48 protein-coding genes and 8 pseudogenes (1 of these 56 cut by a window edge) are annotated in these 57,671 nt (G+C 60.9%); 21 read left to right on the top strand and 35 right to left on the bottom strand.

Annotated elements, in window-relative coordinates; translation table 11 throughout:
* Nucleotides 1-149 precede the first annotated feature (149 nt).
* From U5768_RS02850 to U5768_RS02865, 4 genes are all read left to right on the top strand, one after another.
* Nucleotides 150-1,487: an FAD-dependent oxidoreductase gene (locus U5768_RS02850; protein ID WP_322028860.1), complete on the top strand. Its 1,338-nt coding sequence runs from the start codon at nt 150-152 to the stop codon at nt 1,485-1,487.
* Between the two features lie 37 nt (nt 1,488-1,524).
* On the top strand, nt 1,525-2,262 hold the full coding sequence (locus U5768_RS02855) for an enoyl-CoA hydratase/isomerase family protein (RefSeq protein ID WP_322028861.1): 738 nt from the start codon (nt 1,525-1,527) through the stop codon (nt 2,260-2,262).
* On the top strand, nt 2,262-3,863 hold the full coding sequence (locus U5768_RS02860) for a CoA-transferase (RefSeq protein ID WP_322028862.1): 1,602 nt from the start codon (nt 2,262-2,264) through the stop codon (nt 3,861-3,863). The genes U5768_RS02855 and U5768_RS02860 overlap by 1 nt, the downstream gene beginning before the upstream one ends.
* Before the next feature lie 163 nt (nt 3,864-4,026).
* Nucleotides 4,027-5,316: an MFS transporter gene (locus U5768_RS02865; protein WP_322028863.1), complete on the top strand. Its 1,290-nt coding sequence runs from the start codon at nt 4,027-4,029 to the stop codon at nt 5,314-5,316.
* 21 nt (nt 5,317-5,337) lie between these two features.
* Here U5768_RS02865 and U5768_RS02870 read toward each other — a convergent pair whose 3' ends face one another.
* Complete coding sequence (locus tag U5768_RS02870) at nt 5,338-6,033, bottom strand: GntR family transcriptional regulator (RefSeq protein WP_322028864.1); 696 nt, start codon at nt 6,031-6,033, stop codon at nt 5,338-5,340.
* A gap of 932 nt (nt 6,034-6,965) precedes the next feature.
* Here U5768_RS02870 and U5768_RS02875 point away from each other — a divergent pair.
* On the top strand, nt 6,966-7,202 hold the full coding sequence (locus tag U5768_RS02875) for a hypothetical protein (protein WP_322028865.1): 237 nt from the start codon (nt 6,966-6,968) through the stop codon (nt 7,200-7,202).
* Nucleotides 7,203-7,232: 30 nt separating this feature from the next.
* Here U5768_RS02875 and U5768_RS02880 read toward each other — a convergent pair whose 3' ends face one another.
* The 7 genes and pseudogenes from U5768_RS02880 to U5768_RS02910 form a co-directional block, all read right to left on the bottom strand.
* Nucleotides 7,233-8,537 carry an MFS transporter gene (locus U5768_RS02880; RefSeq protein ID WP_322028866.1) on the bottom strand — a complete coding sequence of 435 codons (1,305 nt, stop codon included), beginning with the start codon at nt 8,535-8,537 and terminating at the stop codon, nt 7,233-7,235.
* Nucleotides 8,538-8,576: 39 nt separating this feature from the next.
* Nucleotides 8,577-9,176 carry a peroxidase-related enzyme gene (locus U5768_RS02885; RefSeq protein WP_322028867.1) on the bottom strand — a complete coding sequence of 200 codons (600 nt, stop codon included), beginning with the start codon at nt 9,174-9,176 and terminating at the stop codon, nt 8,577-8,579.
* Entirely contained in the window at nt 9,173-9,697 is a 525-nt protein-coding gene (locus tag U5768_RS02890; protein WP_322028868.1) for a CMD domain protein, read from the bottom strand. Before U5768_RS02890 ends, U5768_RS02885 begins: the two co-directional genes overlap by 4 nt.
* A gap of 71 nt (nt 9,698-9,768) precedes the next feature.
* Nucleotides 9,769-11,238: an NAD(P)/FAD-dependent oxidoreductase gene (locus U5768_RS02895; protein WP_322028869.1), complete on the bottom strand. Its 1,470-nt coding sequence runs from the start codon at nt 11,236-11,238 to the stop codon at nt 9,769-9,771.
* Entirely contained in the window at nt 11,238-12,215 is a 978-nt protein-coding gene (locus U5768_RS02900) for a LysR family transcriptional regulator (protein WP_322028870.1), read from the bottom strand. Before U5768_RS02900 ends, U5768_RS02895 begins: the two co-directional genes overlap by 1 nt.
* Nucleotides 12,216-12,493: 278 nt before the next feature.
* Nucleotides 12,494-12,787: pseudogene (locus tag U5768_RS02905) on the bottom strand (IS3 family transposase); the annotation flags it as partial.
* Nucleotides 12,788-13,108: 321 nt separating this feature from the next.
* Nucleotides 13,109-14,125 (bottom strand): IS110 family transposase, encoded by a 1,017-nt coding sequence (locus tag U5768_RS02910; protein ID WP_322028871.1) that lies wholly within the window; start codon nt 14,123-14,125, stop codon nt 13,109-13,111.
* Between the two features lie 91 nt (nt 14,126-14,216).
* Here U5768_RS02910 and U5768_RS31935 point away from each other — a divergent pair.
* Nucleotides 14,217-14,590 (top strand): annotated as a pseudogene (locus U5768_RS31935) (ISNCY family transposase); the annotation flags it as partial.
* A gap of 354 nt (nt 14,591-14,944) precedes the next feature.
* Here U5768_RS31935 and U5768_RS02920 read toward each other — a convergent pair.
* Nucleotides 14,945-16,003, bottom strand: a complete 1,059-nt coding sequence (locus U5768_RS02920) for an IS110 family transposase (protein WP_322028872.1) — start codon at nt 16,001-16,003, stop codon at nt 14,945-14,947.
* 98 nt (nt 16,004-16,101) lie between these two features.
* On the opposite strand from U5768_RS02920, the pseudogene U5768_RS02925 reads away from it, so the two are divergent.
* Nucleotides 16,102-16,572 (top strand): annotated as a pseudogene (locus U5768_RS02925) (ISNCY family transposase); the annotation flags it as partial.
* Between the two features lie 201 nt (nt 16,573-16,773).
* On the opposite strand, the gene U5768_RS02930 reads toward U5768_RS02925, so the two are convergent.
* Both U5768_RS02930 and U5768_RS02935 read right to left on the bottom strand, forming a co-directional pair.
* Nucleotides 16,774-17,877, bottom strand: coding sequence for a PHB depolymerase family esterase (locus tag U5768_RS02930; protein WP_322028873.1), 1,104 nt, complete (start codon nt 17,875-17,877; stop codon nt 16,774-16,776).
* A gap of 33 nt (nt 17,878-17,910) precedes the next feature.
* Nucleotides 17,911-18,327: a CopG family transcriptional regulator gene (locus U5768_RS02935; protein WP_322028874.1), complete on the bottom strand. Its 417-nt coding sequence runs from the start codon at nt 18,325-18,327 to the stop codon at nt 17,911-17,913.
* A gap of 200 nt (nt 18,328-18,527) precedes the next feature.
* Between U5768_RS02935 and U5768_RS02940 the strand changes: the two are divergent.
* Nucleotides 18,528-19,515, top strand: a pseudogene (locus U5768_RS02940) (PDDEXK nuclease domain-containing protein).
* A gap of 42 nt (nt 19,516-19,557) precedes the next feature.
* Here the strand turns inward: U5768_RS02940 and U5768_RS02945 are convergent.
* From U5768_RS02945 to U5768_RS02955, 3 genes are all read right to left on the bottom strand, one after another.
* Complete coding sequence (locus U5768_RS02945) at nt 19,558-20,004, bottom strand: ATP-binding domain-containing protein (RefSeq protein ID WP_322028875.1); 447 nt, start codon at nt 20,002-20,004, stop codon at nt 19,558-19,560.
* On the bottom strand, nt 20,001-20,657 hold the full coding sequence (locus tag U5768_RS02950) for a UvrD-helicase domain-containing protein (protein WP_322028876.1): 657 nt from the start codon (nt 20,655-20,657) through the stop codon (nt 20,001-20,003). The genes U5768_RS02945 and U5768_RS02950 overlap by 4 nt, the downstream gene beginning before the upstream one ends.
* Nucleotides 20,658-20,909: 252 nt before the next feature.
* Nucleotides 20,910-21,791, bottom strand: a complete 882-nt coding sequence (locus tag U5768_RS02955; protein ID WP_322028877.1) for a hypothetical protein — start codon at nt 21,789-21,791, stop codon at nt 20,910-20,912.
* A gap of 465 nt (nt 21,792-22,256) precedes the next feature.
* Here U5768_RS02955 and U5768_RS02960 point away from each other — a divergent pair.
* Nucleotides 22,257-22,766, top strand: a pseudogene (locus U5768_RS02960) (IS5 family transposase); the annotation flags it as partial.
* Between the two features lie 403 nt (nt 22,767-23,169).
* Here U5768_RS02960 and U5768_RS02965 read toward each other — a convergent pair.
* A pseudogene (locus tag U5768_RS02965) lies at nt 23,170-23,631 on the bottom strand (ATP-binding protein); the annotation flags it as partial.
* A gap of 458 nt (nt 23,632-24,089) precedes the next feature.
* Here U5768_RS02965 and U5768_RS02970 point away from each other — a divergent pair.
* Nucleotides 24,090-24,794, top strand: a complete 705-nt coding sequence (locus U5768_RS02970; protein WP_322028878.1) for a response regulator transcription factor — start codon at nt 24,090-24,092, stop codon at nt 24,792-24,794.
* A gap of 42 nt (nt 24,795-24,836) precedes the next feature.
* Here U5768_RS02970 and U5768_RS02975 read toward each other — a convergent pair whose 3' ends face one another.
* Nucleotides 24,837-25,706, bottom strand: a complete 870-nt coding sequence (locus U5768_RS02975; protein ID WP_322028879.1) for a hybrid sensor histidine kinase/response regulator — start codon at nt 25,704-25,706, stop codon at nt 24,837-24,839.
* A 57-nt stretch (nt 25,707-25,763) separates the two neighbouring features.
* Nucleotides 25,764-26,786 (bottom strand): sensor histidine kinase, encoded by a 1,023-nt coding sequence (locus U5768_RS02980; protein WP_322028880.1) that lies wholly within the window; start codon nt 26,784-26,786, stop codon nt 25,764-25,766.
* Nucleotides 26,787-27,352: 566 nt separating this feature from the next.
* Here U5768_RS02980 and U5768_RS02985 point away from each other — a divergent pair.
* Complete coding sequence (locus tag U5768_RS02985) at nt 27,353-27,706, top strand: DUF4148 domain-containing protein (RefSeq protein ID WP_322028881.1); 354 nt, start codon at nt 27,353-27,355, stop codon at nt 27,704-27,706.
* A 421-nt stretch (nt 27,707-28,127) separates the two neighbouring features.
* The gene (locus U5768_RS02990; RefSeq protein ID WP_322029004.1) at nt 28,128-28,301 is read left to right on the top strand and encodes a hypothetical protein; all 174 of its coding nucleotides are present in this window, start codon (nt 28,128-28,130) and stop codon (nt 28,299-28,301) included.
* Nucleotides 28,302-28,363: 62 nt separating this feature from the next.
* Here U5768_RS02990 and U5768_RS02995 read toward each other — a convergent pair whose 3' ends face one another.
* On the bottom strand, nt 28,364-29,656 hold the full coding sequence (locus U5768_RS02995) for an NAD(P)/FAD-dependent oxidoreductase (RefSeq protein ID WP_322028882.1): 1,293 nt from the start codon (nt 29,654-29,656) through the stop codon (nt 28,364-28,366).
* 158 nt (nt 29,657-29,814) lie between these two features.
* Between U5768_RS02995 and U5768_RS03000 the strand changes: the two genes are divergently transcribed.
* Nucleotides 29,815-30,474: a helix-turn-helix domain-containing protein gene (locus U5768_RS03000; RefSeq protein ID WP_322028883.1), complete on the top strand. Its 660-nt coding sequence runs from the start codon at nt 29,815-29,817 to the stop codon at nt 30,472-30,474.
* 563 nt (nt 30,475-31,037) lie between these two features.
* On the opposite strand, the gene U5768_RS03005 is transcribed toward U5768_RS03000, so the two are convergent.
* Nucleotides 31,038-31,967 carry a YihY/virulence factor BrkB family protein gene (locus U5768_RS03005; protein ID WP_322028884.1) on the bottom strand — a complete coding sequence of 310 codons (930 nt, stop codon included), beginning with the start codon at nt 31,965-31,967 and terminating at the stop codon, nt 31,038-31,040.
* Nucleotides 31,968-32,616: 649 nt separating this feature from the next.
* Between U5768_RS03005 and U5768_RS03010 the strand changes: the two are divergent.
* The 7 genes and pseudogenes from U5768_RS03010 to U5768_RS03040 all read left to right on the top strand — a co-directional run bounded on the left by U5768_RS03010 (nt 32,617) and on the right by U5768_RS03040 (nt 39,887).
* Nucleotides 32,617-33,059: pseudogene (locus tag U5768_RS03010) on the top strand (SET domain-containing protein).
* 420 nt (nt 33,060-33,479) lie between these two features.
* The gene (locus U5768_RS03015) at nt 33,480-33,887 is read left to right on the top strand and encodes a hypothetical protein (RefSeq protein WP_322028885.1); all 408 of its coding nucleotides are present in this window, start codon (nt 33,480-33,482) and stop codon (nt 33,885-33,887) included.
* Nucleotides 33,888-34,186: 299 nt separating this feature from the next.
* Nucleotides 34,187-34,557: pseudogene (locus tag U5768_RS03020) on the top strand (transposase); the annotation flags it as partial.
* 301 nt (nt 34,558-34,858) lie between these two features.
* A complete protein-coding gene (locus U5768_RS03025; RefSeq protein ID WP_322028886.1) occupies nt 34,859-35,821 on the top strand; it encodes a LysR substrate-binding domain-containing protein in 963 nt (320 codons plus the stop codon).
* 112 nt (nt 35,822-35,933) lie between these two features.
* Complete coding sequence (locus U5768_RS03030) at nt 35,934-37,694, top strand: L-lactate permease (RefSeq protein WP_322028887.1); 1,761 nt, start codon at nt 35,934-35,936, stop codon at nt 37,692-37,694.
* Nucleotides 37,695-37,782: 88 nt separating this feature from the next.
* On the top strand, nt 37,783-38,961 hold the full coding sequence (locus tag U5768_RS03035) for a CaiB/BaiF CoA-transferase family protein (protein WP_322028888.1): 1,179 nt from the start codon (nt 37,783-37,785) through the stop codon (nt 38,959-38,961).
* Nucleotides 38,958-39,887 (top strand): CoA ester lyase, encoded by a 930-nt coding sequence (locus U5768_RS03040; RefSeq protein ID WP_322028889.1) that lies wholly within the window; start codon nt 38,958-38,960, stop codon nt 39,885-39,887. The genes U5768_RS03035 and U5768_RS03040 overlap by 4 nt, the downstream gene beginning before the upstream one ends.
* Here U5768_RS03040 and U5768_RS03045 read toward each other — a convergent pair whose 3' ends face one another.
* From U5768_RS03045 to U5768_RS03055, 3 genes are all read right to left on the bottom strand, one after another.
* Nucleotides 39,888-40,328 carry a retropepsin-like aspartic protease gene (locus U5768_RS03045; RefSeq protein WP_322028890.1) on the bottom strand — a complete coding sequence of 147 codons (441 nt, stop codon included), beginning with the start codon at nt 40,326-40,328 and terminating at the stop codon, nt 39,888-39,890.
* A 129-nt stretch (nt 40,329-40,457) separates the two neighbouring features.
* Nucleotides 40,458-40,814, bottom strand: coding sequence for a retropepsin-like aspartic protease (locus tag U5768_RS03050; RefSeq protein ID WP_322028891.1), 357 nt, complete (start codon nt 40,812-40,814; stop codon nt 40,458-40,460).
* A gap of 49 nt (nt 40,815-40,863) precedes the next feature.
* A complete protein-coding gene (locus U5768_RS03055) occupies nt 40,864-42,435 on the bottom strand; it encodes a TonB family protein (RefSeq protein WP_322028892.1) in 1,572 nt (523 codons plus the stop codon).
* A 749-nt stretch (nt 42,436-43,184) separates the two neighbouring features.
* On the opposite strand from U5768_RS03055, the gene U5768_RS03060 reads away from it, so the two are divergent.
* Nucleotides 43,185-43,409: a hypothetical protein gene (locus U5768_RS03060; RefSeq protein WP_322028893.1), complete on the top strand. Its 225-nt coding sequence runs from the start codon at nt 43,185-43,187 to the stop codon at nt 43,407-43,409.
* 279 nt (nt 43,410-43,688) lie between these two features.
* Here the strand turns inward: U5768_RS03060 and tssJ are convergent, their stop codons facing one another.
* The 13 genes from tssJ to U5768_RS03120 form a co-directional block, all read right to left on the bottom strand.
* The gene (gene tssJ / locus U5768_RS03065) at nt 43,689-44,291 is read right to left on the bottom strand and encodes a type VI secretion system lipoprotein TssJ (protein ID WP_415913832.1); all 603 of its coding nucleotides are present in this window, start codon (nt 44,289-44,291) and stop codon (nt 43,689-43,691) included.
* 10 nt (nt 44,292-44,301) lie between these two features.
* On the bottom strand, nt 44,302-46,140 hold the full coding sequence (locus U5768_RS03070) for a DUF2235 domain-containing protein (RefSeq protein ID WP_322028894.1): 1,839 nt from the start codon (nt 46,138-46,140) through the stop codon (nt 44,302-44,304).
* A gap of 23 nt (nt 46,141-46,163) precedes the next feature.
* On the bottom strand, nt 46,164-46,607 hold the full coding sequence (locus U5768_RS03075) for a DUF3304 domain-containing protein (RefSeq protein WP_322028895.1): 444 nt from the start codon (nt 46,605-46,607) through the stop codon (nt 46,164-46,166).
* A gap of 20 nt (nt 46,608-46,627) precedes the next feature.
* On the bottom strand, nt 46,628-47,722 hold the full coding sequence (gene tssG, locus U5768_RS03080; protein WP_322028896.1) for a type VI secretion system baseplate subunit TssG: 1,095 nt from the start codon (nt 47,720-47,722) through the stop codon (nt 46,628-46,630).
* Nucleotides 47,719-49,458, bottom strand: a complete 1,740-nt coding sequence (gene tssF, locus U5768_RS03085) for a type VI secretion system baseplate subunit TssF (RefSeq protein ID WP_415913833.1) — start codon at nt 49,456-49,458, stop codon at nt 47,719-47,721. The genes tssG and tssF overlap by 4 nt, the downstream gene beginning before the upstream one ends.
* A gap of 57 nt (nt 49,459-49,515) precedes the next feature.
* Nucleotides 49,516-51,105: a type VI secretion system protein TssA gene (tssA, locus tag U5768_RS03090; protein ID WP_322029002.1), complete on the bottom strand. Its 1,590-nt coding sequence runs from the start codon at nt 51,103-51,105 to the stop codon at nt 49,516-49,518.
* Nucleotides 51,106-51,107: 2 nt separating this feature from the next.
* Nucleotides 51,108-52,364 carry a type VI secretion IcmF C-terminal domain-containing protein gene (locus U5768_RS03095; RefSeq protein WP_322028898.1) on the bottom strand — a complete coding sequence of 419 codons (1,257 nt, stop codon included), beginning with the start codon at nt 52,362-52,364 and terminating at the stop codon, nt 51,108-51,110.
* Nucleotides 52,333-54,690, bottom strand: a complete 2,358-nt coding sequence (locus tag U5768_RS03100) for an ImcF-related family protein (RefSeq protein ID WP_322028899.1) — start codon at nt 54,688-54,690, stop codon at nt 52,333-52,335. The genes U5768_RS03095 and U5768_RS03100 overlap by 32 nt, the downstream gene beginning before the upstream one ends.
* Nucleotides 54,691-54,766: 76 nt before the next feature.
* Nucleotides 54,767-56,200: a hypothetical protein gene (locus tag U5768_RS03105; protein WP_322028900.1), complete on the bottom strand. Its 1,434-nt coding sequence runs from the start codon at nt 56,198-56,200 to the stop codon at nt 54,767-54,769.
* 3 nt (nt 56,201-56,203) lie between these two features.
* Entirely contained in the window at nt 56,204-56,473 is a 270-nt protein-coding gene (locus tag U5768_RS31940; protein ID WP_415913834.1) for a PAAR domain-containing protein, read from the bottom strand.
* A gap of 9 nt (nt 56,474-56,482) precedes the next feature.
* Nucleotides 56,483-56,674, bottom strand: a complete 192-nt coding sequence (locus U5768_RS03110; protein WP_322028901.1) for a hypothetical protein — start codon at nt 56,672-56,674, stop codon at nt 56,483-56,485.
* A 53-nt stretch (nt 56,675-56,727) separates the two neighbouring features.
* Complete coding sequence (locus tag U5768_RS03115; RefSeq protein WP_322028902.1) at nt 56,728-56,913, bottom strand: hypothetical protein; 186 nt, start codon at nt 56,911-56,913, stop codon at nt 56,728-56,730.
* A 522-nt stretch (nt 56,914-57,435) separates the two neighbouring features.
* Nucleotides 57,436-57,671, bottom strand: the 3' portion of a protein-coding gene (locus U5768_RS03120) for a hypothetical protein (protein WP_322028903.1). It continues 100 nt past the right edge of the window; the window shows 236 of its 336 coding nt (coding positions 101-336); its start codon lies off the right edge, out of view — the gene reads right to left on this strand; its stop codon occupies nt 57,436-57,438.

Consider the following 57,671-nt stretch of genomic DNA (forward strand, 5'->3'; position numbering starts at 1 on the left):
CACTGCAAAACCCTCTCCCACCTGCCGTTGACGGCGTTTCCCCGAGCGCACCCACTCGCGAGTAAATTCTCGCGTCATTGACAGACCCGGTTCCACCCGATACAAATGTCGTCATCTGATATGTCAGCTGACGACAAAAGGAGCTGGAGATGGGAAATACAGGAGTCGACGTCCGCTCTGTTGACGGACTTCAGTGCGACGTGCTCGTGACAGGTGGGGGCGCCGCAGGTGTCGCGACGGCCGTCACGGCGAGCCGGCAGGGCCTCAATGTGATCCTGCTGGAACGCTATGGCTTTTGCGGCGGCGGTGCAGTTGCCGGACTTTCAGGGACGGTGTGCGGCATGTACCTTGCGACCGACCGCGCCGGGGCGAAACCGGAGTCAATCGTCACCGGCTTTGCGAAGGAGTTCTGTGACGCGCTGGAGCAGCGTGGAGGTCTGGCCGCACCAGTGCGCTACGGAAAAACCTGGACGCGCGTTCACGATCCGCTGGTCTGGCGCGATACGGCCGATAGCCTACTGGAAGAGTCTGGCGTCAAGGTTATTTATCACGCGGTGGCGACTGGCGTGCTGCTCGATGGCAACGAGCGCCTCGAGGGCGTGACCGCATGGACCAAGCAGGGGCCGCTGACGATCCGGGCTCGCGTCACCGTCGACGCCAGCGGAGACGCCGACCTCGTCGCGATGGCCGGCCTTGACAGCTTCATCGGTGACGGCTCGCGCGTGCAGAACCCGACGATGATTTTCAGGTTGCAGGGCGTGGATGTCGCACGCTTTATCGACGCTTACGGCGATGACACGATCATGGGCGAAGCGATTTCGGCGCTGCTGCGCGAGCGTCAACTTGCCGGAGACAACCTGCCGCGTTCAAAAGTCTGGCTCTTTCCGACAACGCGTCCCGGCGAGCTGCTGTGTAACTGTACGCGTATCACGGGCTCCGACGGTCGCGAACTCAACCCGCTTTTCTACGACGACTTCACGGAAGGCGAGCTGAACGGCAGAAAGCAGGTTCATGCGTACGCCCAGTTCCTTAAGGACTACGTATCAGGATGCCAGAACGCTTACGTCAACGATACCGCGGTTCAGGTTGGCGTACGCCAGACGCGTCAGGTCGAAGGTGTATCGAAGCTGATGAACAGCGACGTGGTCGGCGCGAGAAAGTTCTCCGACGGTATTGCGCGCTCGCCGTGGCCGATCGAACTGCATGCAGGAGCGAAGCCGAAGGTGGAGTGGGTGCTCGACGACTACTACGAGGTGCCCTACGGCTGTTTTGTGCCGTCGCGCGGTGAGGGGCTACTCGTGGCGGGACGGTGCCTGTCCGCAGAACACGAGGCAGTGGCATCAGCCCGTGTCACGGCGCAGTGCTTTTCATACGGCCATGCGATCGGCCACGCCGCTACCCTGGCCGTGCGCCAGGGCATCGAGCCCCGGAAGGTCGATCCGCAGGCGATACGCAATGCTCTTGGGCGCGAAGGCGCCCAACTGTAACAGAGATTTAGCTACCAAGGTCTTCAAGGAGGGGTAAGTGATTAGCGTGAACATGGGTGATGTCCGTCATTTGACGTTGAACCGGCCGGAGCGGCGCAACGCGCTTGATGGCAAGTCGATCGAGGAGCTTGAACAGGCTTTGCAACAGGCCGACCGAGATCCGGAAGTGCGTGCAATCGTCCTTTCGGGTGCCGCACCGGCTTTCTGTTCAGGCAGTGACCTGAAGGAGCTTGCGACGATGTCGATTCAGGAGATGTGCGATTCCGAGTCGGACACGGCGCGCGTCGCGCGCGCCATCGCGAGCCTGTCGAAGCCGGTGATCGCCGCAGTGGAAGGGTTCGCGCTCGGCGGCGGCTTCGTTCTGGCGATTTCGTGCGATGTCGTTGTGAGCGCGTCGAACGTGCGCTGGCATCTGCCCGAAGTGCCGAACGGCTGGTTGCCGCCATGGGGGCTTCAGGCACTCCTGGCGCGCGTGGGTCCGGTGCGCGCACGCCTGATCACCTGGGCCGCCGATCCAATGGATGGCGTCGAAGCGCACCGTCTCGGCATTGCGGACTATCTGAGCGAACCGGGTGCCTCTGATCAGCAGGCACTCGCGCTCGCGAAACGGCTCGCGGCGCTGCCGCCCGCAGCAATGGCGTCGACGAAACGCTTCTTCGAACCTTTCGTTTCGCTCGACGGCGAGCGGCTCGACAATCTCGCTTCCCGGCATTTCGCAAACAACTGCGAAGGCGGCGCGGCCAAGGCAATCTTTTCGAAATTCAAGGTGAAGTGATGACGAAAATCATGTCGGCGGCAGAGGCCGTCGCTTCGATTCAGGATGGGCAGAGCGTCGCATCGGTCGGCGTTATCGGCTGGGCGGTGCCCGATGCCACACTCGCTGCAATCGGCAAACGGTTCCGTGACACAGGCGCGCCGCGCAATCTCACGTTTTACTTCCCATGCGGCACTGGTGATGCGGTCGATATCCGCGGGATGGATCACGTCGCGAAGGAAGGGTTGATGAAGCGGATCGTCTCCGGCTCCTACATCAACCCGGTCAATCCCCACACCGGGGAGCGTCCCGCATTGATGCGGCTGATCCAGGAGAACCGCATCGAGGCGTATTCGTGGCCGATCGGCGCATCGATGCACTGGTTGCGCGAGGTCGCGCGCAAGAGTCCTGGCTATATAACGCGCGTGGGCATCGGGACATATGCGGACCCGCAGCACGGCGGCGGCAAGTTCACAAGCCGCTGCGAGGATGATCTCATCCAGAAAATCCGCCTGAACAATGAAGACCTGCTGTTCTATCCCGGCTGGCCAATCGATGTCGCGATCATCCGCGCCAGCAGCGCCGACGAGTTCGGCAACCTCTCGTTCGAGGACGAGCCGCTGGTTTCCGCAAGTCTCGCGCTCGCACTGGCGGCAAAGGCAAGCGGCGGCCGTGTGATTGCGCAGGTTCGCCGCATCGTGCCGGACGGTTCGCGCGCGGCAACGTCGGTGCGACTGCCGGGCATGTTCGTCGACTCGCTCGTGGTTGATCCGCACATGATGATGACCACCGATACGCCGTACGACGAGGCTTACCTGCGGCCCGCTGGCGTCGACGCGCGTTTGCCAGCGATCGCGTTTGGCCCCGACAAGGTGATCGCGCGTCGTGCGGCACTCGAGGTTCGCAAGCATGAGCTGTCGATCTTCGGCTTCGGTGCGGCAGCTGACGTGCCGCTCATCATGGCCGAGCAAGGTCTTATTGATCTGGAGAGGAACGCGAACGACTACTGGTTCACGACGGAACATGGCTCCTATGGCGGCGTCGTCATGAACGGCTGGCAGTTTTCCGCAAACCTGCGGCCTCAGGCGGTGCTTGACGGCGTCACGCAGTTCGACGTGATCGACGGGGGGTTGTGCCGGTTCGCGGCACTCGCGTTCGCCGAATACGATTCGCACGGAACGGTCAACGTCAGCAAATTTGGCAAGGTGAATCCAGGAGCAGGCGGTTTCATCGACATCGCGATGAATGCGCAGCGGCTCGTGTTTACGGGCTCGTTCACGACCGGCGGGCTCGATATCGCCTACGAAGGAGGCCGCATGCGGGTCGTGAAGGAAGGCAAGGTCAGCAAATTCGTCGATACCGTGCAGAGCCGAACGTATCCGGTCGCGAATGGCGTAGCGGCTGGGCAGAGTGCACTGATCGTCACCGAGCGCGCGGTGTTCGAGCAGACCGCGAGCGGCCTCGTGCTGACTGAAATTGCTCCAGGCGCGGACGTGCGCCGGGATGTCCTCGATCTGATGGCGTTCAAGCCCTCTCATATTCTGGACCCGTTGCCGCGTATGGATGCGTCGCTGTTCATCGACAGCGTCGGTCAACAGGCCGAAGCTGCAGTCGAAAGCTAGTACGCCCCTTGCAACGGCGCGGCCACGTTGGCTACGAAAGCGATGCCTTCGACGAGTCGCCGCGCCAGTGCCGATAACACGGCTGTATAGCGCCGCGCGTTTGCGCGGCGTCGATAACCGCCTAACCATCCAGATCACCGATGCGGATCAGGAGGAGACCACCATGAAGTACCGCTGGTTTATTGTTCTCATGCTATTTCTCGCGTGCGCAATCAGCTATCTCGACCGGGCCGCACTCTCGGTCGCTGCGCCGCTCATCGCCAAAGATCTTCACCTCGATTCCGCCCAGCTCGGCGTTGTTTTCAGCGCGTTCTTTGTTGGCTATGCATTGTTCTGCTTTGTTGGCGGCTATGCGGCTGACCGCTTTGGCGCGAAGCGGGTGCTGATCATCGCGATCGGCCTTTGGTCGATTTTCTGTGGGCTGACCGCGACGGCATCAACGCTGATGAGCCTGCTCGTGATCCGCGTTATATTCGGCGCAGGGGAAGGACCGCTGGCGACGTGCACGAACAAGATCATCAGCAACTGGTTCGAGCGAAAGGAGCAGACCACAGCCGTTGGCTTCGCGAACTCGGGCCTGCAACTAGGCGCTGCACTGGCTGGGCCGATCGTCGGGCTGATGGCGCTACATTTTGGCTGGCGCATTCCGTTTATTGCGATCGGTATTGCAGGGCTGCTGTGGGTGCTGATGTGGTCGATCTTTTCGACGGACAGGCCGGAACACAATCGCTGGGTGCGCAGCGCAGTCTCGCCGTTGAAGCAGGCAAACACCGAGCATACGGAATCTTTGCCGACGATGTCGCTCGCTCACTATTTGAAGAGCCCGACGATCTGGGCCACTTCGCTTGCCTACTTCGGCTACGCGTACATCCTGTATTTCTTCCTTTCGTGGTTCCCGAGCTACCTGATGATGGAGCGGCACCTGAGCCTGTCGTCGATGAGCATCGTCAACGTTATTCCCTGGCTTCTGGGCTTCGCCGGGATCGCACTCGGCGGGTTCACCTCCGATCTGATTTTTCGCTGGACCGGCAATGCACTGAAGTCGCGCAAGATCGTGATCGTCGGCGGTCTGCTCGTTGCCGCGGTGTGCGTTGCATTCGCTGGGACGGCTGACAGCGTCGGCGCCGCGGTTGCACTGATGGGCACGACAGTGTTCTTCATGAACCTCACCCTCAGCGTGTTCTGGGCGATCATTCTCGACACCGTCGAACCTGCTCGGATGGGGGGCGTCGGCGGCTTCATGCATCTGCTCGCGAACACTGCGGGGATTCTCGCACCGATCATCACAGGCTTCCTTGTTCAATGGACGCATGTTTTCAAGAGCGCATTTCTGCTGAGCGGGGGTGTGGCGCTGGCAGGGGCAGCCGCGGTGGCGGTGTTTGTGAGAGCCCCGCGCGAAGATGTCGAAACCGCAGGTCGCACGGTAGGCATTCGGGAGGGGCAGGTCGAGTGATGCCGTGATCCTGGCCGTGCGTTAGAAGGTGTCGAGCGCGGAGCGGGTGAAGCGCTCGATGAACTGCATCAGTCCGTGAGCTGCTGTTGCAGCCAGGTCACCGTCGCCCTCGGCAATGGCCGTCAGGACTGCGGCATGCAACTGCGCACCTTCGACATACGCGCGGTTCTGCACGATATGGTGATACCAGAAGCGCCGGGACTGCGCGTGGATGGGCAGCATGCTCGTGATGAGCATGCTGTTGTGAGTGGCTTGAACCTCAGCGTCGTGTATCTCACCGCCGGTCCTGATCCAGGCTTGCGTGTCTCCGCGTTTGGCTGCCGTGATTATGCGCTTCGCCAGAGTGAGCAGATGCGCTCGCTCTTCGGGGGTCGCGCGGAGTGCAGCCACCCGCACAACCAGGTCCTCAAGTGCGCGCCTCACCTCCAGCAGTTCCAGTTGCTGACGGATGTCGACGCCGGCGACCAGCGTGCCGCGACGCGGCAGCATTTCAACAAATCCGATTTGCCTCAGGCGCTGCAGCGCTTCGCGCACTGGAGTGCGTCCCATATCCATCTCGGTGGCAAGCTGGCTCTCGGAGATCATCGAACCGGGCGGCAGCTTGCGCGTAATGATCATTTCTTCGATCTGCGCAAACGCGACTTCGGCCAGCAGTTGATCGGGTGGACTCGATGGTTCCTGTTGGGACGCGCTTTTGGTGGGGCCTTTTTTCTTCATGGGAGAATGCAGACAATGAGCGCATGGATTATGCCCCGATATGCGAGGAAAATGGCGTACTTTCGCGGTTATGCCGCTTGATGGCCTGCATTTCGTGCAAACCGTGGCGAGGGCAGGCCGCTAAAGCCTATCGATAACGGGACGGCAGTCGGCCGAGATTGAATTTTTCGCCGACAAACAAGCTCATCAGTGAAGATGGATCGTTGCGGTACATCGGAACGGGTTTTAGCACGATTCTCCTCCTTTTCTCCGCCGGCGAACCGCGCCGTTCCATCTGATGCCGCGGATGGCAGCGCCGCGCCAAGCTGATGCCCTCTGCTGAGGGCCGGCGCACAGAAGGGGTGAGAAAACCGCACGGAATCGGTCGGAACGTTCAGCGGGACATTGTTCGATATCCTCAATAAATCGCGAGGCCGCCAAAATCTCCAGATCCGGGCTGTTGCGGGCCGCCCTGTCGGACTCAGGTGAGGGCACCCACGGCGTCGCGCGAGCTTTCGGGGGCTCTGGTGCAAATGGGATCAGCGAATCGGTTAAAGCCCGGTTTCAAGCGATTCACGAGCGTCGCCACCACGATTTCAGGCATAGAGTTGACGCATCGAATTCGCAAGGGTTAGTTCGAACTCGCCATGCTCGGCCTCAAGGACACCGCTGCGCCGGTCGTGTGGAATGCTCTCCTGTCCAATCGATAAGGTATCCTACCTATAAAAAAATTCTCAACCGGCGTGCCGATTTGCACTAGATCTGTAAGGTGTACCTCGGATATCGATCTTGCTTGCCCTCGATTCTTACCGCGACAAAGCCGGATTTCCTTTGGCCCGGCGCTTGCGTCTTTCAGCGGGCATGGCCGTTGCTTGAGTCGAGTGCAGGGAGCCAAACGGCGTTCCTTAAAATGTATACGGAGCAGTGCTCCATCCAATTAGAAGGGTTTTGCCATGAAAAAGCTCATTTTTTCTCTCGCCATCGCAGCGTCAGTTCCCGTCATGTTGCCCGCATCTGCAGCGGCTGCGGGCTGCATGGAAGGCGCGGCTGCGGGCGGGGTAGCGGGCCACGTTGCGGGCAAGCACGGCACCGCCGGCGCGGCCGCTGGGTGTGCGGTCGGCCACCATGAGTCGGCCAAAAAGAAGAAGGCCGCGAGTGAAGCCGCAGCCAGCAAACCTGCGAGCCAGTAAGAGGCAAGACGCTAGTCGCCGCCCGTTGCGTCATCCGGCGGGTTGTACGGCGTTTGCGCTGTGCTGCCTGAAATGGCTGGGCTTGAGCGCCACGACGGCCACGAGCGCGATGGCGACGCCGATCATCACGTAGAGCACCGGCGCAAGCGGCGAGCCGGTGAGCGCGATGAGCCAGGTTACAAAAGTCTGGGCAAAGCCGCCAAAGATCAGAACGACGACGTTATTGACCACGGCGAGCGACGTGGCCCGCGAGCGCTTGGGGAACATCTCGGCAAGCGTGGTGCAATACACGCCGAGAAAGGTCGCGCTCAGCACGCCGATCACGATCTGCGTAAGGAGCAGCCGCGGTACGGACGGCGCCGCAACGACCCACGCGTACAGCGGATAGATCGCCACGAGGTAGGCGCTCAGCGAGCCCACGAGCAGCGTCTTGCGGTCGTAGCGGTCCGATAGCGCCCCCGCGATCGGCGTGACGATCAGCATGACGATGGCCGCGATCATTTGCACCATGAAGCTTTGCGAAACGGGCAGCTTGAGCACCTGCTTTGCGTAAGTGACCGTGTAGCCGAACGTGACGTAGAACGACACGGTGCTCGCCACCACCATCCCCATGCCGATCAGGTAGTCAGAAAGCCCACGCTTGACCGTGGCCGTTTCCGTAGTGAGCGTTTGCGGGTTGGCGTGAATGCGCGCGTAGGTTTCGCTTGCGTGGCGGCGCAGGTAGACGGTCAGCGGCGCAATGAGCAGGCCCACTGCAAACGGAATGCGCCATGCGCCCGCAAGCTGTTGCTCGGGCGTGAACGCCTGCGTGACCACCAGACCGAGCGCGGCGCCCAGCATCGTCGACATCAGTTGCCCGCTCATCTGCCACGAGCCGTAAAAGCCGGTGCGATTGGGCGGCGCCAGTTCGATCAGGAACGCCGTGGAGGTGCCGAATTCGCCACCGATCGAAAACCCTTGGAGCAGCCGGGCTACGAGCATCAGGAGCGGCGCGGCGAGACCGGCCGTGGCATAGGTCGGCGCGCAGGTCATCATCGCGGCGGCCAGCGCCATGATGCCCATGCCGAGCGTCATCGCTGCCTTGCGGCCGTACATGTCGCCGTAAAGGCCGAGCAGCACGCCGCCCACGGGCCGCATGAAGAACCCGGCACCGAAGAGGGCCGTGGTCAGCAGGATGGCGTTCAGCTCCGCGCCCGCAGCGCCATGTGTGGCGGGAAAGAACAGCTTGCTGATGATCGGCGTCATCGCGGCGAAAATGGTGAAATCGAACCATTCCATCGCATTGGCCAGCACAGCGGCCACAATGACAGGCTTGACGCCAGGTTGAGTGTCCATCGGCTATCCCCGTGTATTGATTGAAGGACGGTGGCTCGGTCAGGCTGCGGGTGCGGGCTCGGGAAACACAGGTTCGCCGAGATTGAGCATCAGCCGGTTCGCCCACGCGAAAATGGCAATCGAATGAATCAGGTCGAGAATTTCGGCATCCGTAAGACCGACCTCGCGCAAAGCCTGCAACTGGTCTGCCTTGATGTCGTCCGGATGCTCGGTCAGCGCAGCCGAAAAGTGCGCGATCGCCTGTTCGCGCGGTGTCGTGCCGGCGCTGTGAGGGTCGGCGAACACCTGGCGGATGACATCGTTGCGCTTGGCAAGTTGCTCGAACCGCTGGGCGTGCACTGAAGCGCAATACACACAGCCGTTGAGCCGCGAAACCACGGTGGTCGACAGTTCCCGCTCCGCGCGCGGCAAGCCGCCGGGCGCGTACATGATCGCGTTGAACGCGGCGGAGCGCTGGCGCAGAATTTCCGGCTGATGGACGAGAAACCGGTAGTAGTCCGACACTTTGGCCTTCGGGTGGCTCTCTTCCAGAACGGCAATCTGCACGGCGCTGGCGTGGTCCAGGTCGACCACGTCGAGCCACGCGTCCCATTCCAGCGATTCGTTCGTGAAGCCGTGTGAACGGATGATGTCGCTCATGATGCGCGCTCCCGTTGCTCCAGCTGTTTGAAGGCTTGCAGACCCGCGACGAGGCGCGTCTGGTACGACAGAAAGGCGATCAACTGGGCGAGCGCCACGACGGCGGGCGTCGAGAGTCCGGCCGCAGGCAGCGTTTGCAGCACGGCCTTGTCGCCGGCTACCGGGTTTTCGATCAGCGTGCGCGTGAATGCGAGGATCGCGCGCAGGCGCGGTGCCGCGAGCGTCTCGGGCGTACCCGTTTCCACGGCGGCCAGCGTGGCCGCATCGACACCGAGGGCGGACAGTTCGGCGCGGTAGTGGGCCGCGAGCGCAGGCGAGGGCGTGAGGCGGCTCGCGTAGAGCGCGACGAGCAGGCGCTCGACCAGGGGGAGGCCCTCAAGGTCAGGGTCGAACAGCCCGTCGTAGCTGCCCTGGGTCGATTGCACCACCTTGGCGCGCTGGTGCCGCAATGCGTGAGTGACCGTGTTGGGCGCGAGGCCGGCAACGCGGTCAATGATGTCGTCGTTCGTGTCGTATGTCATCGTCAAGTCCTGAAAACCGCAAATGGCTCGGGCCTCACGCTGTTGGCCTGGCCTGTGTTCGCATCACACGGTCATTTCGCTTCGCGCTCGGCCAGCGCCGGGGGAGGGGGCGCGGGCGTCCATTCGTCGCCTTCGACTTCCGGCTCGGAGAAGGCCGCCATGGTGGCGTAATGCATTTCGACATCCTCGCGATAGAGCGTCGCGGCGAGCCCCTGTGCCAGCCGCTTCGCGCCTTCGCTGACGGCCGGAATGTCACCCGACAACGCGCCGTGCGAGAGCGTGGCGGCCGCACAAAAGCAGTGGAGGCGTTCGAGGCCGGGACACGCACCGGGCGTCTTTTCCTGGAACTCGAACACCGGCCCGAGATCCGGCGAATCGGCAAGCTCAATGTCGTCGTCGCCTGCGGGCGGCGCGTAGCGATCCTTCCACGCGCGAACGTGGTGTGCGAACGACGCAAATTCGGGGCGGCTCGCCAGATCGATACGGAAACCCGTCGCGAACACGAGGAAATCTAGTACGAAGACACCCTTCGGCGTGCTTACGTAAAGTTCGTCGTCCACGGGCTCGATGGCGGTGATGGGCGCACCGAGGTTGAATCGCGCATTCGCGTGCCGGGAAACGCGCAGCGTACTGCCGCGCGGCGGCGGCACCTGCTGCACATTGATGTAGTGGCGTATCTGCCATTTCCAGTCATCGGACAGCGCGACATGGCCGTGCGTGAGGCCTGGGTTGCCCGCGCCTTTGCCCTTGTTGATGCGAGGGATATCCGTGCGGCGGATCAGCAGATCGACCGAAGCCGCGCCCGCTTCGAGCGCGGTCGCCGCACTGTCCATAGCGGAGGCACCCGCGCCGATCACGCCCACGCGCTTGCCGCGCAGCGCATCGTAATCCATCACATCGGAAGAGTGGGCATAGAAGCGGCGCGGCACATCGCGTACGAACGAAGGTACGGAAGGGCCGCCCAGACCGTCGCGGCCCGTGGCGAGGACGACGTGGCGCGCATGAACCGTTTCGCCGCCCGTGGGGCTCGTGACCGAAAGCGCGACGCAGCCGTCCGCGCGAGGCGTGATGGCGGTGATCCGGTGTTCGTTGCGCACGTCGATCGCGAGCACATCGCGATACCAGCGCAGATAGTCCATCCATTGCAGGCGTGGGATCTTGTCGAGCGCGTCCCACGCCTGTGCGCCGAACTGCGCTTCGTACCACGCGCGAAACGTGAGCGAAGGCAGGCCGAGCGCGGGGCCGGTGAGCTGTTTCGGTGAACGTAGCGTCTCCATGCGGGCCGTGGTCGCCCACGGACCTTCGAAGCCACGCGGTGACTGGTCGTAGATGACGGCGTCGATGCCCAGATGGCCGAGCGCGGCGCATAGCGCGAGCCCGGCCATTCCACCGCCCACGATTGCCACGTTGAGCACGGGGGGGCCATCAGGCGTGCGTTCGGGTATCCAGCGCTTCGCGGGCAGTTCAAGCCACGCGAGATCCTCGCGCAGACGGGCTTCGAGCGCGGCGAGACCTGCGGACGATGGGGAGATCGCGTTCATTACGGCAAAGATTCCTTGACGGCGGGCAGGTCGCCATACAGCGACTGCAGGACTTGGGCGTGTTCGGTACTCGCGCGCAGCGCGAAATCGGGGAGTACGGCGCGGGCGGCTTCGGCAAGGGCGTCGATGAGCGTCGCGGCTGTGGGGGGCAGCGCGATGGCATCGCGCGAGATCACGCCGAAGAAATACGGAATGTCGGCGTCGATCGGTCGGATCGCGACGCCGGTGAGCGGCATGCCATAGGCCGTGACCGGTTCGAGCACCGAGATGCCGAGACCGGCGCGAACGGCGGTCAGCGCGTTCATCGACGAATTCGTTTCGATCAGTCCGGCTGGCGCGACGTTCGCTTGCGCGAACGCATGGTCGAGCCGGCGGCGCAGGCGATAGGGGTTCTGCATGGTGACGACTCGCCGGCCCTCGCAGGCCGAGACCGGCAGCCGGTTATGGCTCGCGAGCGGATCGTCGTCGCGCAGCGCCGCCACACATGCGGATTGCCCGATCCAGTGCACGACTACGCCGCGGTGTTCGAGCGGCAGGCTTGCCACGCCGATGTCGGCCGCGCCACTGAGCACCTCGTGCACGACTTGCTCGGGGGGGAGGCTGCGCAACTGGATCGTCTGCGCCGCGTCAGCAATACCTGGCTGCGCGAGCGCGACGGGCACGAGGCCGGCCGCTAGTGCGGAAGTCGCGGCGATGCGCAGCGGCCGGTTTTCGCCGCGGCCGATCTCGCCGGCGCGCTTCTGGATTCGATGCAGGCCCGTGAGCACGTGCTCGACTTCCTCATAGAGCAGGATGCCTTGCTCGGTCGGCGTGACGCGCGGGCCGTTGCGCGTGAACAGCGCATAACCGATCCCGGCTTCGAGCTCCTGGATCAGCCGCGTGATCGCGGGCTGCGAGCGCCCGAGCAGACGGCCGGCGGCCGTGATGCTGCCCGTCGTGATCACTGCGGCGAAGGCTTCGAGCTGGCGTAGTTCCATCGGGTCGACTGTCGGGGCGCTGAAGAATCCGGAATTCGCATTTTCACGCGCCAATAATGTGTTTTTCAAATAATTAACATTTATATCGTTATGCCAGGCGAGGGATAGGAGGGTTTGCCCTGGCGAGCGCATGCAGGGCCAGCGAGAGGAACGTCTGTCGCATGCTGGGCCCGGCGAGAGGAACGTCTGCTTCAGTCATCGGCCATCAGGTCATCGAGCGCCGTATGCGCGGAAACTGTTGTCTTCGCTCGTGGCGAGGTTTTTCAGGTCATCTGTCAGAGCCAGGCGACGAGCGTCCCGCGTCCCGGATACCCCAGGGCCTTTGTCGTTGCTGCCAGACACTGGCCATGGCTCATATAGTGGTCTGTGGCCGCCTTCTTTTGTTCTGCCGAATAGCGCGGCCTCAAGCAGATACGTTCCCTCGGCAAATCCAGGCATCGTTCGTATGCGTGATACCAACGCTCGAGGGACTTCGTTGTGGGATAGCCCAATTGGCGAACAGTAGCGGTAAGGCGCTTTCCAAGCTTCAAGTAGAGTTTGACCGCTCGGATACGCTCTTCGTACGAATACATGGACTAGCTCCTGATAGTCCAAGAATTCCGCCGCACCCCCGAACACGACATTAGGATATAGCTCCTACACGCAAAAGTTCGATAACTTTAATTATGTAAAATTAATTTATCGATTGTATGTTGCAACCCTGATGGCAATCGTTACGCTAAACCTCCACAGTCCGACTCCACCAGAGTCTCAAAATGAAACGGCTGCCGGCGGTTAGCACGGCGACTGGAGAAATGAATGACGATTGCAGCGGGCGGAACAAAGGGAAGGCCCAATCAAAGCCGTGGATTGTCACCAGTCGCTGTACTGGGCTCGGTCCCTTTGCACCACCTTTAACCAAAGCAGCGGGCTATCTCAAAAGGCTTGTGCTCCCGAAGAATGTGGTAGCAGGCACGCGCCAGTTTGTGCGCCAGTGCCTTGATCGCCACAATCCCGTTTCGCGCGCGTTTCTTGCGCTCGTAAAAGCGCCTGGCTTCCGGGCACGAGCGGATCGCGAAGGTGGCCGCCTCGACAAACGCCCACGCCAGATACTTGTTGCCGTTCTTCGTGTTGCCTTCGCCCTTCTTCCTACTGTTGCTTTCACGTCGGCTGTCTACACAGCGGCAGTACGAACTAAAATTGCCAACCTTGGTGAAACGGGAGATGGTCCCGGTTTCCAGCATGATCGTGGTTGCGAGAACCGGACCAATGCCCGTCACCGTGTTCAGCAATGCGTAATCCGGGCTCAGTTTTACCCGCTCCATGAGTCGTTTCTCGATGATCCTGATTTCCTCCTGCAAGGTTTGCATGACTGCGAGATTGGCATGCATCGCGAGCGTCACGTCAGATGCAAAACCGAATCCATTCACCTGTCTCTCATCCAGGCGCTTAACCCGCTCACCTTGCATCTGCCCACCGGTATGGCGCGAGAACAGATTCTCAATCGCGAGTATCTGGGCCGTACGACACTGCACCAGTTGGATCCGTTTGCGAGAGAGGTCACGCACCGGACGTTCTTCTGCTGGATAAATGTAGCCTTCAGGCAATAGTCCCAGACGCAGCAGCTGTGCGAGATGGGCGGCATCGGTGAAGTCACCGCTATATTTCAATCCCTCGTACTGCTTGATTGCAGCAGGGTTCGCCAGATGCACCCGGTAGCCGTCGTTCATCAACTGATCTACCAGCCAGTACCAGTTATACGTTGCTTCGATGACTACACCCACCAGATCTTCGCGGTGCGGCGCCAGCGCTGCCCGGATCTGGACCGGATCGTTCGGCAACCGTCGCTGGTAGACAACCCGGTCAGCGTCATCGCTGACGACGACCACACTGTTGTGCGAGTGCAGGTCGATACCACTAAACTTGTTCATGCCGGCCTCCTGTGTGTCACGTCGGTGTTCGCACCCTGACTGTACGCTGGCCGTTCGCTTCGAACGGAGGGAGGCCGGCTATATGACTATCAAGGCGAGCGTGTTCCGTAATGTGTCGCCAGGCAAGACTGGCAACCGCGTGACGCCGTTCGGCCGTGCAATGTACGAGCTGAACATCGATACATTCTGTGCCAACAGCAGTTCGGCCAAGGGCGTGTAGAGCGGGCACACCTGACGCTGCAGGACCGTCTGGTGAAGGAGATGCGCTTGCGTGGTATCAGCACGCTGGCCGAGGCCAATGCATGGGCGCCCTCCTTCATGGCCGCGTACAACGCGCGCTTTGCGAAGCCCCCCAGGAGCGACTTCGACGCACACCGTGCCCTGAGGGCTGACGAGAGCCTCGACACGGTACTGACGTGGCGCGAGCCACGGAAAGTCACGAAGGCGCTCACGGTGCAGTACGACCTATAAGGACTTTCCTTTTTTGCAAGCTCGGGGTTCATTCATTCATTCGCTTGACTCTGATGTGATCGGGCAGGCATTCGGCATTCAGCGGCGAGACAGACTGCATACCTATAAGCGGCCTTGTTGAGCACTGTCATTGCGGTGCCCGGGCCCGGATAGTAACCGCGCAGCAGGACTCCATCCGTGTGACGGCGAATGCATGCCATGCAGCGCCTTGTCGTACTTCGAGTTCGCCCACTGCCGGTCTGACCTGTCGCTATCCATGCCTGTTGAATCCTTGTGTGCGGACTCCTCGTTTTGAGTTGTACAGAAGAGCGCGTTATCACTTATCTATCAGGGTATGCGCCGGTGTCCTCACGGTCCCGTGGGGGCTGGGCGGATCTGCACATACGACGGTTCGAAGCGCTCGCCCTTGGCCAGAATCGCCCACAGAATCCGCGCGTGCTTGTTGGCGACGGCCACCAACGTCCGATACCATCCCACACGTGTCTGGAGCTGAACGATCCAGCGCGAGAGCCGGTCGGTTCGTCGATGGGCAGTCGTTACGGCCGAGCGTGCGCCTTGAAACAGTAGCGTGCGCAGATACGTGTTGCCCTGTTTGGTAATGGGCCCCAGCCGGGTCTTTCCGCCGCTGCTCGCCTGTCTGGGCACCGAGCCAAGCCAGGCGGAGAATTGGCGACCATTCTTGAACACGCGCGCATCGCCGACGGTGGCCACCGCGGCCGATGCTGTGAGCGGCCCGATGCCGATAACCGCCATCACGCGCTGTGCGTTGCTGTCGTGTTTCACGTGTGTGGCGACTTGCACGTCGCACCAGGCGATTTGCTGGTCGAGGGCCTGCAGGTGCTCCCAGCCTCGTGCCAGCGCACTGCGCGCGCCACCGTTCAGTTCAGTGGCGCCGTCCTCCAGTGCCTCGACGAAGTGGGCACGAAATGCATTGATGCCTTGCGGCAGGAACACGCCGAACTCGATCAGTTCACCGCGCAGCCGGTTGACGAGCGCAGTACGTTCCTCGACGAAACCGTTCCGCATCCGGTGCAGCAACAGCACGTTTTGCTGGTCTGCCGTTTTGACGGCGACGAAGCGCATATGCGGTCGGCCCGCGGCCTCGCAGATCGCCTCGGCATCCAGTCTGTCGTTCTTCACGTGCTTGTCGCCCTTACGGTATGGCGCGGCGAACTGCGGCGCAATCAGGCGAACCTCGTGACCTATCGAGCACAGCTTGCGCCCCCAGTAGTGGGCTGCGCTGCATGCTTCCATTGCGACCAGACACGGCTCAAGGTTGGCAAACCACTCGAGAAACTTCTGCCGTGAGATGGCTTTCCTGATCACCACGCGTTCCACGCTGTCCACGCCGTGCACCTGGATCAGGTTCTTGGCCAGATCCACGCCGATACGAGTAATCTTGTCCATGACTTTCCCCTTTTCAGATGGGTTGCCCAGCACCAACCATCCTGGCATATCGCTATGCCCCGAGATCGGGAAAGTCCTTACTAATTCGGGTGATGTAGCTGCTCGACGATACGCCGGAGAACCGCAGGCTGATCGATCGGTATATCGAGGTGTGGGAGTATCCGGACGGGCGCATCGAACTGCGGGCGGACGGGCGTATGCTGCCGTGCAGGCAGTATGACCGGCTCGCCGAGATCGATCAGGGCGCGGTCATCGAGCACAAGCGTCTGAGCCACGTGCTGCAGGTGGCCCAGGCGCTGCAGGCGCAACGCGATAACAGCCGGATCGGTAAGGCGCCCTCGCGGACACATCGCGGCGATTCGACCCGAACCAATCGTAACGACCGTCAACCGGGCAAGAAGAAGCAGCGCGAGTTCACGCAGGCAGACATCGAACAGGCGATCACGGATCTCGCGCAACGCAGACAGACGCAGCAAGAGCCCCGCAAACCTGGCCGGCGGTCTGAAAGGGCCCCTGCAACTGACACAGACACCCTGCCCGTTCAGGATCCATCCTTCGACACCGTATAGTCTTTAACCCGTGAACGACGAATCCTGAACCCTGCAACCCCGGACATCTGAACTTGGCTGGCAGGCGGACATCTGTATCTGGCCATGACATGATTTGCGTTCCTAATCATAGGGTGCAGTAAATCGAACGCCGCGTGGGCTAAGCGCGATCGCGTTCCGTGATAGTCGACGAGACGCACCCGTAGCTCAGCGCTGGAACGCTCAGTGACGACGCGGATGCTCAAGAAAAAATCGCACCATCTCCGCACTGGCGTCGGGGCCGGACGGATCGGTATAGCTCCCGCTTGAAGAGCCTCCGGCCCACGCATGGGGCGCGCCGTGGACGATCCATAGCTCGGCATCTCCCCCGGCCGGTGACGCCATGTGTCGCACCGTATGCTTCCTCGCCCGGCTATCACCGCCCGGCGGGCGAACGGCTACCGTTTCACTTCCGGAAAATTCGCGTACCAGTTCGTTTGCGTTGGCGGGGTGCACGGTTGCATCCGCATCACCATGAAAAACAATGAGCGGACATCGGGACGCCGGCACGTTGTGAATATCGCCTCGGGCAGGTTGGTGCGCCTTGGATCGGGTTTTGCCGCCGCGCATGGCCGCTAGTGCGGACGGAAGGTCGTGCGCACATCCGACGGGCAGCCCGGAATGAACACCCACTGCTGCGTAGAGGTCGGGATAGGTTTGCGCGAGGATCGCCGCCATGGCGCCGCCGGCCGAAAGACCGGCAACGAAAACCCGCTTCGGGTCGACATTGTGAGTTGCCATGACCTCGCGTGTAATGCCCGCGATCAGCGATGGCTCGCCCATGTCGCGACGCTGGTCGGCAGGCCTGAACCAGTTCCAGCACCTCGACGTATTCGCGCCTTGCGGCTGGATGGGATAAACGACAATCAATCCGTGCGTTTCGGCAAGCGCGTTCATCCGCGTGCCGGTGGCGAAATCGTCGGCGTCCTGGGTGCAGCCGTGCAACATCACGATCAGCGGCAGGGAATCACTGCCGGAATAACCGGGAACGTAGACCTTGTAGTCACGCTGGCCAGCGGTGTTGACGTAACGCCGCGTGCTGAAGTGCCCGCAATCCTGCACTTCCGGTTCAGTTTGCGCCTTATCGGCGCGACGTCGGGGTTGTAAAAGGTCAGCGAATCGCGGTGTCGTCGCCTTGTCATGCGGATCTGCATGGGGGCTTGCTACGTCCGTCCGTTCGTCGCGCATGGCGCGCCTGACGGTCTCCGCAGCCGCTGCGGGATCGTTGTTCCGAAAGAGTGCGAATGCCTCTTTCATCGAGTCGAGAAATCCTTCGTTGAGTTTCATGTTTCTTCCGTTAGCGGGAAAGAGCCAGGAGCGTTAGCGGATTCGATCCGCCAACGCGGCCTTGACTGCCGGTGATGCATGGAGCGCGCCGCGGACCAGGATTGATTCGATCGCTGTCAGCGCAAGTTCGGGGGATACGTCCGCGGCAATGCTCGCCAATCCCAGCACCTGAATTCTGAGACGCTGACTGGCCGCGCACGCGGCCTCAAGGTCCTGTTTCGAAAAATGCTGAAGGCCCAGGACGAGTTCACGGCGGGTCACTGTGTCCTTAACGGCCGGGGCATGAATCGACAACTGGTTGCGGATGGCCGTACGGATCAGATCCGTGCGGTTCGAGTAAAAGCCTTCTTCGACGAGCAGATCGATCTGGCCCAGATCGATCGGGCCGAGATTGATCGTGATTTTTTCGGTTTCGCTGCCTCGTGAGCGATCCGGCACTTCTTTCGCCATCTTCAAATATCCTCCATGAACCATCCATATGGATGGTTATAGGCGGATATCAAGAGTGCGTCAACGCTGAGTGCAGCAGTTGCAGGGCGGCCTCTTAGGGAGGTGGCGCGCGATGCTTATGGTCCTCGGGCGAGGATGAGGCAGGTTACGGGTCGCTTACGTTGCGTTCCAGTCGTTATCGGGAGGCCAGTGAACAGCCGCTGGCTTTACGAGTTGAAGCAGCGCGTCAACGTGCCACTGCGAGCGTGAACCGTGAACTGATCAAGCTGTACTGGCAGATCGGCAGCGATATTCTTCAGCGGCAACAGAACCAGGGATGGGGAGCCGGAGTCGTCGACCAGCTTGCACGTGACCTGAAGGCCGCCTTTCCGGATATGCGGGGTTCTCGCCACGCAGCCTGAAATACATGCGTGCGCTCGCCCAAGCCTGGCCGGACCCGGAATTTGTGCAGCAGCCTGCTGCACAATTGCCCTGGTTCCACCTTTGCACGTTGCTTGATAAGGTCAAGGACCCCGCTCAACGCGATTGGTACGCCACCAGGGCGCTCGAGCACGGCTGGTCGAGGGCCATCCTCGTCGCGCAGGTCGAAACGGATGCGTGTGGCCGGGCTGGCAATGCCGTTACGAATTTCGCCGAACGCCTGCCTCCGCCTCAATCCGACTTGGCCCGGGATGCACTCAAGGATCCCTACATCTTTGACTTCCTGGCGTTGACGGAGGACGCTCAGGAGCGCGACATTGAGCGCGCATTGACCCGCCATATCACACAGTTTCTGCTCGAGCTGGGCGCCGGGTTCGCGTTCGTGGGTCGCCAGTACCGGCTGGAAGTTGGCGGCGACGAGTTTTTCGTCGATCTGCTTTTCTATCACCTCAAGCTCCGTTGCTATGTCGTCGTCGAACTGAAAACGACGCCGTTCAAGCCTGAATATGCGGGGCAGCTGAATTTTTACCTGTCAGCGATCGATGCGCAGGTCAAGGCGGCCGAGGACCAGCCGACCATCGGCCTGCTGCTGTGCAAGGAAAAGAACCGGCTTTGGCGGGGTATGCGCTGCGTGGCGTGGTCAAGCCAATGGGAGTGGCCGAGTATCAACTGATGCGCGAGGTGCCACCCTCGCTGGAGACCGGTCTGCCGACCATCGACCAGATCGAGGCCGAACTGCGCCCCGACCTGCCGGACGGTACCGTGTAGGCATCGTTGGGCAATCGCCCACGGCGCTTTCACGCGCTGACGCTAGCGCCGGAGATTGAAAAGCCGTAGCAGCTCGTCGCGAGATCCGGAGATATTGAGCACATGCTGTGCGCGGGTCACGGCCACGTAGAGCAGCCGCAGCTCGTCGTCGTCCGGCATCGGGTTGCCCTCCGCACCCAGCATGCGGAAATCGTTGGCCACCCTGACCCGCTTCCATTCGAGGCCCTTCGCGCGGTGCACGGTCGAGATCACATAGTCGGCGGCATCTTCCGCCGCTGAGCGCTGTGCCAGGGCCCGCAGATAGCCTGTACCCAACTCGTCGACGATGCGCACCACCGGCAGCAGGTCGTGGCCAAACGCACTGCGCGCGAACGACCGCGCGTCGCTCCAGTTATCGAACAGCGAACGCGCCGCCGGGCGGAATGCCAGCTGGCCGGCCAGCAACCGGTCCGCGCCATCAGCGTAAGCGAGAATCTCGGCCGGACTCATCCGGATTGCCGGTCGATGTCCCGCTTCGAGTCCCGCGGCGAACTGCCAGATCGCCGTAACGTTCTTCCGGCACAGGATCGCGTCGACCGGCGGCGCCGCGCGGGATCTTCCACCATGAGCGAGCCGATCGCTTCCTGTCCCCGGATGGGAGTGCGTTCGCCCAGCAGCGTGAGCAGACGGCTCGCGAGCGCCGCGAACGTGTCGCCAAAGCGGAACGACTCCGTGAGCGCACATTCGGGCGCGTCGATATGCGTCATCGCATTGACCGCGCCCCGCCACTCATAGATCTGCTGGTAAGGGTCGCCCACATAAATGATCTGCGCGTGGCGCTGCCGGCCCAGGACCGACAGCATGACACCGTCGCTGTCCTGCGCTTCGTCGAACAGGAGGTAATCGGCTTGAATGCGTGGCTCGGAGAACGCCCAGAGCTTCAGGAGCACGTCAGGCGAAATGGCGCTCGTGGCGCGCGCTGCCGCGCCCTCTTCCCCCAGCCGCCCGACGTGAGACAGCAAGTAGGTGCGCAGTTGCGCGGCCATCGCTTCGTCGATCTTTTCGTCGACGACGATATGCTGCGTTGCCGGCTCGATATCCGCGGACCGGCAGAACCGGTCGAGCCCGTCGGCGATAACCGACACCCCCAGGACGGATCTCAAGGGTGATATGGTCGGTGATCAGTCGGTGCGGCACCGGCATCCCTGCCGCGCACCGCACTCATGAAAACTTGGGAAAATTACTTCGACTAAAATGGGGAGTATCTATCCGACGCTGACACCACCAGCTGCTTAAGCCGCTGATTCTTGCCGCTAACTTTACAGTGGGATACTTCAGAGGGGAAAGGTCACCGGTCCGAAAGAAAGAGCGCCGAAACGGAAAAATCCTTACGCCTTTCATCGTAAGGATTTTATTTACCGCTTCGGCGCTTGCGGCTTTTTATCGCTGTACTCGTAATTATCGGCGAAGAAATAACGCGCCACTTTAATTTCTGGACGAAACAGCATATTCATGACGCGATCGACTTCGTGCGGCTGTCGCGCGGCAAGAAGCTCTTCTGCTGCGTTATTGCTCAGGAGGCGCGATATCCCAATAATGCTCAATGCAATCCCGTCCAGAATATGCTTACCTTTGAAAATATTGACCGGGTTGTTGGTAAGACGAGTCATATTCTTCAGGCGGATCCGGTCGTCGTCCGTCAGACTGCGGAATGTGTTGACCAGGGTGGCTGAATGTTTGGGGTCCACCATGTCATTGAGACTGGCCCACGCGTATTTAAACGCACCTTGATTCAGATCGAATCGATACGCTTTTGAACCGAATCGGCTGTACTGTTTTTGCGATTGTCTTCCGCACTCCAGTGAGAAGAAGACGTAGTCATCGTTGCCAGCCGTAATAATATCGGCTCCGCTTGTGTTTTGTTCGGCGAAGACGATCTCCGGATGATTGTGCAGCAATCTTCTGCGCGAAAAGATCGATACCTTACCGGTCTGAGCGTCCCTGAGTTCATTGTTCGTGAAATGAACCGCATAGAACGGCAGGAGAGGGAAGTTTCGGTAGAACTCGCGTTCCCGCGGGCGCAAGGGTGCGAGCGCGCCCCGCTTTCTTGCCAGGTTGCCGGCCGACAATCCGTCCAGCGGATAGGACTGCACGCGCGGGTCCTGTGTGTTGGCCCGGTGACGCTGGTTAGCCCAGACCGTTCCTTGTTGCAGCATGTCCTCTTCAGCTTGTCTTGCACGCACCTTGCGCGCCCACGACGTGAGAATCGACTGGAGACGATCGTCTACATTTGGCATTCTGTCCTCGCATGGAGTTGGGACATCGAAGTCTAGGGCATCGATGCATTACGAGAACACGTGGCATATCCGGGCTATTCCACCGGCCTTTCGCTGAGCGCCGCAGGGTGACGCCCCAAGTGCGGCACGCGGCGGCGCGCGAACGATGGGCGAGGAAGGCGCAGCCAGTGAGGTTGCGAGCGCAACGAACGGCGCTGCAAAAGGAAAAGGGCCTACGTCTTGCGACGTAAGCCCTTGTTCTTCGGTGCATCTTGCTTGCTAGTGCGCCACTTTTGCGCCAGCCCGGTGACCGAGGCTAGCACATCCCGTGGCATGCCGCGGGCCGCTTCGCGGTTACTGAAGCGCCACGATTCATTACCGGTTTCAACGATGTGGCAGTTAGAACCCTTAACAAAATGAACGAAGGGACTGTTAACCCTCGATGAATGCTGCTAACCTTTTCATTGTTTCGACGACGAGAAGGACATGGCCAAGCCGATACTCGACGACGAACTGCGGGCACTCATCGAACCGTTGCTGCCCCCTCCCAAACTACGACGAACGCGCTCCGTGGCGCAAGCCGCTCGACAATCGTGCGGTGCTCACTGGCATTCTCTTCGTCTTGCAAACAGGCCTGCGTTGGGACCTACTACCTCGCGAGATGGGTTGCGGCAGCGGCATGAGTTGCTGGCGCAGCCTACGTGACCGGCAAGCCGCTGGCGTCTGGGCGCGGTTGCACGAGCGCTGCTTGCGCGATTGCGCGCAGCCGACCAAATCGACTTGGTCTCGCGTCATCGTCGATTCCTCTTCAATCCGCGCTGTGGGCTCAGGTCAAAAACAGGACCGAATCCCACAGACCGCGCGCGACCTGGTTCAAAGCACCATTTCATCACCGAAGCGCAGGGCATCCCGCTCGCGGTGATTCTGGCCGGCGCCGACCGCAACGACGTCACTCAACTTCACACGCTGGTCGAGGCAATTCCGACAATCGTGGGTGACGGAGTTGCGGCCGCTGCATCAGCACGCTGGCCGAGCGAATGCCTGGGCGCCCTTCTTTGCGGCGAGCTACAACGCCCGCTTCCCTAAACCGTCGAAGAGCCGCTTCGGCGCCCCCCGGCCGCTGCCGACGCAAAGCCCTGATCTCATCGACCGTGAGCATTGTAAAGCGGGTTCCTCCACGAGCGCGGTACTACGCTGCGGGGACGAGGACGCCACCGGTCGCATAACGCGAGTGGACGTAACAGGAGCGGCGCGCCACCCGAGCCCAAAGCGCAACCTCACATGCACTCCAGAGCATATCGACGTCGTCAACCAGTCGTTATCCGGCGTCAAATTCGTCCGGTATGTAGAAGCGCGTGCAGCTCCACGCGCTTTTCTCCGAAAATACAGTCTGGTCGCTTCAATTGCAAAGGCGTGGAAGCACGACGGTGGCCCGCGTTCCCCCTTCGGGGCGCGCGCTGAGTTCCAATGTTCCGTTGTGCGCGTCCACGATCGACTTGCAGATGGAAAGGCCCATGCCCATGCCATTTTCCTTCGTCGTAAAGAGCGGCTCTACAAGCCGATCGGCAATCTCCGGCGCGATTCCGCTGCCGAGATCCTCTACGGTCACGCGGATCACGAATTCCTCTACGGCGCAAGCGAGCCAGAGGCGACGATCCGTCTCGAGTGCCATCATGGATTCGGCGCCGTTCAACAGCAGGTTGATTGCGACCTGCTGCAACTGGATACGGTCACCCTTAACACGTGCCAGATCAGCTAGCGCCGTGCGGAGTTGCTCTTCAGTGCGTGCGCTCTGCCGATGCTGTTCGACGAGCTCTTTATAAAGCCTCGCGCTTTCCAAAGCGAAAGCGGCCTGGGATGCGTGTGAACCAGAACATTCAATCGACTTGGCGTACATGCGGATTGAAGCGGTGGACGCTACGTTCCTTAACCGATTGAAGCGGACCTGCGAACGTCCCGATAACGCGTCTGTCGATTGGCTGCTCTAGAGCGTGCATCGGGAAGCGACCCTCAAGCCGATGCAGCGTCTTCTCCACGACAACAACCGATTGCCAAGCGGAATTTTCCCGTTCGGATTTGCCGTTGGCACCCCTCGTTGAACATTTGAGGTCGTGCGGCGCAGCTAGCGTTCGTGATGTATTCTGTTCTATGTGCAGCGCCGCATGAGGGCGCGCCAGCCTGTAAGGCGACGTTTATTCGAGCCTCATCGCGCGCGCCGCGAACACAGCCAAGCGTCCGGTAGGCTATTAATCGATGCTGCGCACAAACAGAGTGCGCGATCGATTGTTTTTCTCTGAGTTATCGTGAGGAGAAACGACCGTGAAAATTTTATGGGTCGACGACCACGAGATTCTTTGTGTTGCGCTTTCCGAATATGTCGAAGCACACGCGTCGGAGTTGAGCGCGACCCCAATCGAAATCAAGCCCGTATTCACGCTTGCCAGTGCGCTGGAAGAGGTAAACAAGACGCCACCCCCGGACCTGGTATTCCTGGACCTCAATCTGGATGGGGAGAACCATGGCGCCATTACACTTGAACATTTCCAGGCTGGGAATCCAGCCCATGTTCCCGTGATCATTTGCACGGGGCTCGCTCCCGGAAACGATCATGAAATCGAGATTTTGCGAATGTGCATGCGCGACTACGCCGCCCGGGGAATTCTGTTGAAAGGAGGTGCGCACAAAAAAATGTTCGTCGGACTGAGCCGGATCTTGGGAGGGGAACTCTGGATTCCGGAAGAGGTCTTGATGCGCTTTGCCTGCTCGACGCAGGCGCCTTCGGCCAGCCAGAATCAGCATCATCTCGGACTTTCTCCGCGAGAGTGGGATGTGGCGCGCTGCATTGCACGCGGCTTCTCAGGAAAGCAGATCGCAAAAGAGCTTAATGTCACTGAGGGACATGTCAGGCAGGTTTCCTGTGTAATTTACGACAAAATTCAAGTCAGGAACCGCGTCGAAGCGGCGCTTAAAGTCAACGCCGAACTGACCCTTGGAAGTGGGGCAGCAGATAAGGGACTGTCATAAAGATCTCTGCTCCGCCAGACTCTGTTTTCCCTTCAATTACGTTCATCCGCTTTCGGTCGATGTTTTTGGCTTGTGCTTTGCAAGCAGGGTCAATAAGGCCTGTTCGGAAACCGGTTTCGACAAAAGCTTGATGCCACTGGCGGCTACCTTTTTGAGCACTGCTGACGAGGTGTCCCCTGACCACAGGATCGCGGGGATCGAAGCGTCGGTAGCGGCACGGAGCGCCGCAATCGCAGCAATTCCGTCCTCGCCTTTCAGCCGGTAGTCGGAGAGGATGAAGTGCGGACCTTTTGCCAGAGCTCCAACGCGCAACTGTTCGATGACATCACTGGACGATTCGCCCATCACGACATAGCATCCATGCTCGATCAAGCGCATCGATATTTCGACTCTCAGATCGCTATTGTCCTCGATGATCGCCACCACCATATCGGTCAGGTCCGGGTCGCCGTTTTCACCTGTTTGAACTTCGGTCACTTCTTGCGGTATGCGTTGCAGGAATGGGACCGTAACCGTAAAACGCGACCCCAGCCCCGGCGCCGAGTCCACGTCCAGTTTGTGACCCAGAAGGTTCGCGAGACCCTGCACAATCGACAGACCCAGACCGAACCCCTTCTCACGGTCGCGCTCGGGATTGTCGACCTGCACGTAGCTTCTGAAGATATCCTGCTGTCTGTCTTCAGGGATACCAATTCCGTTGTCCCAAACGCTTACCCTGACGAAGTTGCCCCGCCTTTGGCAACTCACCAGAACATGCCCTTTCTTTTTTCCCCGTTCGGTGGGCGTGTAACGGATCGCATTGGACACCATATTCCGGACAATCCGGTCCAGCGCATGTCTATCCGTACGGATCAGATAGGGCCGGCTATGGAGTCGTAACTCCAGCCCCTTCGCACGGGCCAGTGGCTGCATATCCGTAACGATGCCGTGCAGGAGGGGGCCGAGCGCGACCTCCTGAATTTCTACATTCTAGGTACCCGATTCGAGGCGGCAGATATCCAGCGTGCCATTAATCATTCCTTCCATCGCATCCACCTGCCTTTGCGCAACCGAGAGGTCTCCAGCCAGATGGGTTGGTTCGATATGCCGTTCGATGTAGTTCAACTTCAAACCGAGGGTGGTGAGCGGTTGGCGCAAGTCGTGGCTGATCGCGGCGACAAACTGGTTTTTCTCCGCTGCTGCCGCTTCGGCCTGCGATCGGGCCTCGACGAGGATAAGCTCTTTTACGCATGCATGCTTCTGATCTTCACAGATAAACCACGCGATGAAGAAATATCCGATTAATTGAATTGTGAGCCAGTAAAGCATGACCGGACGATAAGTAAATAGAATTCCTGCCATGCCAAGAGTAAATGGGATGGCGCTGAGCAGAAGCGAACCTAACGTCGCGCGAAGACTGGGTGCGAGCAGCAGCAAAGTAAATACATGGCTAATCAACGTCAGCTCTAAAATGTTATATCTACCCAATCCATAGTAATAGCCGTGGCCATTCGGCCACGTGGGCGGGATTAACCCAAAGCTACCCACCCCCCACCACAGCGATGTCGACGTGATCAATGCAGCCCACGCCCAATGCATTCGATCCACAGCGTTGACGTCGGCTTGCACTGGAAGTGCGATTGTCTTTTTGAACAAGTATATTGCCAGGGGAGCTGCTACTCCCCACAGGCCGAAGACCCAGATGAAACGAAACCAGCGATAGTTATCCGGCGTTTTGATCCACGATCCAAATTCGAGCCAGAGCGAACTCCCGAGCAACGGTAACGCCATCCAATATACCGCGCGGCGGGACAGCGATTTCAGTAATTCACGTTTGACGAGGAGAGCTTGGCCGGTATTGAGGGTCGCAACGGGTCCCCTAAAGGGTTTCAGCAATTCAGCGATTTTGTGGCGCACGATTTTTGAAGCCAATTTACTCGCGCGCGTTGAGGTACTGGCCCCGGGCTTTTCGCGCGTGTCAGCATCACCTCGTGTTCGAGTATAGAACGCCACAGGAGGCCTCCCGGAATCATTCTCGGCCGTACGCTCCATTTTGCTAGCGGTCCGCCGCCAAGTCGATAGACAAGTGTTCTATTGGATACCTGACAAAAGTTCGGGATCTACGTTGGAAATTTTGCTCACCTGCACAGCAGCCGCGCAGGCCGGGCACGACTCATCAATCGCAGTATTCGGCGCTCGCAGTGCGTGACGAGTCGATCTGCACGGGGCGTGTCCGCCGCACTCTCACGAAATGATCGTGTCAAATAACAAAAAACGGCACCGAACATTTATTTCGACGCACATGAGCATTTAATATCGAACATAAAATATTCAATCCAATCACAATTTATGTGATTATGGGACGAAATAATGCGACATAATGAGAAACAAGGATGACGCAATTCGACGCGCAATAATTCTTATCTCCCTCTTCTTGCATTCCGATTACGAGTGCCGCGCTATAACTTGAATTGAGGGCAAATGAAACTTAGGCGCGTGATTTTGGCCATTCTGGCGGGAAGCGGCGTCCTCATTGCGTAGCTCGATGTTCCCGTTCAACCGCTCCAAGGAGTTCTATCATGAAAACCTTTGCATGCATCGTGCTCGCCGTCGGTGCAGTGGCCGGTCCGCTAGCGAGCTTCGCTCAGAGCACTGCGCCCGTCACCCGCGAGCAGGTGCGCGCGGAATTGACCCGTCTTGAGGAGGCTGGCTATCACGTCGGCGACGGTGACGAGGCGACGTACCCCGCGCAAATTCAGGCTGCCGAAGCGAAGGTCGCTGCGCAAGCCGGCCAGCAGATGGCCGTTAGCGCCGTTGGTGGCACGACGGTCAACGGTACCTCCGCCGCCGGTAGCCGTTCGGATTCGCCGAAACTCGCACCATCGTCGTGCGTCGGCCCCGCAAGTCACTGCAATATCTACTTCGGGAACTGAGCGCTGGCGCCTCACCCGATGCAGCCCAGGCGATGCGGGTAACGTGCCGGCACCGTCTGGGGGCGTCGTCATGGCGGCGTACGCTGAAGAACCTCGCTATATGGACGCGGCGTGATGTGATTCAGCCTCGCTAGTGCCACGGTGAGATGGAAGTGTCGATAGTCAGAACAATCGAAAACGAGTTGCGCGTCCGCTCGGCAAGCCTGTCGGCCTGCCCATATTGCCGCCTCGCAAATCAAAACTTCGATCTATGGCGTTGTTTCAGACGTCGCCAAGTGCGGCATCTGATGCGTCCGGCGCCAGACACCTGATTATAGCCGGGGGTGTCACAGGCGCGGTGTGTTGCCCATTCTTAACATCTGAGGCATCTGCGGCGTTGCTGCAGCACCGCAGATGCCTTTGACAATTCCGCCGCCGACGAGTGAAGCCGATCAACATTTACGCGCTCTATGCATCGCGCCAGTACCTCGACGCCAAGATCAGGACGCTCGTGGAATTTCTGCGCGATACCGTGCCGCAACGCGTAGCCGCACACGAACAGGAGCCGGGACTATGGCATGCGCGCTACGGCCGCTCGACGATGTGCCCGGGCTGAATGCGGGCGACGATTAGTTAAACGAACGATCTGACGGAAACGCGCCGCGGGGCACGCGTGAATCAGGCGAGGCGGATCTTCGGCTGCACCCAGCCGTTGATGCGCTCGGCGGTCCATAGCAGCGTCGCCTTGCGCAACCCGTGCAGGGCCTGCTGATGTCGGCGGTACAGCATCGCGTGGCTCAATTGCGCGAGGCGGCCGCGAATGAAGCCGCCCCGGAAAAAGCCGAAGCGCCCCAACGTGCCGAACGCGTCGTAGTCGCTCAGCGACACAAGCGAGCCGAAGTCATGAAACGCGAACGCAGGCATCGGCTTGCCCGCGAGCCAGCCCGGCAGATGCCGGGCAAGATGCTCGGCCTGCTGCGTGGCAACCTGCGCAGTCGGCGCCAGCGCGCGTTCGGCGCCGGCTGGCGTGAGGCTGGAACAGTCGCCGAGTGCAAAGACATGATCGTCCTCCGTCGATTGCAAGGTTGGGCTCACCACGATCTGGTTCGCGCGGTTGGTCTTAAGGCCGCCCAGGCCACTGAGGAAGTCCTCGGCCTTCACGCCTGCGGCCCAAACCATCAGGTCGGCTTCGGCCACCGTGCCGCCGTCGTAGACGAAACCGCCAGTGGTCGCCTCGGTCACGCGCGTACCGGTCTTCACGCTGAAGCCGATCTTTTCAAGTTGCTGCTGGCTCGACGCGGAAATATTCGGCGGAAACGCACCGAGAATGCGCGGGCCGCTTTCGAGCAGCGTGAGTTGCAGACGCTCGCGCACCGACGCATCGCCATAGGCGCTCGCGACTTCGAGCAGGCGGCTCAATTCCGCCGCCAGTTCCACACCGGTCGCCCCGCCACCGACGATCGCCACGCGCAGTGCCTCGTCGCGCGCGACGCTGCGGAACGCGCGCGCCCGCAGCGCTTCGTTGAAGGTCACGGCCTGCTTCTGGCTGTCGATGAAATAGCAGTGGTCCGCGACACCCGGCACGCCGAAATCGTTCGCACGACTGCCGAGTGCAAGCACCAGCACGTCGTATTCGACTTCTCGCGGCTCCAGCACCATGCCGCCGTCGGGCGTCGTGAGCGCGCCCAGCTGCACGCGGCGGCGCGCCCGGTCGAGGCCAAGCATCTCGCCGGGCTCGTAGGCGTACGCGTGTTCGCTCGCGTGCGCGAGAAAGATCACCTGCTGTTGCTGGACATCGCGCGTACCGGCCGCGATCGTATGTAGCATCGGCTTCCAGATATGCGTCGGGCTTTTGTCGATCAGTGTGATCCGCGCGTCGCCGGCGCGTCCGAACGTGTCCCCCAGCTTCGTCGCCAACAGGATGCCGGCGATGCCGCCGCCCACGATTACGATGCGAACCGGATTCGTCATTCTTAATTCAACACGCAATGAATAAAAACCCATGGTAACCCCCCGCCACGGCCCGTGTCAAACGATCACACGTCGCGCGGCGCCGGCAGAACGCGCGCGAGATGCGCGCCCACACTCGGTTACACTCACGTCCATCGAAAACGGGAACGCGGCTCAGCATGAAAGAGAAGGCCACTACATCGCCAACAACCAGGACCGTTCGGCGCGGCCGCGGGCGCCCGGCGCAGGAAGCGTCAGTCGGGCGGGATGTACTGCTGCGCAACGCGCGCATGACCTTCGGCACGCGCGGCTACGACGCCACCAGCGTGCGCGAGATAGCGCGCGAATCGGGCGTCGACCCGGCCTTGCTCGCGCATCACTTCGGTTCGAAGGAGTCGCTCTGGGAGGCCATGGTCGAGCAGATTGCCGAGCATGCCCAACCCATGATCGCGGCAACTGCAGCGCTGCGTAACTCGGAACTGGATGCCAAGGCGCGCGTAGACCGCGCAATGGAGATCTATATCGACAAGGTGTTCGAAGAGCCCGATATAGGCCTGTTCTTTTCGACCGCCGCGACGGAGGCAGGCGCACGACTCGACCTACTCGCCGAGCGCCTGGTGCGCCCCTACTACGACGTGCTGGTGCCGCTACTCGACGATGCCGCGAATCAAGGTGCGCTCAAGGTCAAGGACGCGGACGTGCTGTTTTTTGTGCTGCTCAACGGCGTGAGCAAGACTGTCGGCTACAGCCACCTGATGCTGGCGTTCTCCACACTCCCCCGCAATCCGAAGAAGTTCAAGCGCACCGTTCTGGAAACGACGCTCGCGCTGCTCTCCTGAGCACAAGCGCGCCTCACCTTCACGCGGATACGTGAAGCCCATCGCCGCACTCCCCACCCGGCCCCATCGCCCCTCTTTCCGTCCGTATCGGTGGCCGCCGCGCGATACCGCTCGTGCCGCCCGACGACACGCATCGAAAACGGCATCCTGCTCACCTGCAATGGCTTTTTTGAACCGCCGTGCTGCGTAATTCGGGCAGGATTTGCCTTCGTCCGCGAAAACCGCTTCGTAACGTCGCGCCGTCGCACACGCCTGATACTAACGCAGCACCTGAGCATATCCGCCGCGCGGGCGCGCCCCAGTCGGACCACAGGAGCCGTGCACTTTGCCGTTCGCGCTGAGGCACACGCTCTCCCCTGCCGCCCCCCATGATCCGAGGGTGGCCTTGCCGCGGCCATCGGGACTATCTGCCGGCCCCCCCGAACGAATTACCTGACTTCCAGCATGCTCCGTGCGAGTCTAACTGCGTTACCCGCCCGCCTGGGGATGCTGCACCCTCTGCAGACCTGGCTCGACCTCCGTGGATCCGTGTGGCGTACCCGATGGCGTCCGAGCGCACCCCGTCACGACCGGTTCCGGCCAGAATCGCCGTCGACCTTGTCTAGGCGCTCGTACTCCGCGATGAGCTGCGCGCCGAAAAGCATGAGTGTGGCCAGCGCTTCGAGACTGAAAAGCACAACGATCGCTGTCGTCAGCGACCCGTAGACGACGCTTACCTGGGAGAGGGTCGCAAAATACCAGACCAGCGCGCGCCGCGTGATCTCCCACAGCACGCCGGCGGCGACGGCGCCGAGGAGTGCGTGGCGCAACGTCGTTCGCCCTGCCGGTATCACCAGATAGATCGCTGTCAATACGAGAATTTCACCTGCGAAGCCGCACAGGTAGAGCAGGACGCGAGTCGCGCCGGTCAGCGAGAGCACAAGGCCGAAAAGTTCGACATGCTCGCTCGCAACAGCGTGGAGACTGCTGGACACAAACGTCACCAGCAGCACACCAACGCCAAGAGACAGGCTGAACAAATAAGGCAGGATCGCCGACAGCAGGAAGTGTCTGCGCCGGATCGCGACCCGGTGTACGAAGATGATTGACAGTGCATTCTCGAGCACCGTAAACGCGAGCGAGCTGAAAAAGATCATCGTGACAACGAGATACCAGCCGATCACCGATCGATGCGCCAGAAAGTTTGCAAGCTCACCCACAATCGCTCCGGATTGCCCGGGTACCAGCCATTGGAGCAGATGAGCGAGCGTGTCGAGCAGCAACCGCTCCCCGACGAAGTGACTGAACGCGATCGCCACAAGGATCAGTAACGGTATGATCGAGAGCAGCGCATAGTAGGCGATCGCGCCAGCAAGCAGGAGCCCCTGGTTGCTGCGAAACGCCTTGCACACGAGGAACACGAATCGGCCGGGGTGCGATGCAACGAATTGCAAGGCACGCCCGCGTGGTTTGCTGGTCCTGTTCAAGGAAAGCACCTCTTCCTGCGCTCGCATGACCCGCGTCGCCTTCCCCGCGACGGGCCACGTCACTTCACGGTGCAAATCCTCTGCTTGATCTGCACCTTGTTTCCTGGCCCGCATAGGCTGACCAACCGTTCCCTCTGCTTTCCGGGTTGCTCTCGTCTGTCACGGCCACAACGGGCCCCAGGAACTGGTCGACGGCAACGCGCGCCTGGGCGCGGAATCGGTACGCGCAGGCGCGCCCGGTAGCCGGAGTGGAAGCAAACAGCGGGCCCGAGACCTTGATTCGCGAAGCCCTTAAGGGACGACGGTCCGTGTCAACGCGCGGCGCACCTGTGTGACGCACGCCCGGCTTGTTCATGGATGGGCTCACCTTTTGGCGACGCGCCACCAGTCCGCGCCCGTCCATGTTCGGGGATCGCGCAGCTCGCGAGCCGTGCGAAGCAACATCATCGGGAGATCCGGGTCAGGGCCGCCTTGTCACATGAACGCGGGAACGGACCAGAACTGCCCTGAAGACCTGCTTCGGCTGAGAGCAGGACGCAGGCTCTCGCAATTGAGCCCCACCGGCGCGCAATAAGATGAGCCGCATTGAAGGCCACCGGCCGCACCGGTATGTTTTCACCCTCAGGGACTAGCAAAAACCGGAATCCTCTGCCGAAAGGAAAATCGCACCACGCGACTGCGCCGGATCACAGCACGACGCTCCTCTGTACATGGCAAAGGACTGGTTGCGCTTCAGCCCGTCGCCGCTGGCGAGCGGCTCATCGAGTACAGGGGGAAGTCACCTGCTGGCGCCGCGCCGCCGCCCGTCAGCAGTCCGGCAACAGGCACACCTTTGTTTTCGGCCTCTCCGACGGCCGCGTGATTGACGGCAGCCGCGGCGGCAACAGCGCGCGCTTCCTCAATCATGCATGCACACCGAACTGCGAGGCAATCGAAGACGGCGACCGGGTTTTTATCTAGACGCTCGCCGCCATCAGCCCGGGCAATGAACTCTTCGTCGATTACAGCTTGGTAGTCGATGGCGATGTCACCGCAGACGTCCGGAAAATGTACGGGTGTCATTGCGGCAGCCCCGCCTGCCGTCATTCGATGGTCGGGGAAACTTCGACTTCGTCGTGAACGACGTTTCGTGTCCTGCATTTCCGTGCGGCCTTTCTGAGCTGGCCTGAAATGCCAAGGCTCACCACGGTACGATCGAAACGCGATCCGATGATGCGTAGACGATTTTTTCAGTATTGCTGTCTCGGGGCGTGTCGCCGCAAAAGGAAACTGATACTTCGGGGGTGCGGAATTCAATCGGCGTTGACACAGAACTGCCGTTGAGGTCCCCAACGACAGCTTTCGAGCGGCTTCCGTGAACGAGTAAAGTCGGCCACAACCAGACGTTCGGCAACGCACCGTGCATCGTCGACAAAAGTTGGTAGCCTCGATGAGAAGAAAGAGGTCCGGCGAGCACTTAACCCAGCATTCTTCGATGCGAGATGGGACACGTATCGCCGCCGAGAGGACAGTCGAAGCGACCAATCTTCCGAGACAAGCATGAATACAAAAAAACCGAAGCGGCCAATTCTTGTATGGGTCGTCTTTCTTTACTATCTGGTGACTATTGTCCCTGCCATCGGCGGACTTCTCCTCGTTTGGCACTCGGCGCCGTTTTCTGCGAAAGCACGGATGGCCGTCGAGTCGATGACGACGCTGGCCTGGACGCTCCTCGGGGTGACGTTGGCATTGGAGCTGGGTGGTGCGATCGCACTGTTCAAACTACGGCGTATTGCGTTCCCTCTGTTTGTTGGAGCGTTCGGCTGCACCCTCCTTCAGATGACAATGCACCATCAGGAGAACACAGTTTCGGGACGCGGCAACCACTTTCCTGTGCTCTGGCTGGCAATTAACCTTTTCGTATGCGCGTATGCCTGGCGTTTACGGTCTCGTTCTGCGCTCACCTGAATCGCAAATGCCGGAAACGTCGAAGGCAAAAGACCTAAAGGACCGCCTTTCGGAATGTCCGTGGACGGTTCTACGAGCGGCATGGCTTCGTTGTGACTCGTTCCACGGATGAGCGGCGCTTTATGGCTCGTCCTTCCGACTGACGCTGCCGCGCCAACCAGGCGATTTAAGCTAGCGGGAAACGGGCTCTCTGAGTTTCAGATTCGGACAACAGCAGACAATTTAGAGCAGCCCAACGTATCTGAGGACACGAGGACTCTCTTAAAATAAGGAATAGTCTTGTGCCTAACGTGGAACCCATCGAAATACTGAGTGAACCGGAGCGCCGTCGGCGGCGCACGGCGCAGGAAAAAATCGCCATCGCGCAGGAAACGCTGGAGGCCGGAGCATCGGTGTCGGCGGTGGCACGTCGACACGGCGTTAACGCCAACCAGGTGTTTGGCTGGCGCAAGCAATATCAGGAAGGCAGCCTGGCAGCAGTGAAAGCGGGCGAGACTGTCGTGCCGGCATCAGAGCTCGCCGCAGCCATCAAGGAAATCAAGGAACTGCAACGACTACTCGGGAAGAAGACGATGGAAGTCGAAATCCTGAAGGAAGCCGTGGAATGGGGTCGCTCAAAAAACCTGATTGCGCGCTCGCCCTTGCTGCCGGGGGACGACCATTGAAGTCGGGTCCCGGCTCCGGGCGGCCCCGCAGCGTGGCGCGCAGGGCGAGGCGCCGCGCCCGGTCCTGCAGCTGGGCGCGGCTCATGCCCGGCCAGCAGGCGGCCATGAACGCCGCCACCGGCAAGCACCCGTGAGGGAGCCGGCGTGACATGGCGCTGGCCACTTGCGCCAGCTCATACACATGCTCGGGCATCTACATGACATCCCGTGCATTGGCGCTGCAGAGCTGAGTCCGAGGCAGCGTCTTTCCTGTAAGGGATCGAGCCGCGAGCGATCGCATCGAGCGGCGTGCGATAAGCTACGCCTATGGATATCCGCCAACTCAAGTACTTCGTCGCTATCGTCGACAGCGGCAGCCTCTCCAAAGCCGCCGAACGGCTGTGCGTCGCGCAGCCCTCGCTGAGCCAGCAGGTCGCCAGTCTCGAAAGCGAACTCAAGAGCCAGTTGCTCCTGCGCAGCCACCAGGGCGTCCAGCCCACTGAAGCCGGCCGCGCGCTCTATCTACGCGCGCGCGACATCTTGCGCCAGATGGAGCAGATTCCGCTCGCCGTGCAGGTGAAAGGCACCGAATCGGGCCAGGTCGCGATTGGCCTGCCGACCAGCGTTGCCGTCGTGTTCGCGCTGCCGCTCTACGAGTACGTGCGCAGCCAGTATCCCGGCATCCGGCTGCACGTCGTCGAGGGCATGAGCGGCTACCTCGCCGAGCTGCTGGCCAACGGACGCCTCGACATGGCAATTCTCTTTCGCGAGGCGGAAACCCGCGGCATTGCCGTGCACCCGCTTTTCGAGGAAAGCCTGTACGTTTTCGGCGAAATCGAGGGCATCGGCGCGGGCGAGGACGTCCCGCTGCGCCGCCTCGCGGGCACGCCACTCGTGCTGCCCAGCGCGGCGAACGGCCTGCGGCTGCTGATCGAGCGGGCATTCGCGCGCGCCGGTATCGAGCCTGAAGTCGTCGCCGACATCGATTCGCTGCCGACCATGCTGGCCATCGCGCGCCACGGCGGCGGCGTCACCATCGTCTCTTCCGACGCTTTCGGGCGCACCGCCGACCAGCATCTGATCCACCGCCTCGTCGAACCTGAAATCGTGCGTGCGGTCGCGCTGTGCGTACCCAACGCGCTGCCCACGAGCTCTGCCTCGCTCGCGATCCAGAAGGTCGTCGAGCAGCTCGTCGCCGAGCTGGTGGAAGGCGGCGTATGGGCCGGCGTGCTGCGCCCTCCAGGCGAGCCCGCCCAGCCGCGTGGCAAGCGCCGGGGGACGTCGATATAGGCGCGGCCTATACCCACTAGCCGCAATCGGTATTTCACACCGCGCGCCCGCACGGCTACCCTGTCTCCTCCGAATCGATAGAAAACGTCCGCGAGACGTTCGAAGGAGACGCATGTACACGCAAATATTCGACCCCGTCGCTCATTCCATCGTGGCTTCCGCCGCGTTCGCGGCGCTCCCCCTGCTGACCTTGTTCGTGCTGCTCGGCGTGCTGCGCCTGCCCGCGCGCTGGGCCGCGCTCGCCTCGCTTGTGGTCTCGATGATCGTCGCCGTGTTCGCCTACGGCATGCCGGGCGGCCAGGTCGTGAGCGGCGCGCTCGAAGGCGCGGCCATTGGCTTCTTCCCCATCATCTGGATCGGCATCAACGCGATCTGGCTGTTCAAGCTCACGCAGGAGAGCGGACACGCCGACGTCCTGCGCCGGACGCTCGCCCACGTGAGTCCCGATCAACGCGTGCAGGCCGTGCTGATCGCCTTCTGCTTCGGCGCGCTGCTCGAAGCGCTCGCAGGTGGCGGCGCGCCCGTCGCGATTTGCGCCGTGCTGCTGATCTCGCTCGGCGTCGAGCCGATCAAGGCGGCCACCGTCTGCCTGATCGCCGACACGAGCCCGGTGGCGTTCGGCGCGCTCGGCCTGCCCATTACCGTGCTCGCCAAGATCACGCGCCTGCCGGTGCACGACATCAGCGTGATGGTCGGGCGTCAGGCGCCGCTGCTCTCGCTGTTCATTCCGCTCATGCTCGTGTTCATCCTCGACGGCCGCCGCGGCCTCAAGGAAGTCTGGCCGCTTGCCGCCGTCGCAGGGTTCGCATTTGCGTCCGCGCAGTTCGCCGGGTCGATGCTGCTGCCCGTCGAGCTCGTCGACATCGTCGCCGCGCTGATCTGCGCGGGCGCATCGATCGCATTCCTTCGCGCATGGTCGCCCGCCGTGCTGCGCGCCGACCTGAACGCGCAGCACGGCACGCTCGCCCAGGGTGGCGCGCGCAGCGCACTGGCTACCGGCAACGGTGGCCACGGCACGGGTCTCCAGGCTGCTGCCGTTGCCATGCCGATGACGGGCGGCGGCGCAGCGTTCGAGCGCAATCCGCAGCAAGGCGTCCCGGCGCGTGCAGCGTTCGCCGGTACCCCGCGCGATTCCCGCGCCGAAATCCTGCGTGCGCTCGCACCCTATGCAGCCGTGATCCTCGTCGTCGCCGCGACGCAGATCGGTTTCATCGCGCACGCGATGGGCGCCTTGACCTCGACGTTCGCGTGGCCGGGCCTGCATGTCGTCGATCCGAAGGGGGCGCCGGTCTCGGCCGTCACTGCCAAGTTCGAATGGCTGCTTTCAGCGGGCTCGATCGTGCTGATCGCCGGTGTGCTCTCCGTGCCGCTCCTCAAGCTCGACGCCCGCACGGCCGCGCGCACCTATGTGAAAAACCTGCACGAGCTGCGCTGGGCCGTGTTCACCGTCTGCTGCGTGGTGGGCGTCGCGTACATCATGAATCTCTCTGGTCAGATCGTGACACTCGGCATCTGGGCCGCGCGCGCGGGCACCGCGTTCGCACCTGTCTCGCCGGTGCTTGGGTGGTTCGCCACTGCGCTCACCGGTTCCGATACCTCGGCCAACGCGCTTTTCGGCATGCTGCAGCTCACCACCGCGCACCATACCGGCCTCTCGGACATCCTGCTTACGGCCGCCAACACGTCGGGCGGCGTGGTGGGCAAGGCGATCTCTCCGCAGAACCTCGCCGTCGGCGCGGTCGCGGTGGGCATGATCGGCCGCGAAGGCCTGCTGTTCCGGCGCGTCGCGGGCTGGACCGTGCTGATGATCGCCGCGCTCAGCCTGCTCGTGTGGGCGCAGTCCACGCCGCTGCTCGGCTGGATGGTGCCGTAACCCGGCCGTAACCCGATTCGCGCGGCACTCGCGCGCGCCTTCGCGCGCAGCGGTGCCGCAAACAAGCCAGTAAGGAACTCCCGACGTCATGCAAAATTCCGCACTTCCGCTCGCAGACATCACCGTCGTCTCAATCGAGCAGGCCATCGCCGCGCCGCTCGCCAGCCGCCATCTGGCCGACTGGGGCGCGCGCGTCATCAAGATCGAACGCCCCGGCACGGGGGATTTCGCGCGCGGCTACGACACGGCCATGGACGGCCTCTCCAGCCAGTTCGTCTGGACCAACCGCTCGAAGGAGAGCCTCGCGCTCGACATCAAGGACGAGCAGGGCCAGGACACGCTGGAGTTCCTGCTCGCGCGCGCCGACGTGTTCATCCAGAACCTCGCGCCAGGCGCCGCGAAGCGCCAGGGACTCGACGCGAAGTCGCTCGTCGCCCGCTTTCCGCGCCTCGTGGCATGTGACATCTCGGGCTACGGCAGCGGTGGACCGTACAGCGACAAAAAAGCCTACGACCTGCTCGTGCAATGCGAAACCGGCTTTCTGTCGATCAACGGAACGCCCGAAACGCCGTCCAAATGCGGCCTCGCGATCGCCGACATCGCCACCGGCATGTACACGCTCAACGGCATCCTCATGGGCCTGCACCAACGCGCGCGCACGGGACGCGGCATGGCCTTCGAGGTGTCGCTCTTCGACGCCATGACCGAGTGGATGAGCTACCCTGCCTACTACACGCGCGGCCGCGGCGAGCCGGTGCCGCGCAGCGGCGCGCGCCACGCGACGATCGCGCCATACGGACCGTTCGCGACGGGAGACGGCAAGACGGTTTTCTTCGGTATCCAGAATGAACGCGAGTGGCAGAGCTTCTGCTCGGTGGTGCTCGGCGATGCGGCAATCGCCACCGATGCGCGCTACGTGACGAATTCATCGCGCCTTGCCAACCGCGACGCACTGGAGCGCGCCATCACCGAACGCTTCGCCGCGTGGACGAGCGACGAAGTCCTCGCGCGCCTTGACCGCGCCGCGATCGCCAACGGCAAGATGAACGATGTCGAAGCGCTGCTCGATCATCCGCAGCTCGTGGAGCGCCAACGTTACCGCTGCGTGGAGACGGAGCGCGGCGCGATGGACATGTTCGTGCCCCCCGTGACGATTGCGGGCGTAGAGCCCGTCATGGGACCGGTGCCCGCCGTGGGCCAGCATACCGAGGCGATTCTCGCGGAACTCGCCGCCCAGCGTGTAACCACGCAGCGGAGCGAAGCATGAGCGCCCCGCGTGTCACACGCACCGTGCTCGCGGTGCCCGGGCATCGGCTCAAGATGCTGCAATCCGCGGCGGCGAGCGCCGCGGACGCGGTTTTCATCGATCTCGAAGACGCGGTACCGCTCGACAAGAAGGACGAAGCCCTGTCCTGCGCCGTGCAGGCGCTCAATGAACTGGACTGGGGCACGAAATGGGTATCCGTACGCATCAATACGCGCGCGGACGGCGTGGCCGAACAGGAGGTGGCGACGCTCGTACGCGAGTCGGCACGACTCGACGCGCTGCTCGTGCCGAAGGTCGAAAGCATCGTGACGGTGCACGAAATCGACCGCCTGCTGCGCGCGCGACCGTCAGCGTTCAGACCCATCGCGATCGAAGCGCTGATCGAGACGGCGCGCGGGATCGTCCACGTCGACGATATCGCCGCTTCGAGCACGCGTCTCGTTGCGCTGCACTTCGGCGTGGGCGACTTCTCCGCTTCAATTGGCGCGCGCAACGTCGATATCGGCGGCACGCATCCCGGCTATGCGCTCACGCTCAGGAACGACGCGGGCAACTATGCGACGACCGCGCTCGACCTCTGGACCTACCCGATGATGCGCCTGCTGGTGGCCGCGCGCGCGTTCGGGCTGCGCGCCATCGACGGACCGTGCGGTGCGTTTCGCGATCCCGTGCTCACGCGCGCCTGGGCACTCAAGGCGGCGGCGATGGGCTACGACGGCAAGCAGGTCATCCACCCCGACCAGATCGTGCCGACGTGCGAGGCTTTCAGCCCCACGCCGCCCGAAGTGCACGAGGCGCGCCGCACGATCGAGGCGCTCGAAGCCGCGCAGTCCGCCGGGCTCGCGGCGGTATCCCTCGACGGCAAGCTCGTGGACTTTGCAAACGTGCGTATGGCCCAGCGCATCCTGGCGATGGCGTCGGCGTAGCTATCTCTCGTCGCGTGGGGCTGTCGTGCATAGGTTGTAATCAGGTCGGCAACCGTCGCTGAGCAAGGCGCCGATTCCGACGCCCCGGGAGAAACCTGTATCGCCAATCTCGACGCGAACGTTCCTGAACACCCGCGTGCCGATCTGAAGTGTATCGAACCGGTGCCTGTATACCGCAAACGAGGTTCCCGCGATGCCCTGGCCGGACGTTTTCGGGTCCTGAGTGAGGACCTGGTCAGCGACGCCGCTCCGCAGGGCAGCCTCGCTCCCAAGAAGCGATTGCGAAGCGCCTGTGTCGAGCACCGCACGTACGGGATAGCCGTTGAGCCGTATGTCCATCAGATACAGGTGGCGTGGCGTGTAGTCCGGCGAATAGGACTGGAAGTCTCCGCTCCATGGCACGAAGCGGCCAGGACAGTTCTGGACCGTGTAGAGCGACATTGAGTGCGCGGGGAAGTCGAGCTCGACGTCGTAGCGCGAGAGAATATCGGCGCCAAGAATGCCAACGAGATCCGGTTCGGCGAAGCGGGCAAACGTGCTTGTTCCCGTTACCGGAAGCCGCAGATTCGTTCATTCGGCAGGGCCAAACCGGATCGATCGCACGACGCGCGGATATCCTGACGCCATGGGGTCGCCCACACCGTTGACCTTTTGTGCACCTGTGCGGTCTTCGGGCAGGCTCAGCGCTTCGGCGGCATCGGGCGCTAGCGCTGACTTCTGTGCACCGGAGTCAATCATGAAGAGCTTGCGGACACCATTGATTTCCGCTTCCACCAGAAAGCGGTTGCTGCGTTCGATCAACGGAAACTGGGCGTCCTTTTTTAACTGGCATCCGGGCGCGACATTCTGTGCACAGGCGGCAAAAGGGGTAACACCGACCACGGCGAGGGTGGCGGCAGCAATTGCGACGCTGGTGTATGGTTTCATTGCAAACAAGCCGGGTTACTCTTGCTATGGATTCCGGTAGTCAGACACGTCAGAGACCCGGCCTCAACGTTATCGTGAACGACGCGGGAGCCCTGCCGTTTTCATCCAGCGGCATCGGATCTGAGCGCCTGACCGCCTCGAGCGCTGCCCCGTCCCAGGTTCTGTTGCCGCTCGAGCGAACAACCGCTACGGACTCGAGGTTGCCGGATGAGGCGCAATGTACAGCCAGCACCGTTTCCAGATGGCCCACCGTCCCGCTCCAGATAATGTTCGGGCGCACGCGTCGCCGCACCCGTTCCGCGTAGTCGAAAACCTCTGGTGCCGGGCCCCCCTGTTGCTGTGTCGCTGGCGCAGGTGGAGCAAATCTCCTGAGCGCTGTCATGAACGCGGCAGCCACACGGCTCTGCTTCTCGAGGCCGCCCAGAACCATCCAGTCGCGCGACGGCTGGGGCGTTGCTTCAAAGGCATGCAGGTAAAATCGCATGGCCCCGCACCACGCTGCCGGATCAAGATCCGTTGCGCCGCCATTCATCAACAGGCCGAGGTCTTCCGCTTCGGAAGGATCGCCTTTCAATGCGTGCGCAACGGAAGCCGAGAATGCGAGTTGTCCCTGCAACTGCTGCCCCGCCGTGACCGTTGCGGGCGCGGTCGTCTGTGTCGATTGCTTGAGTACATCGAACATCGCCTGCAACTGGGCCCGAAGTGCGTCGTCGCTCTCCGTTTCCAGCGAGAGATAACGCGCCGAAATGATTCGCAGATCCTTGCTCCCCCCGCAATCGGATGGCGCGTTGTCCAGGGCGCGCGTCTGCATGCCCATCAGTTGTTCCCGGTCTTCCGGCGAAATTCTCGCGAGAGCGTCCATGACACCCAGTGCATGCGTGAGGGCAACCGGACCGGCCGTAGCGGGGTCGCTCGCAGACAAGAAGTACTTCCGGATGTCGGCATCAGCCATGAGCTTCCTTGCCCAGTCTGCCAGCAGCTCTGCCTTGGACGAGCCGGGCGCGATGCCCAACTTGCTGGCCAGCGCCGCGGCATCGGGTGGCTTGCCGAATTCAAACGGAAGCGCTGTCGCCAGCAGCGGCGGACTGGTCATACCTGCCGGTGACGACACTCGTGAAGGGTTTGTGATCGATCCCGCGAGATTGCCCGCAGGCGCCACCGCACCCTGACCAGCACGAGCGGCATCGGCGTTGCGCAGTGGCAAGTTGAAAACGAAGTTGGTCTGGATGGCGACGGGCTTGCCGTCCGCACCGCTGAACGCGCGGCACTGTGCTCGCCGCGCGGCCTGAACAGCAAGTTCGTCGAACGCCGGACTGCCTGATGACTGCTCCACGACCGCATCGCTGACGCCTCCGCGTTCGTCGAGCCATATCCGCACGGCCGCGTCCGGACGCGTGGCGTGTTTCACGGCAGCTTCCGCAGATGCCTGGTCGTCAGGAGACAGGGCGTAGCTGCATGAAATGTTCTGCGCAGGCACATAGGCCGGTGCTGATGCCGTGTCTGCCCGCGCGGTGGTCGCGCCCAGGGCGCAGGCAAGAACGGTGAGCACTTTTGCCGACCGCATGCACGGCTGCGAATTGCGTTGAAGAATGGCGCTGTAGCGCATATACCTGATTTTCATGGGTTGGCGTTACTAACTATGGCCATGACATCCGTAACCAATGCTCTCCATGACTGGGTACTGATATCATTACGGATGTTAGCATAATCAGTTGTGACGTTTGCAATATTTACGGTATTACTCATATCATTCCCCTCGAATTAACCAGAACAAAAAAATGGCCGTAATAATCCCAGCCACAAAACGGAATTCAATAAAATCACGTCACGAAAATCACGAATCCATACGTCTATGAGTTGCTCGCCCTCGACGTGATTCTTGTAACCAACGGAATTTGCTCAGTTCTGTCGAAAACCAACAATAGCCACACAAAGCAGGAACGTACCACTGCTCGACCGCCACAATTTTCCGTCAGGACGAGCTGCAGCCCACAGGACTTGGAATAACCCGCTCCCCTTGGTGAGCTGCCAATTGCGCTCCTCGGAGTTGCGCAATTAATCTCCTGACCTTCAACAAGTGCCCCGCGGGTTTCGCTCCGCATTGATGCAACAGAAATAAGCGCCATGCAGATCATTCCGAAATCGTTAATTTTTTACTAGTTAAACATATGCCTAAAAAAACGGTTTGACGATGCACAAGAAGATTCGAATTGATGCGTTAATTACGAATTACGTATTATTTCTTTCAATCAGCGGTTTCCACGGGTGCGACACGCTCGCTTTAAGGAAGCGAACCTCCCGCAAGAAATGTTCGAGCCATCACGTGGCCGCCTTCGGACGGTGAAATGAGTGGTATGCGGAGCATTAGAGTTGAAGTTCGAACAGTTCCAGCAACGCCTCGAGCCCGAGCGGACCACAGTCGAATTGCGTAACGTGGTCGGTGACTCGCTTGACTGTTCCCGCGGTCGTAACTTCGTGCAAACGGGGCAAGATCTTGTGTATCTGACGGTGGTGGTCGGCGCTCGTCCCCTCGGACTGGCAGGGTTCGTTGACCCGCTAACCGTCGATGCCGTCGCAGTCAATCCTGTACGGTGAGATGCGGCGCCGCGTGTACACGTGATTGCGGATACAACGAAGTAACCCGGATCCCGTCGTCGCGGACCACGATGTCGCCGCCGACGAGCTCCTCGGCCAGGCGTCGCGCAGCCCGATCGAGACACAAACGATCAAGCCGTGGCTAGATGTCGGGGAAATGCAGACCTACGCGCCGCATACACTCAGCCGGTTGCGTCGTGACAGCCGCTGCCGGAGGATTCGCGGCCGTCGCCTGTACGCGCGGCCACGCATCAGGTGTAGTGAACAGGCGCGCGATTTTCACTGTGCCGGCCGCGTCTTTTGTGTGTCGCCTTCGGCCACAAGATCGTTGCCAACGAGTTCGAGCTTGAGCGGATCGTCGGCCGAGAGCTTTTTCTTCGCAATCACACGACGCCAGGTCGTGCTGCCCGTGGCGTCGCGGAAAAACGCGACTACGGCAACATATTGCGTATCGCCTTTCATCGGTTGCGTGACGTTCACCGCCCCACCTGGAGACACGACCACGCTGACCATATCCTGGAGATCTGCGCCAAGCACCGTACGATCGTCGTTGAGCAGATCGTCGTACGACGCGGCATCAAATCCCTTGCGATCCTTGATCTGATAGATACGCACGGCGACCGAGAACGGTTGCGTGCCCGAAATACTGTTCAACGATGATCGCGCGCTCAGGTCGACGTTGAGCGTCTTGACGGTCTTGTGGAACACTGCGTTATAAGCACTCGCTGTGCCATCCGACACCGATTGCCACGCACCACACGCCGACAATATGGTGCACAAGCCCGCCGTTGCCACTACAGGAAATATTCGCACTTGTCCTCCATGATTCATCTCTTCAATGAATCGTAGCGATCTGAAAATCGAACGCATTTTGAATGCCATGAAGCGCTGCTTACGCAGTGGCCTCTTCCCCAGTGCCCACCAACGCGTCTTGCGCAAACTGAGCATCTCCGGGTGCTGTAGTTCCCTGTGTTGACGACGCAACAGTCTGCTCCTGGCTGTTTTGATACACGTTCCGGTAGCGCAGGTACCCGCCTGTAATGTCCTGTGGTTCCATACTTGTCGGAAGCCGGAATCCCGCACGCGAGTCGTGCAAGTAATGATTGAACAGCGTATGCACTCCTCTTGGGACATCGGCATTATCGGTGACGGCCGAAAACAATTCGCGGGTTTCGTCACTTGTCGGGCGATGCTCCCAAGCGTACTTTTCCGCTTTAACAGGTGAGAGCAAACCAAGCATCGCTTCGGTTCCTACGGTCTTCAGTGGAGATTGCAGACTTGTGCGAATTGCGCTTACCTGTTCCGCCAGATCGTCCTGCGCCTCTTTCAATTGCAACCTGTCATCTTGTATTGCGGCCGTATAGTAATCGCGATTTTTAAGATCTAGCTGTGTCGGCAATGCCTTGCGCCACTGCAGATACTGGCGCGTATGCTGATGAATCATATCCAGCACACCACTCTGGCCAGACGCACTCGTAACGATATGGTTATCGCTCCAGTAGCCTTTATAAGCGGCAAGCAAATCAGCGGAAATTTCAAAGGCTGATTTCTGCGCGGGGCGGCTATTGATCTCATCGCGAGACAAGAGCGGGACACCCGCCTTAACTGCTTCGTAGTACATGTCGTTCAACGGAATCTGTGACAGTTGTCCGGTCTTTCCCTGTTCAGTCGGCAGGTATCCGCCGCCGATATCCGAGTGCATGCCGGGGTACGCCACTTGACGAACATTGGAGGCCATTTCAAGAGGAAAGCATGCACGTTGTTCGTGCAACGCAACGAGATGGACGCACTGCTCGATAAACGACGGGATAGATTGCGTTCCACTCGCCCATGCCATATGGCCATTTACACCAAGTATCATGTTGGGGACACCCACGGATGCGACGGTGTCGAACAGCCCCATGAAATACAGACGTATCGGTACGCCTGCCAGTGTGTTATAGCCGCCGTCGTTCTGCTTAAGCAATTCACCCAGCCAGTTCGAAAATGCGCGAGCTTCTGCTGCGCCGCGCGAAAATCCGAAAACTGCGAGGTTGACGGAGGTAACTTTGCGCTGGCTATTCTTCAGGGCCACTTCGAGCTTGTCTTCCCATTTGCGTAGGGCCGCGATACGGCGTTGCTTTTCCATAGCCATGTTCGCCAGCGTCTGACCTAACTTTGCCCCTAAACCGACAGTGATGGAGGCGGTGAGAGTTCCGCCCATCATCCCTCCTGAATCGGAATTCGAGCTGGAACTGATGGAGTTAACGAGCTGTTTGGCCGCATCATCGGTGATTAGCACATGGCCATCCGTGGCATACGCATGTATTGAATTCAGGATTCGCGTGATGCCCCAGTTAATACGGTCAGCTCCCATGTAACCAGCACCCAAGCCGAGCGTATTCCCGCTCTGGTTGTTGTCTCCGATGTCCGACATTGGCGTGCCGACACCAGTGATGTACCACGGAAATAATCCTGACTTTGCATCCGGAATTGCGGCGTTAAAAAGCCGAGCGACATTGCTGTGTTTGTTCCGATCCTTCTGTGTACCGCTGGTCTTGGGCTCTGTCCAGTCTTGGTTGTTGCCGGTTCCATCGAAGAATACGGTGGCATACACTTGCCCTTGGCAATGGCCAGCCTCCTGCTTGTGTATGCAATCCATCGCAGCAGCTCGTTTAGCCAATTCGCGTGGGGAAAGCTGGCGATAGCCATCTGAAGGGAGCGGTTCCGGAATCGTGATCGTGTAAGACATTCTCTTCATCCTTTTTATTTGACCTACATCGTGGCTTCATCGCCCTTGAGCGGGTAGTCCGGATTAGTTATGAAAACGAGGTCTGTGACGAACACCTTGATCTCACCACTCCGGAGAAAGTGCACTGCAAATACTCCTGTGTCTTTTGGACTAAAAGGAGGAACCGTGACAATGCGGCTTTGGGGGTTCTTGTTGTAGGCATCCGTCCACTTCACCGTCACGGTCATGCCGGGGCTAAATTTCGCAGGAAGAGCTACACAGCAGGCAAACCCCCCTTGTTCGTGCTTGCCTATGTAGGAACCAGCTTCACTGTTGACCGAAAAACTGCCGATATCGTGGTCGGTATGGTTGTAGCCCACAACATCGAGGCCCATGGTCTCGTCGGCTTTCGCGGTGCGATGGAGGGCCAATGCGCCCGAAAGTGCGAGGATCGCGACAAAGGCAAGGATTTTTAGTAGGCGATTCATGTTTACGTCCTTGTCATGTTTCACAGCTTCAGCGAGTCATAGCGACCAAGATTGATCGTCACCATCTGATCGGCCGCAGGCGTCAGCAACGCGGTCCAGGCCAGACGTGGCCGGTGCACTCCAACTGGCGTGGCGCCGCCCGTTAGCGCGAGCGTTGGCGTAGCTGAGGCAGGAATTTCCATGCGCAGCACTGCGTCCGCCTTATCTCCGAGATACAGGCCCACAAGGCGCATCAGATCCTGATGGAGCACCTCGCCCGGTAACAACGCGTGCGTCTGGGCGACATCAAGCGGCCGGATGGTGATGAGTACGGCCTGTGACCGGTCCAGCACTCGAGAACCGAGCACATGGCCATCGCCCAGACCGCTCAAGGCCGGCGCGTTTGCACGGCGGGCACGTGGTCTCGCGGTCAATCCCTGCTGATCCTCGACACGCGTCCATTGTGCGTAGAACTCGCGCACAGTAACAGCCGCACCGTTGAGCAGATGGGCCACAACACCTGCTACGCCCTCGGCCGGTCGCGTACGCTGCATGAAGAGCCCCACCAGCGCCAGAAGCCGGGACGGCGCGAGCCCGGATTTGCCCGCCGGATCTCCGATACCGAACCCCGCGAGAGACAGGAGATACTTTGAGATCTCGTCCGTGCCGCCCGGACGGAAATTGACCGGGTAGTGGTACTTCAACCAGGCTCTATAGAGGAGCGTGACGATGCGATGGTTAAAGATATCGAGAAAGGCCATCGCCTTCTCGTGCCCTTCCGTTCGCAACACGATGTCGTCGATCAGGTGCGGCGGCATCGCCGCGTCGACACCGTACAGGCCGAGGAAGGTAGTCTGCACCGACGGCGGCGCATCCTCGTTTTCGTCATCGAACGAAATACCTGCGACTTCCGAGGTAGGGAAGCCTACGCGCGCGCGAGGCTGGAACCGCACCGGCTCATGCTCCGGCGTGTCCTGCGTCCCAAAGCCGGGTTTGTCCGGCGACTGAAGCTCGAGCAGACGCATCAACTGGAGCACATTCATGCGCGGCGCGGCGGACAGCAACGCGCGGATCAGCGGCGCAAACTTTGGTCGGCGTGCTTGTACATTGCCGCGCACTACATCCGTCTCGCTCATAGCGGCGCCCTGTCCGACTTGCTGGCCGGCCACTCGATGCGTTCTTGTGTTGGCAGGCTGACGAGCACGAGCTGTGTGAAGAGATTCACATCGGCATAGAGTTCAAAAAAGCGGTGCAGCATTTCACCGAAGAGCATCATGTCGCCCTCACCGGCGAATGCATGACTGTCGAGGGTCACCTCGATCTGCACACCCCGCTCCACGGCGCCCTGCATGACCTTGCGCAGGCCCTTGCGGGTGACCTTCTGGATACCATTGAGCCGTCGCCGGTTCATCTCGCCATCGGTCCAGTCGTAGAGGGCGAGCGTGCCACGTAGCACTTCCGCGTCGAGCAACGAGAGGTAATTCGGCGTGAGGTGAGACAGGATGCGCCACTGGAAGCGGTCGCCGGTCGGCGGATGGAGCGGCAGCGTGGGCGAAACGAGGTTGCGCACGCGCGCAACGTTCGAGATCCCCTTCCCCATTTCGTTGATGCCGGCTTCGCGCAGGCCTTTGCGCGGCAGCATGCCGTTCGTGCCAGTCACGCGCAGCGACAGTGTTTCGCGTGGCATTTCTTCGGCATTTTCCCAGGCGTGACCGCCCAGCACCAGCCACGTTTCGTAGAGGCCCTTCACACCCTGCTGGACGCGCGTATGGTAGTAGCGCTCGGGCGCGTCGTGCCGCAGCATGCCGCCGCGGTGCTTGAAGCTTGAGAACGGCACGTATTCGACGCGGTCGCCGGTCGCGTGGTCATGCGCGTCAACTGCATCGACCGAGTAAGTTTCAACGTGCTCGCCATGGCGCAATCGCGGCCGCACGACGTAGGACGTCGCGTGATGGTCGACACGGATCGGCTCCGCGTCCATGCGAAACAGGTTGATTATCGGCGTGCAGAACAACCGGATGTTCTTTTCCGAGAACCGCAGATCGGCCGGGTACGTCTGATTCAGTACCACCTCGATTTCAAACTCGGTCACGCTCGGCGCGAGGGAGGCGAGATCGATGCCGTGGAGGTCGACGAAAAGAAACTTCTCGGGGAAGCTGAAATATTCCAGGAGCAGTTGATAGCCGCCAAAGGCGTTGTCCGGCTTGGGCCACAACCGCTCGTCGGCCGCGAATCCTGCCGTCGCGAACCAGGCGTCGGGCAACGATTTCGGCTCGCCGTCACGCACGGTCGGCAGCCGCAGCAGAATATCGTCGACGTGACGTGTCAGCGCGAGATGCAGGGCCATGGCCACCGGCCGGTCCGCATTCAGATAGAGCCTGAGGTGCGGCACGTTCAGCGTGTTCTGTCGCGACTGGGCTTCGATATGAAACGCCACGCGGATGGTCGAGCGCCCGTCCGCGCGCGTGCCGGCGCTGGCCGACTTCAGGTGCAGCGGCAGCAGATCCACCGGCCACGTCGTGCGGTAGGTACAGCGAGTACCCTCCGCGCCCACAGGATCGGAACGCACTTCGATGCCGGCAGGAATCGTCTCGCGTTTCTGCAACGTACCGAAGTCAGGTTCGAGTTCGAGAATGGACAGCGACGGCAGCGTGCGCAGATAGTGCGGCCACAGCAGGCTTACCAGCGCCTCGGTGATCTCCGGCAGTTCGTCGTCGAGTTTCTCGCGCAGGCGCCCGACCAGAAACGCGAAGCCTTCAAAAAGCCGCTCGACGTAGGGATCGCGCTCGCCCACGCGATCGAGATTGAGCATCCGTGCGCGATCCGGATGGGTATTCGCAAACTCCCGACCGGCTTCGGTCAGGTAACGCATCTCGGCTTCGTAATAGCGCAACGTGGAATCGTCGTTCATGCAATATTTCCTGTCTTTTTACAGAACGGCGATGGCCCGTGCAGGATCGAGCACAGTCATGTCATTGCCGAGTTTTTCAATCTGCCGGGTGATGGCCGGTTTGTCGGCGTCCTTGCGGTGTATTGATGCCTTGAGGGCTCTAAGCAGATGGTGCTTGATCTCGAATGTCAGCGACGGCTCCCATCCGGCGAGCCGGAAGTGGGGACCTCCGGCATCCAGCTCGGTCAGCAGGCGAACGCAGATCTCCGGACGTCCCGCGCCCTCTGCGACGCGCGCCATGACCCAGCGCTGCAGGTAGCGTTGGCGGTCGGTGCGGATACCTGGCAGGCCATCAATCCAGGCAAAAGCTGCCTCGATACCCTGTGACTGCGCCAGTTCGCGTGCCTGCTCCTCCATCTCCTGCCAGTTCGCGACCGCGCCATCTTCATCGTCGGTCGACACGGGCAATGCGGCGAGCGCTTCGCCCTCGTCGAGATTGCGCACGACCGCATGGCTCGCTATCCACTCGAGCGTCGCGTCGTCGGCGAAGGGCGTGCCGTCGTTGAAGGCCAGCTTCTGGATACCAGGGAGGCGTTCGAGGAAAAGCGCGAAGTCGGTGCGCAGGATGTCGCGCCACTCCGTGTACGGCGAGCCCGCATGGTCAAGCGCGACGTGCTGGAAATATTGCAGGTCGAGCCACAGGTGGTTGACACCTTCCATGTATGCGCCCTCCACGCGCTCTAGCAGCTCTGGCCACTGCTTTTGCAGGACGAGCCGCTTGAACTGCTGCCGCAGCTCGGCGCGCGGCGGCGCGAGGCGCGTGCGGCCCTGGGCATCGGCCGGCGGGACTTCATGAACGGTATCCCAGCGCATACAGCGCACCAGACGTGCGGCCGGCAGGTAGCCGTGCTCTTCGTCGCGCAGGTATCTGGCCAGCATGCGGGTATGCTCAAGCGCATCGCGTGTCGAGGCAATCGGCGTCGCGCCGGTGGCAAGCGCCCCTGTTCCGCCCGACATCGTGGCAGTACCCTCCGGCACAGGCCGCACCACGTCTTCGCTGCCTTCGAAACGGGACACCAGCGCCTGGAGGTTCGGGCGGGCTGCCTCGGGCCATTCCCCCGTTTTGCCAACTAGCAGGTTCAGCGCCGCCATCGCCCGTTCGAGCTCCGCAGGCGCGAACTCGCCGTGGCGGTCAAGCTGTTCCAGTACGCGCGCTGTCGCGATCCATTCGATCGCCGAGCGCTTCGCTTCGTCGCGGCCCGGTAGCAGCGCGTGTCCGAAACGGTCGACGAGAGCGGCGATGAGTTCGAGACCATCTGCAAGTCCGGCAGCGCCATCCTGACGGACACGCGCGAACACGTAGTAGCCCGCGAGGCGCAGATCCTTGCCGACCTCGCAAAGCATTTGCTGGCAGGACTGGACGATCAAGGCATCGTCGATGTCGGAAAGCTTGCCGATCTCTTCCTTGACCGCAATAAAGGCGTCGTCGTATCCGGGTTCCCGGCCCACGCCCTTCCCGTCCGCGGCTGGTAGCGGCTTGAGCCAGTCTTCCCATGCGCTGAACCGCTCGCGGGCAAGCTCATCCGGGTTGCGTGCCCCGAAGAGCTGCTTGATGAAATTGGCGAACATGTTCATTCGGTGTCAGGCACTGCGCCGTGAGGAAGTGAAATCGCTGCGTGACGGGCGGCTGCGACCGCCGACGCGGGCAGCGGCGGAGGGCCTGCGGCCTTCGCCCCGGCGCCCGACGCTGCAGCCGGCGCGAAGATTCTCGCGGGAATCGCGAAACCACGCAGCGCGAGGAGTTCCAGTGGGCCGCGGCCTGCGTCTGTGCGCATCACATACGTGAGCGGGTGGGTAACGTTTTTCGGCACCGCAGCTTCAGGCGCCTTCACCGTCAGCGTCGTGGGGTCACTCGCCATCGTCGGCGCCGCGGCCGAGGCCGGCGTCGACGCCACCGCGGCGGCGGCCGCGGTGGCTGGCACAGGACCCGGCGAGGCGATCCACGTCAGCTTGAATCGCGTATCCGAGAGCGGTTCGACATTGGCCGATGCCAGCATGCGCACGAATGCCCAACGCCCCTGTTTCTCGAAGCCCTTGTTCAGGCCGGACTGCACGGTTTGCCACTCAAGGCGCGTGCCGGTTACGAGCAGATCGTTACCCGGCCAGACGAACGGCTGCCAGCGATCGGCCGAGTTCAGGTACTTCAGCGTCTGTCCGTCTACAGTGAGCTGCGTTTCCGTGACATCGGCGCTCGGTTGCGGCATCAGGTCGAAGCGGTATTGGGCGGCGCCGGATGCAAGCATGTGCGACGCGATGCCCTGCAAGACATTGATCGCCTTCAGGAATGCCGGATCGAAGCGCAATCCGGCGCCGGCACTCCCCGGTACCCAGCGATCGCCATGGAGTTCGAGCGCGCCGGCGAGCTGCTGATTGATGAACGCCGGTACAAGGCCCGTCTGGTCGCGCAGGAAACGAACGAGCTCCGGGAAGGACGCGTCGTCGTCGCTCGAGGCGAACGGATAGCGTCCCTGGAATGCGCGCGCCCATGGCTCGACGATGGTCTGTCGCCAGGCATCGTTCAGGCTCGCCTGCGCCGGCTGCATGACCGCCTGCATGGCCTGGTCAACGGGACGCAGGAAAAGCGAATCCCCGAGCCCGGACCACTGCTCCCCGAGGCTCGCTGCGACGAGGCTTGCGTAAGTCCGGGTATCGGATAGCTCGGAACTCTTGCCCTGGAACTGCGCCTGCGCGACCTGCCGGGCCTGGTCGTCCATGCTTCCGCTGTTGGTCATGGCCTCGATCTTCAGGCGCAACGTCGTAATGGCGTCAAGGTAGCGTTGCAGGCCGATGTTCGAATCAGCCTTGCCCTGTGGCTGGGCGGCGCTCACGAGACGCAGGACAGGACCAAAAGACGCGTCGAGCGGCGCCGCCGGAATGACGGCCTGTGCGGCGCCTTCTATGGCACCGGCGTACGAATGGTTGCCGATCAGATTCTGGGCCTTCGCGACGAGCGTGTCGGAGAGCGATGTGATGTTCTCCCCGGCACGGCCCTGATACTCGAGCGCCTTCATCAACGCGATCATGGGCGACTGACGGGAATCCGCGAAGAGACGTAGCTGTTCGGCGATCGCCGGGCAACGTGGGAGCGCTCACCCACTGAATCGAGTTGGCGAAAGCCTGCCACTGCCGGGCGTATTCGTCGAAGTACATGTCCCGGAGCGCCTTGCGAAGCGCATCGACCGACTGCGGCGGCTGGGCCGTCGCCGATGCGTTCAGCACCCAGTCGGCCGTCACGTTCTGGCGTTGCGCCGCTTCGTCAATCGCCTGCGCGATCTGCCCGTCCCACGCCTGCCGCGTATAGACGCCTGGCACCGTGGCGCCGGTGCGGAACAGTCCGCGCGCATCGCTTCCGGCCAGCAGCGTAGCAAGCGACTGATCTCCGTACTTGCCGGTGGCCTCGTCCAGGATCGAGTGATAAATCGTATCCGTCGAGTTGCTTGTCCCGATCAGGGCGAGGAGCACCTGTCGTGTGTTATTCACGAGATCCGTACGCGGCTGGATCGCCCACTCCGGATGCGACGCGAGATGTTGCGCGAAAAACGGGAAGAACTGGTGAGCCAGGTCCTGCCGCTCGCCAACGGTCAGGTTGGCGTTGGTAATCCAGTTCCACGTGAGCTCGGGCACCATCGCCTTTGCGTCGGCCCGTTTCGGTTCAGCAAGCATCAGGTAAGTGCGCAGTGTCTTGTGTCCGGCCAGTGCCTGCTGGCTCGTGGTCTCGTCAGAGACGTCAGTGCGCATTGCGGCCACCGTTGTGAGCGACGATTCGAGTCCCTGTTGCGTGGGTGAGACAAGCAGACGACGACTCGCGGGGGTATAGGCGTGCCATAGCCCGGCCAGAATCGATTTATCGCGGTTCAGGCCGAAGCGCGAGTACCACGGTGCGCCTGACGATGCGCGGTATTCGAAGCGCTCGATGTCTTGCTGGATATCGAGCAACGCGTGTAACCCGGAGCGGTCATCTTGCGCCTGCGATAGATGTTGCGTGAGCTGATTTGCGAACAGCAGCTCATGCGTGTTCGATGTACCAGAGAGGAACATTCCCACGATCCAGAGGGCAGCGAAAACCCCAACGGCCACGGCGCCGACTGTACTCGGATGAAGGCCAATCCGGCGTCCCGTCGCGCGTCGGCTTGATGCCCCGACGTGCTGCCACAGCGGCGATGGAGGTGCGTCATAGGACGGCGTCGCTTTGTGTACAGGTTCCGCTGGTACGAACCACGTCCCCCTAACTTCGAGTGGCAATCGATGTGTTGAAGCGAGGCCCGCAGCAAATCGTGCGAGAGGTGCCGCCCACGTCTCCAATTGCCGAGAAAGCTCTGCAAAATATCGGTTCCGGTTGTTCTCGCAAAGGGCTTTTGTCCCCGACACGGCAAGGCGTTTGCCAAGCGTCGTGAGCGCATCTAACGTTGTGGCTTCCTCCTCTCGGCGAGGCAGCGAGCAGCCAACCACGGTATCTGCGCCTCGTGACGGAGCCGTCATTCCACTGTCCGTGACAATGTGCACCGGTGCAGACCAATGAAGCCCCAGCGCTATCTGAGAAAGCAGTGATCTTCCAGCGAGCACGGATCGTTGCGCAGAAGGCATGTCGCTTATCGCATCACTGAACAGCACGACGCCATCAACCGGCCGACGCCAACGCAGCTTGGCCAGTTGTTTGAGCCAATCACCATCCGGCTGACCACCCGCAGTCACCGGGCAATGCAGTAGAACCGTGTCACCCTCGACGTGCCAATCCTGAGTCGCAAGGTGCGGAATATGCGCGGCGACAGACCGGGCTGGGCCGACAAGCAGCAGCCACGATTCACGATAACGCCAGAAGAAGCCGTGCTTCAGACGCAAGCGTTGGGCAAGGTCAGTAAGCGTCATAGGCTGAGGCGTTAGCTCTCCGCCGTTATCCTGCTTGCCAATTGGACCGCCCGACACTCCGCCAATCGACGGGTCAACCGTATCCCCGGTGAGTCGCTTCGCGATGAGATAGCAGACAACTGCGAGCAATAGAATGCACAGAAAGCCAAGTTCAACGATCAGCAACTGGTTGTCATTCCAGCCGAATTGCTTCCCGGCGATCCAGAACAAGAAAGCCGTCAAGATCAGAGCGGCGACGAACCCAACCAGCACTCGGAGAGATAGATCCTTCTGTTGAGTTTTACTCATCGCATCACCTGCCTCAATGCAAACGACGTTGCGAATACGCTGTCGCTAATATGTTCTCTGGAGATCAACAATATCTTCATGCTTCGATGGCGTCGTTGGGCAGGTGACCGCCTGCGTCTTTGATATCGCGCTCGACTCTTGTCTGCACGATCCATGGATGAATAAACAACAACAGAATGGCAAGCAGGATCGCTACACCAATTCCGCCAAGAATCCAGACAAACGTATTCGCTGGTCGAACAAGTACTGCGAGCAACAACGCAATCCAAAGCGAGAGGCATACTAATACGGCTCCCGCGCCGAGATTGCGACTAGCCTCCCCCGGTGCTTCCAACGGCACAGATGATTCTGTAAGTGCTGCAGCCGCAAGACGCAGCGTATTCCCCTCCTGAAGCGCAAGAAGTTGTGCTCCCTGTCCATACCCCGCAAGTTCGGTGACCAGCGCCAGCGAAATCCATGGACTGAACGGACCTACCGGACCGATGCAGTCGTCGAGAGAAATGAGTCCATTTGCCCCACCCTTGAGGGCTAATCCGCAGTCCGTGATAGCTTGCGCCAGCGCGTACTTTTCCGGCTTGCCAAGTCCACAGCTCCAACCCATACGAAATTTCGCGAGTTCAATCGCCCCAGCGCCGCCAAACTGGCGCAGGTCTGCCCCAAGCGATTCAATCGCGGTTGGCATTGAACGGAACAGACGCACTGGCGATATGCCTGGCCTGCGAGCCGACGTAACAGGCTCGAAGAGAAGTCCAACTGCGATTTCGGTGTATTGCGGTGCCTCTTCACCGGCGTCGTGGAGTTGCGCACAAAGCAGCAGCAGCGCACCGCCCTGCCGAACGTAACGCTCAACACTGGACCACGATACTTCGGACACCACTTCCACCTGTGCGTGCGGCAAGATCGAAGTTGAACGCCAGCGTCTGGCAAGCGCGTCGCCAAGGCCGCTCGGCTCGTCACATTTCCCGGCCCAGACGACAACGCGCAGAATTTGCCGTGATCCCAACTGATCTAACGTTGGTTTCAGGTCATCAAGCAGCCGTGCAAGAACGATTTCGGTTCGGCTAGTGTGCAGATCCGCTTCAAAACCCTGGAGCGTTCGCACTTCCGTCTTGTTCTGCGGAGCATTGCCAGCGAGACCGGCAATTTTTTCGGCCAGTTCACTCTCAGGCGCCAGCGTTGAGAAAGCGGTAATCGCCACATTCAGTCTTGCCCAGCGGCGCCAGGCGAGATCGATGGCACGAGCCAGCACATTCCAGAACGTCCTGTAAAGTACGTCCATCCAATGCCAGTGAAAGATGGTCATCACCAGCAAAATTACTGCTACGGTAGGTGCCCCTGCAATGCATGCCCAAAATCGCGGATTCCGGGCGGTACCGCTCGCCGACGGCCACAGGAGCAGGGTCAGTATGGCGGCGACGAAATAGCATACGACGCACAAACCGGCAATCAGCCAGACCGAGGGCGCTTTTGCTTCGCGGACGACAGGAATACGCGGAATTGGCCATCCCATGAGCTAGATCTCAAATTCGTCAGTACTTGCGAGCACCTCGGCGCCGCACGTGGTCTTGCACCGATGAACAATCAGGTAGCGTCCATTCTCAACGTAACCGTCATTTCCACCGACGAGTTGCACTCTTCCGTGCTTCGGACAGTCTACGAAGTCGCCATCAAGTGCAGCAGCGCGGTTGTCGATGATGAGCGTCGACGAAGCCGTAACCACTCGACCATTGTCTTGCCCGTCGTGAGTTGAAACGTCGTTGTACCGGACAGGTGCTTTCTTCATGTTCGAAAATTAAAGCCGCTTGTAAGCAAATAATCCTCCAATGGTCGCGCCAACGAGCGCCGCCGGAGGAATAAAAAAAATGGACGCATATGCCGATCCGATAGATCGATAGGGTCCTTCATCGGAACCACAAACCAGCACGGCGGTGACGATCAAAACCGCAATAATGCATCCGAAGAGCGCTCCTAGAAGTACTTTCATGATGTCTCTAAATTGAACTACACCTCAACAGTCGAGATTTTTGTTCGACATGCCTAAAATTTTCGCGCAAGAAGCGCACCAATCAGTGCACCAATGCCCGCGGAACCTGCGACGCCTATTGGTACAAGAATAACCAACGCCACACTGCCACCATCAGATTCGGCCATCAGCATCGCGAACAAAATCGCGACGCCAGATCCGGCGAGCGCGCCCACGAGGGCAGCCAACAAGCGCCTCATGTTTTTGCTCCGTGAATTGACAATCGAACCACGTGCCTCATTGCAGATCACACCCCCACAAACCGAACGAACACAGGCCCGCCAATTCGCCATGCTTAAAGACTCTGATTCTCGGGAAGCTGAAAAGCTCGTGCTTACACCGTTAGTGTCCAACAACCGCGAGAGCATCCGTAAGCGACATGAAAAATCCTAGCGGAACAGTCAACAGAGCTAAGCCCCAGAAGACGACCTGCGTGACTGCGAATGCATCACGCATGGGAACCGAAGATCGCTTTAACTTCCACGAGAAGAACAGAATCGGGGCGACAACAACGAAGCAAGACACACCTTGTAGTGGAGGCTTGACCAGGAGAAAACCCCAGTAAAATTCCGAATCAGCCCGCCATGACCAAAAGGCCAAGGCGCAGCCAAGAATGATGACCTGAGCAACAGCAACGCCAGCGGCCAACCAGAACCCACGCTTTCGCTCACCGCCTTGTGTGGATTTGTCGCGAGGTGTACGAACCATATTCAAATCGCTTTCTATTTCGACTCGTCAAGATCGACAAGGTTATTCGTTACAGTCGATTGACGAGCAGCAATGCTATCAAAGGTAACAATGCGTCCGCCCGTGCGGACGCTTCTTCCTGGAACCAAATGTGATACATCAGGGATTTTCTGCCCATCCGTTGAGCCGACTGACTTGCGATTCCCTTCATCCATCTCCTGCAGAAAAAGGGAGGAAACACATCCTCCAATGAGCCCTCCGACGGTGCCAC

The sequence above is a fragment of the Paraburkholderia sp. J76 genome (assembly GCF_905220295.1).
Classification (GTDB): Bacteria; Pseudomonadota; Gammaproteobacteria; order Burkholderiales; family Burkholderiaceae; genus Paraburkholderia.

Excerpts from the sequence above, each read along its gene's own strand:
- U5768_RS02850 (WP_322028860.1), top strand. The coding sequence starts at position 150 with ATGGGAAATACAGGAGTCGACGTCCGCTCTGTTGACGGACTTCAGTGC.
- U5768_RS02860 (WP_322028862.1), top strand. The coding sequence starts at position 2,262 with ATGACGAAAATCATGTCGGCGGCAGAGGCCGTCGCTTCGATTCAGGAT.
- U5768_RS02865 (WP_322028863.1), top strand. The coding sequence starts at position 4,027 with ATGAAGTACCGCTGGTTTATTGTTCTCATGCTATTTCTCGCGTGCGCA.
- U5768_RS02870 (WP_322028864.1), bottom strand. The coding sequence starts at position 6,033 with ATGAAGAAAAAAGGCCCCACCAAAAGCGCGTCCCAACAGGAACCATCG.
- U5768_RS02875 (WP_322028865.1), top strand. The coding sequence starts at position 6,966 with ATGAAAAAGCTCATTTTTTCTCTCGCCATCGCAGCGTCAGTTCCCGTC.
- U5768_RS02880 (WP_322028866.1), bottom strand. The coding sequence starts at position 8,537 with ATGGACACTCAACCTGGCGTCAAGCCTGTCATTGTGGCCGCTGTGCTG.
- U5768_RS02885 (WP_322028867.1), bottom strand. The coding sequence starts at position 9,176 with ATGAGCGACATCATCCGTTCACACGGCTTCACGAACGAATCGCTGGAA.
- U5768_RS02890 (WP_322028868.1), bottom strand. The coding sequence starts at position 9,697 with ATGACATACGACACGAACGACGACATCATTGACCGCGTTGCCGGCCTC.
- U5768_RS02895 (WP_322028869.1), bottom strand. The coding sequence starts at position 11,238 with ATGAACGCGATCTCCCCATCGTCCGCAGGTCTCGCCGCGCTCGAAGCC.
- U5768_RS02900 (WP_322028870.1), bottom strand. The coding sequence starts at position 12,215 with ATGGAACTACGCCAGCTCGAAGCCTTCGCCGCAGTGATCACGACGGGC.
- U5768_RS02910 (WP_322028871.1), bottom strand. The coding sequence starts at position 14,125 with ATGAACAAGTTTAGTGGTATCGACCTGCACTCGCACAACAGTGTGGTC.
- U5768_RS02920 (WP_322028872.1), bottom strand. The coding sequence starts at position 16,003 with ATGGACAAGATTACTCGTATCGGCGTGGATCTGGCCAAGAACCTGATC.
- U5768_RS02930 (WP_322028873.1), bottom strand. The coding sequence starts at position 17,877 with ATGAAACTCAACGAAGGATTTCTCGACTCGATGAAAGAGGCATTCGCA.
- U5768_RS02935 (WP_322028874.1), bottom strand. The coding sequence starts at position 18,327 with ATGGCGAAAGAAGTGCCGGATCGCTCACGAGGCAGCGAAACCGAAAAA.
- U5768_RS02945 (WP_322028875.1), bottom strand. The coding sequence starts at position 20,004 with ATGAGTCCGGCCGAGATTCTCGCTTACGCTGATGGCGCGGACCGGTTG.
- U5768_RS02955 (WP_322028877.1), bottom strand. The coding sequence starts at position 21,791 with ATGCCAAATGTAGACGATCGTCTCCAGTCGATTCTCACGTCGTGGGCG.
- U5768_RS02975 (WP_322028879.1), bottom strand. The coding sequence starts at position 25,706 with ATGCAGCCACTGGCCCGTGCGAAGGGGCTGGAGTTACGACTCCATAGC.
- U5768_RS02985 (WP_322028881.1), top strand. The coding sequence starts at position 27,353 with ATGAAAACCTTTGCATGCATCGTGCTCGCCGTCGGTGCAGTGGCCGGT.
- U5768_RS02995 (WP_322028882.1), bottom strand. The coding sequence starts at position 29,656 with ATGACGAATCCGGTTCGCATCGTAATCGTGGGCGGCGGCATCGCCGGC.
- U5768_RS03000 (WP_322028883.1), top strand. The coding sequence starts at position 29,815 with ATGAAAGAGAAGGCCACTACATCGCCAACAACCAGGACCGTTCGGCGC.
- U5768_RS03005 (WP_322028884.1), bottom strand. The coding sequence starts at position 31,967 with ATGCGAGCGCAGGAAGAGGTGCTTTCCTTGAACAGGACCAGCAAACCA.
- U5768_RS03015 (WP_322028885.1), top strand. The coding sequence starts at position 33,480 with ATGAATACAAAAAAACCGAAGCGGCCAATTCTTGTATGGGTCGTCTTT.
- U5768_RS03025 (WP_322028886.1), top strand. The coding sequence starts at position 34,859 with ATGGATATCCGCCAACTCAAGTACTTCGTCGCTATCGTCGACAGCGGC.
- U5768_RS03030 (WP_322028887.1), top strand. The coding sequence starts at position 35,934 with ATGTACACGCAAATATTCGACCCCGTCGCTCATTCCATCGTGGCTTCC.
- U5768_RS03035 (WP_322028888.1), top strand. The coding sequence starts at position 37,783 with ATGCAAAATTCCGCACTTCCGCTCGCAGACATCACCGTCGTCTCAATC.
- U5768_RS03040 (WP_322028889.1), top strand. The coding sequence starts at position 38,958 with ATGAGCGCCCCGCGTGTCACACGCACCGTGCTCGCGGTGCCCGGGCAT.
- U5768_RS03045 (WP_322028890.1), bottom strand. The coding sequence starts at position 40,328 with ATGTCGCTCTACACGGTCCAGAACTGTCCTGGCCGCTTCGTGCCATGG.
- U5768_RS03050 (WP_322028891.1), bottom strand. The coding sequence starts at position 40,814 with ATGAAACCATACACCAGCGTCGCAATTGCTGCCGCCACCCTCGCCGTG.
- U5768_RS03055 (WP_322028892.1), bottom strand. The coding sequence starts at position 42,435 with ATGAAAATCAGGTATATGCGCTACAGCGCCATTCTTCAACGCAATTCG.
- tssJ (WP_415913832.1), bottom strand. The coding sequence starts at position 44,291 with ATGGCATTCAAAATGCGTTCGATTTTCAGATCGCTACGATTCATTGAA.
- U5768_RS03070 (WP_322028894.1), bottom strand. The coding sequence starts at position 46,140 with ATGTCTTACACGATCACGATTCCGGAACCGCTCCCTTCAGATGGCTAT.
- U5768_RS03075 (WP_322028895.1), bottom strand. The coding sequence starts at position 46,607 with ATGAATCGCCTACTAAAAATCCTTGCCTTTGTCGCGATCCTCGCACTT.
- tssG (WP_322028896.1), bottom strand. The coding sequence starts at position 47,722 with ATGAGCGAGACGGATGTAGTGCGCGGCAATGTACAAGCACGCCGACCA.
- tssF (WP_415913833.1), bottom strand. The coding sequence starts at position 49,458 with ATGCGTTACCTGACCGAAGCCGGTCGGGAGTTTGCGAATACCCATCCG.
- tssA (WP_322029002.1), bottom strand. The coding sequence starts at position 51,105 with ATGTTCGCCAATTTCATCAAGCAGCTCTTCGGGGCACGCAACCCGGAT.
- U5768_RS03100 (WP_322028899.1), bottom strand. The coding sequence starts at position 54,690 with ATGAGTAAAACTCAACAGAAGGATCTATCTCTCCGAGTGCTGGTTGGG.
- U5768_RS03105 (WP_322028900.1), bottom strand. The coding sequence starts at position 56,200 with ATGGGATGGCCAATTCCGCGTATTCCTGTCGTCCGCGAAGCAAAAGCG.
- U5768_RS31940 (WP_415913834.1), bottom strand. The coding sequence starts at position 56,473 with ATGAAGAAAGCACCTGTCCGGTACAACGACGTTTCAACTCACGACGGG.
- U5768_RS03110 (WP_322028901.1), bottom strand. The coding sequence starts at position 56,674 with ATGAAAGTACTTCTAGGAGCGCTCTTCGGATGCATTATTGCGGTTTTG.
- U5768_RS03115 (WP_322028902.1), bottom strand. The coding sequence starts at position 56,913 with ATGAGGCGCTTGTTGGCTGCCCTCGTGGGCGCGCTCGCCGGATCTGGC.